We start from the raw sequence: 51,848 nt of genomic DNA, 5'->3' as shown, positions 1-51,848 counted from the left end.
ATCGCACACCTCTCTTCAAGATCGAGGTGTCGGTATTGGGTTCCCATAGCGGCAACACCTTAGCAGGTTGTTGCACTTCGTTCGTGAGTTCAGGGGATCCAGGGCGAAAGGGGTCAGAGCTGGAGGGTTGCGTAAAGATCACGCCAGGTCGGATTGCCCGTCTCGATCAGTTCGAGCTTCCAGCGCCGCCGCCATTTCTTGATCTGCCGCTCGCGCTGGAACGCCACCTCCCGGGTCTCGTGCACCTCGTACCAGACGAGAGCCGACACCCGATACTGGCTCGCGAAGCCCTGTCGGAGCTTCTCGCGATGCTCGTGGACGCGCCTTGCCAGATCGTCCGTCATGCCGGTGTAGAGGGTCCCGTTCGGGGCGCTGGCAACGATGTAGACAAAGAAGGCCATCGGATGTCCGCTACCGGAGAGGGCTCCGTCAGCCTATCTTGAATTCCTGCGGCTGGTCGCCCTGGATCCCCGCTTTCGCGGGGATGAGCGGAGGTCTGAACACCGCTTGGCGGCCCCAAGCCCAATCTGCTCAACTCGCCCGCGGCTCGATCCGGTCCAATTCCCCCTCCATCTCCCGGCGCCGTTCCATCAGGTCGAAATCCGTCTGCAGGCCGAGGAAGAAGCCTTCGGACACCCCGAAATAGCGCGCCAGACGGAGATCGGTGTCGGCGGAAATCGCCCGCTTGCCGAGCACGATCTCGTTGATGCGACGGGGCGGCACGTGAACCGCCCGGGCGAGCGCATTCTGGCTGAGGCCCATCGGCTCCAGAAACTCGTCCAGCAGGATCGCGCCCGGATGCGGATTCGGCAGCAGTTCAGCCGTGATAGTCGACGATTTCGACATTGCTCGGTCCTCCGTCCGTCCACCTGAAACAGATCCGCCACTGCCCGTTGATCCGGATGCTGTGCTGTCCTTTGCGATCCCCCTTGAGGGCCTCGAGCCGATTGCCGGGGGGTACACGCAGATCCTCCAGAACACGGGCCTGGTTCATCATGCGGAGCTTGCGGAGCCCCACGGCCTGAATATCGGCGGGCAACCTCCGGCTCCGCCGTCCGGACCAGATCAGTTCAGCTTCGGGGTCGGCAAAGCTCCGGATCATGAGATGATATAACGCACCGCGTTATATAACGCAATACGTTATATATGACGCACACCGAGGTACGGGAAGCATGCGGGACGGCAGGGGCTACTCCTCCTCGCCGGGCCAGTCGACCAGGTGGTGCTCGTAGTCCTCCAGCTGCAGCCCCTCCTCGGAGATCGTCATGCCGCGCACGGAGATGCCGGCCTGATGCACCGTCTCCGGATCGCCGGAGACCAGCGGATGCCACCAGCGCAGCGTCCTGCCCTCGCCCACCAGCCGGTAGCCGCAGGTGGGCGGCAGCCAGCTCAGCTCCTCGATCGCCTTCGGGTCCAGCGGAATGCAGTCGGGCACCTCAACGGTGCGGTTCTCGTAGTCCCGGCAGCGGCAGGTGCCGTCGTCGAGCAGCCGGCAGGCGACGTTGGTCCAGTGGATCTCGCCGGTGTCCCAGTCCTCCAGCTTGTTGAGGCAGCAGCGCGCGCAGCCGTCGCACAGCGATTCCCATTCCGCCGCCGTCATTTCCTCGAGGCGCTTCACCTCCCAGAACGGACGCGCGTCGGCCGGCTCCGCCGGGCGGTCGCCGGCGGCAAGATCGGCAAGGGTCGGGGGCTCGCGTCGGTCGCGCATGGCCGGGGGCTCGCTCGAATGGATCGGGACGGGACCCGTCGACCGGATCCGCTCCCCCACACATAGCCATGCCGCCCCCGACTTCGAAGGGGTTTGAACCACGTCATGGACACATACTCCTCACACCAGCGTCGCGAATCACGGCTATCTCCAGCTTCGCGCAAGCTGACGATCCGATAATCTTTCGCCGAGACACCCCGAGCCACAACCGAAGGGCGATCCACGCGACCCACACCGCACGCGGAGGCGGCCATGAATTTTTCCGAAGAGATTCCCGCACGCCTGAACCGCGTCAGCCTCACCATCCCCAAGGCGATCGCCGCCTATGAGGAGGAGCTGGCCCAGCCGTTCGACGACGACCTGCTCTACATGGTCTTCCAGGCGAGCCTGTCCGCCCTCGGCGAGATCGAGCCGGCCGCGGAAATCGGCTGACAGCCACCGCCGGGCCCCGCTTTGCCTGGAACCGATGCCCGTCTGCGCGGTTCGGATAGACACGCGATGACTGCGCCCGTAACGTCGACGCTCCCGGATTGGACCTCGCACCGAGTGAACATGACCTGCCTTGGCTGCCGCGACGGCGCTGGCTTCACACAGCCCTTCTCCATGGCGTTCCAGCCCATCCTCGATCTACGGACCGGCTCGGTCTTCGCCCATGAGGCCCTGGTACGTGGCACAGGAGGCGAAGGGGCCTGGTCGATTCTCGGCCAGCTCACCGACGAGACGCGCTACGCCTTCGACCAGCAGTCCCGGGTGAAGGCGATCGAGATGGCGACGGCCCTCGGTCTGGTGGCGTCCGGAGCGGGGCTGTCGATCAACTTCACGCCCAATGCCGTCTACGAGCCGACCGCCTGCATCCGCCGCACCCTGTCGGCCGCCGACCGCTGCGGCTTTCCCCTCGACCGGATCATCTTCGAGTTCACCGAGAACGAGGATCTCGACGTCCCGCACGTCCTGAGCATCCTGGAAACCTACAAGTCGTTCGGGTTCCGAACGGCAATTGACGATTTCGGCGCCGGTCAGGCCGGCCTTTCGCGTCTGGTCCAGTTCCAGCCGGACATCGTCAAGCTCGACATGGAGCTGATCCGAGGCATCGATGCCGACCCGGTGCGTCGTTCGGTGGTGAAGCACATGCTGCGCCTGCTGGACGACCTCGGGATCCAGCCGGTGTGCGAGGGCGTGGAAACGGCAGACGAGTTGGCCGTCCTGGTCGATCTCGGGGTCGACCTGGTCCAGGGCTTCCACATCGCCCATCCCGCCTTCGAAGCGCTGGTGGAGCCGTCCGTCGGCTGAGCGCCGCCGGGACCTGGCCCCTGCACGACCGACGCGTTCAGCCCTCAGGACCTTCGTCGAGAAAGGTCCGGGCGGCCCGGTCCTCGATTTCAACGACCCACAGGTCCGGATCGAAATCGCGCTCGCGGGCGAGCCGGGCGTCTACGTCGGCTTCCGGCTCGGCCGTCATCAGCGGCTCGAACCGCCGGCTGCCCCAGGCAAGCAGGCCCTCGCCCTCAAGCGCCTGGGGCGCCGGGGCGAAGAGATCGGCGCTGCCGTCGAGCCGGTTGATCTTGACGAAGATGGCACCTGCCTCGGCGGCGCCCTTGCGCACGACCGCGCCGAAGACGCCCTCCGTCTGGCATCTGCGGAGATAGGCCGAAACCCAGACCGACGATGTCAGCCGCATGTCCTCAGCCTTCGGGTGCCGCCGCCACGACGCCGAGCCGGGCAAGCAGCGGGTCCGACACCGAGCCCGTCACGGAAAGCCCGTGGTCGAGCTCGTAGCGCCGGATCGCGCCCGCCGTCTCCGACCCGTAGATGCCGTCCACGGTGATCGGTCCGTAGCCTTCCGCGACCAGCGCCTCCTGCAGCCGGGTGACCGTCGTCCGGGACGGCGGAGGGCTCGTGTCCGGGTCCGGTTTCGACGCCTGGCTGCCGGCCGGGGTCGACAGGCTCGCCAGCAGCGCCACCGAGGGCGCGCCGGTCACCTCCAGCCCCATGCGCCGCTCGTAGGCGGAAATCGCGGCCGCGGTCGCCGGACCGTTCATGCCGTCGACGGTGTCGCGATAGAGCCCGCGCTCCTTGAGCGCGATCTGGATGTCGGCAACCAGATTGTCGGGCGGGGTTACGGGGCCGGCGTCCGTCTCCTCCGCCTCGCTCTCGGGCGGGAAGGAACCGGGCACGGGCGACGGCAGACCGCCGAGCGACGCAACCTGGGTGGGCCTGCCGAACAGCGGAGCCGGGTGCGGTCCGTCCTGGAGATAGAGCGCGTTCACCGAGACCGCCGCGAACACGAACAGCCCGGCCAGCGCCAGAAGCACCGGGCGCCGGCGCAGCGCGGCGAACAGCCGTGCGCGGAGCGGAGCCGCGTCGTGCCCCTCCTCGTCCAGGTCATACGGTTCCGGTTCCCTGCGGCTTTGACGTCGCGTCATCGCACCCATGGCTTCATCGCGTTTCGGTTGTCCAGCAAGGCGGCGCCGCGCGAAACCGGCCCCGCCCCTGGATCTCGCTTGCGGGCGAGTGTTGCCAGCCGCGCCTTAAGGAACGTTGAACCGCCGCCGCATTGCCGACCCGGCCGGCGCCGGAAATCGATCGAATCCGATCAATCGCAACAACCGAACCTTCAGCCGCGGCTGTCAAAGTCCGGATGACCACAGGTGGGATGCGACCGGCATCCCGCATCAACAGACGGATCACGTTCGGGCAAGACCTTATGATCGGTTTCCTCATCCGCGCGGCCTTCTGGTTCACCATTGTGCTGATCGTCCTTCCGTTCGCACACTCCAAGCCGGAAGAGACCGACGTCGCGACGACAGCGCCTGCACCGGAAAGCGACGTCTCCTCCCGCCAGGCGGTGACCGCCCTTCAGGGCGCCGTCAGCGACGTGTCGGGCTTCTGCGAGCGCCGGCCGGACGCCTGCGACGCCGGCAAGTCGGTCCTCACCGCCGTCGGCGCCCGGCTGCGCGATGGCGCCGAAACTCTGGTCTTCATCCTCGACGAGGCCCTGACCGACGACGAGCCGGCCCCCTCCGGAACCGGCAAGGCCCCCTCGGAGACCGCGGGCGCACCCGCCCCGGCCCAGACCGGCACGCTCACGCCCGCCGACCGGTCGCCGGAATGGCAGGGAACCGACGGCAAGCTACCGCCGGTCTGACGACCCGGTCACCCGTCTCCGTTTTGCCAACCCGCCTCAGCCCCTATATTGGAGCGGGATGGCGTATGGAGAGAGTATGACCGAAGCGACCCCGGACATTGCAGAGATCATCGAGGCCTTCGAGCTGATCGACGACTGGGAAGAGCGCTACCGCTACGTGATCGAGCTCGGCAAGAACCTGCCGGAGTTTCCCGAAGCCGCCCGGACCGACGCCAACAAGGTTCGCGGATGCGTCTCCCAGGTCTGGCTCGAGACGACCTTCGCCGACGAAGCCGACGGTCCGCACCTCTATCTGAAGGGCGACAGCGACGCGCTCATCGTGCGCGGGCTCGTCGCCATCCTGCTTGCGCTTTATTCCGGCGGCAGCGCGCGCACCATTCTGGAGACCGATGCCGAGGCGACCCTCGCCACGCTCGGCCTGCGCGAGCATCTGACGCCGCAGCGCTCCAACGGCCTGTCGGCCATGGTCCAGCGCATCCGCCGCGACGCGGACGCCGCCCTCGCCGCGGCCTGAGGCCGGCCTGGCCGGTCAGTCGCCGATCACCGGCCGGTAGTCGTCCGCCCCCCAGTGGGAGATGCCCCGCGACCGATCGGGGCCGGTGGCCGCTTCGCGGTAGCCGTAGTGACCGGCCAGCCGGGACAGGGCGATCAACAGCACCACCTTTCCCGAGCGCGCCGGCCACCCCCGCTCCCGCTCGACGTCTTCCAGCCCCTTCAGGAAGCAGCATACGTCGACGAGCAGCCCGGAAAGGTCGGGCCCGACCGCGGAGAGCGCCTCGTTCACGCGCTGTCGCGCGCCCAGCGCCGAATCGGTCAGCTCCTGGATGCCGCCTGCCCGTCCACCCCGTCCGCCGGCCGGAGTCCCGAGCGACCAGTCGATCCCCATCTTCGGCATGAGCTGCCCCCGGGTGAAATCCCGCCGCAGCCGTTCGCCCGCCGCGAACTGAGCCTCGCTGACCAGCGGATTTCCCGCCTTGTCCCGCCGTCTCGCCAGCCAGGCAAGCGGGCTTTCGGCATCGTTCATTCCCGGCCGATCGGGGTGGGCCGGTGACCGAAGCTGGCCCTTCATGACGTCCGTCCCGGGTGGTGAACCTCCACCGTCCTGCGGCTTCCCTCCAGCGACGCTTTCCAGGCCAGGACCACCGCCTCGATCGCGTCCAGCATCCGGTCGACATCGCCGTCGTCGCGGCGATCCTCGACCACCCGGCAGGCGTGGGACGCCGTGGTCCGGTCGCGGCCGAACACCTGGCCCGTTTCGGTCAGGGAGAGGCCGAGGGCGACATGGGCGACATACATTCCCACCTGCCGCGCGAACGCGACATTGGCCCGGCGCCGGGTCGGCGCCGAGAGCTCCTGCAGCGGCAAGCCGAAGGCGGCCGCAACGGTCGCCTCGATCACCCGTCGCGCCGCTTCGCGCTCCGGTTCGCCGATAGTCTGCCCCGCTCGCTCCCCTTGCCAGACAACCGGATCCGACGGTCCCCACATCGCTACGCACCTCCATCGCAAACGCTTCACGGTAGTCGGAATAGGAATTTTTTCCGATACCCATTTACGATCAGGCCGCGCGGCCGGGGATAAGTTTCGCGCGGATCGCGCATCGCGCTCCGACAAGACCGGAAAGATCCTGCCGTTGGAACAGGTCATCCCCGCAATCCGAAATTGTTTCGACATCAATGGCTTGGGTATCGCGTCGGTTGATCCGACCCCCTTGCGCGTCCACCGGGACAGTCTCCCTGCGGACCGTACGCGGCGGAGCATTTCGTGCCCGCGCTCATCCCCGCCCAGTGAGGCGAGCCGATACTCGGCCGATCACTCAGCCGGCGAGATCGAGACATGCACGAAGACGTCAGACGTTACGGAAGGCCTCTCCTCCCGGGACACCCGGCTCCGAGCGAGTCGCCCACGGACCTGCAATGGATGCGGCTTGCGAGCCTCATCCCGGTGAGCGAGGAGGAACTGCGGATGCCCACACCGGCCGTCCACCGGGAGGTTCGCGCCCGGCTGGCCAGGGCGCTGCGCGCGGAACGGCGGCTCGGCCGTGCCGGCCACTGGAGCTACGACCTCAACCGTCACCTCGCCCTCAAGCAGGCGAGCCGGCACTTCGGAGCAGCCCCCTGGAGCCTCCCCGCTTCGAAGGATCCACCTGGGCGATGAGAGGCGGCTCTGGCTTCCACCCTTTGAGCAAGCTCTGTTCGGTCAGCCTGGACAGTCGCGGCAGGCGATGCGCGACGGACAAGGAGAGCCGTGATCGTCCGGAAGCTGATGGAAAAGCGCACCCGAAACAGAAAATGCCCGCAGCGCGGCTGCGGGCATTTTCGATCGTTCGATCTCATGCCGTCGCCTGCAGCGACCGCACCAGATGATCAGGACTTGCGACCCTTGGTCGGCTTCGCGGCACTGCGCTGCTGGCCGAGACCCATGCGCTTGGCAAGCTCGGACCGGGCAGCGGCATAGTTCGGCGCGACCATCGGATAGTCAACCGGCAGGCCCCACTTCTCGCGGTACTCTTCCGGCGAAAGATTGTAGTGGGTCCGAAGGTGCCGCTTGAGCGACTTGAACTTCTTCCCGTCTTCCAGACAGATGATGTAGTCCGGCGTCACGGACTTCTTGATCGGAACGGCCGGCTTCAGCGGCTCCGGCTCCGGCTCCAACGCTTCGTCGCTGGTCTTGCGCAGCGCGCCGTAGACTTCGTGGATCAGACCCGGAAGATCCTGGGCTGCGACGGTATTGTTGCTGACGTAAGCGGAAACGATATCGGCCGTAAGGTCGATAAAATCCGCATCCTGCGTGATTTCGCTCATCTCATACTCGCTTTTCAAAAGGCTCGCCTCTCGATACCGGGCTTCGACAAATTTTTGTCAGAATTCGGGCCGCGGCAGAGGCGACCGCAACTTTTGTAGCCTCGATTCATCAAGGAGAATCGGCACTGTGCACGGATACATCAATGTATAAGTGCCACTTCTCAAAACACAAGTGCTGGCCACCCGCAGCTCTGAAAAAAAACTTCAAATCCCGGAAGTCTAAGGGGTGAATAGCGCGTACCTAGCAGCAGCTAACCGCACTTACAAGCGAGAACAGGCAACAGGACTGGGAAAGTGTACTTAGGCCGGCCGGCGCAATCAGCGAGCGCTATCTACGGTCTGATCGACGTCCCCGACGCCGCCCGGCTGGATCTCGGTATCCGACAAGGCATCGCGATACGTCGCTTTACAGGGACGATAGCCGACGAGATAGGCAGCCCGTGCAAGCAGATGCGCGGACAGGGGGGCGGTCAGCAGAAAGAAGACGACGCCCGCGATCGCCCGGGTGACCACGTCGAGTTGCTGCGAATCGACCGCCAACGCCAGGAGCAGCACCCCGGAGCCGAGCGTGCCGGCTTTGCTCGCCGCATGCATGCGCATGTAGACGTCGTCAAGGCGCACGAGGCCAATGGCCGCGACGAGCGCGAAGAACGCCCCGATCAGAAGCATGATGCCGACGATGACGTCGATGATCCCCGCGGCCATCAGGAGTTGCTCTCCTCTTCCAGCGCCTCGGGGACGTCTTCGGTCGAGCCGCGCGCGAGCACGAACCGGGCGAAGGCAACGGTCGACAGGAAGCCGATCAGCCCCAGGGCGATCGCGATGTCCACATAGAGATAAAAGCCGCTGTGCACCCCGAAGGTCGCGATGAAGCCGATCGCCACCGCGATCATCATGTCGAGCGCCAGGATCCGGTCCGGCAAGGTCGGACCGGTGACGATCCGGTAGACGATGACCGCGAACGACAGCGACAGAAGCGCGAACGCGACATAGACGCAGATCTGCTGGAAGTCGCTGACGGCGCTCATCGGAACGTCTCCATGATCTTCCGCTCGAAGCCGTTCTTGATGTCGGTGATCGCCGCATCGGGATCGGGCACGTCGATGCAATGAATGAACAGCGTCTCGCGGTCTTCCGACACGTCGATCGAAAGCGTGCCGGGCGTCAGGGTGATGAGGTTGGCAAGTAGCGTGATCTCGAAATCCCGGTCGACGGTCAGCGGATAGGCGATGATCGCCGGCCGCAGGTCGCGCCGTGGCGACAGGACGATGATCGCCACGCGCACCGACGACATGACCAGTTCCCAGAGAAACAGGCCGGCGAGCGACAGCCCCCGCCAGGTCCGCCCAAGGGAGCCGCGCGTGCCGATCTGCTCGCGGATCAGCCAGAGCGCCATGGCCGCCAGCACGAAGCCGAACAGCAGGTTGAGCGCCTCGAAGCTGCCGGTGACGGCGCCCCAGGCCACCGCAAGCAGCACGTTGGCGAGCAACACCGGCATCAGCGGCCTCCCTCTCCCAGCACCGTCTCGACATAGCTCGCCGGATCCAGCAGGGCCTCGGCCCCGGCCAGCGACGCCGACATGATACCCTCAGGAAGCACACCGAGCACGAAGATGATCGCCGCGAGGATCGCGATCGGGCCGAGCCACGCCGACCGGTTGTCGCCGTCCACGTTCGCCACGCGGATCGGCGCCTCCTGGGTGGCTTCGCGCCAGAAGGCCAGAAGCCAGATGCGCGCCATCGCGATCGTTGTCAGAAGGCCGGTGAACAGGATCGCTCCGGCCGCCCATCCCACGTCCGCCGCCACGCTGGCGCGCACCAGCATGACCTTGGGCCAGAAGCCGGAGAACGGCGGCAGCCCCGATACGGCGAATGCCAGCACCAGGAACAGGGCCGCGAACATCGGGTCGGCCCGGTAGAGACCGCTGGCGGAATGCAGCGAGGACGAGCCGGCGATCCGCTCCATCCCGCCGGCCGCGAAGTAGAGTGCCGTCATGACGAGGATCGAATGCACCGCATAGAACACGGTGCCGGCCAGAGCGCCTTCCGAGCCGATCGCGATGCCGACCAGCATGTTGCCGATGCCGCCGATGACGACGAAGCCCAGCAGCCGGCGGACCTCCGTCTGAGCGAGCGCGCCGAACGCCCCGACGAACATGGTGAGTACGCCCACCCACAGGATCACGGTGCTGAGATCCACGTGGCTTGCGGGAAGCAGCATGACGAAGACGCGCAGCAGCGCGTAGACGCCGACCTTGGTGAGCAGTCCGGCGAACACCGCCGCCACCACGATCCGGGGTGTGTGATAGGCCGCGGGCAGCCAGAAGTTCAGCGGGAAGGCCGCGGCCTTCATCGCGAAGGCGACGAAGAACAGCACCGTGATCGCGGCAATCGGGGCTTCCGGGCTGAGGGTCTGAAGCGACAGCGCGATGTCGGCCATGTTCAGCGTGCCGACCAGGCCGTAGAGCAGACCGACCGCGATCAGGAAGAAGGTCGTGGCGAGCAGGTTGAGCACGCCGTACTTCACCGCTCCGTCCAGCTGGGCCCGCTCGCCGCCGAGGATGAGCAGCCCGAACGACGCGATCAGCAGAACCTCGAACCAGACATAGAGGTTGAAGATGTCGCCGGTCAGAAAGGCGCCCGACACACCGGTGATCAGGAGCAGATAGAAGGTGTAGAAGCCGAACCGTCGTCGGCCGATGTCGATGTCGGCCGAGGCGTAGATTGCGCCGACGAGGCCGACGACCGCCGTGGTCAGCGCCAGCAGCGCACCGAGAATGTCGACGGCGAAGACGATGGCGAACGGGGGCAGCCAGTTGCCCATCGCCATGATCATCGGACCGTCGGTTGCCACCTTGCCGAACAGGCCGGCGTTCAGGAGGACCAGCAGCCCCATGATCAGGATGGTCAGCTTCGCCTGAAGCGCCCCGCGCGAGCGCAGCACGAGGCACAGGGCGCCGCCGGCCAGGGGAAGCGCGACCGGGGCGATGACGAGCCAGTCGACCGCGGCCAGCGGTTCGACGATCATCGCCTGGGCCTTGTCTACGGAATAGGACGGACCCGCCACGTCAGTACTCCATCGGCGGCAGGCGCCGTTCGGCCGGCTCGGCGTCGCGCATTTCGTCGACGTCGTCCGTCCCCAGTTCCTGGAACGCGCGATAGCTCAGGATCAGGAGGAACGCGAACAGCGAGAAGGAAATCACGATCGCAGTGAGGATCAGCGCCTGGGGCAGCGGATTGGCGACCGTTCCGGCCACCGTCGGCAGGTCCGTCGGAATGACCGGCGGAACCGCCACCGTAAGCCGCCCCGCCGTGAAGATCAGCAGGTTGACCGCGTTGCCCAGGATGACGACGCCGATCAGGATCCGCACCGTCCGCCGCGACAGGATCAGGTAGATCGCGGACATGAAGAACACGCCGACCAGGAGCGCCAGAACGGTTTCCATCAGTCCTGCTCCGGCTCTTCGAGGGTCAGTCCGATGGTCGAGATCGCGCCCACCACGGTGAAATAGACCCCGATATCGAACAGGAGCACCGAGGAGAGCGCGAGATCGACGCCGAGAACATGAATCGTGACCCACAGGCCGCTCAGGAACCCCATGCCCGCAAACAGCGACAGGAAGCCCGAGACGGCCGCGAGGAACACCCCGAAACCGGCCAGCGCGATCGGATGCACGACCATGGCGCGCCGCACCGGGGCGACGCCCCAGGCGATGCCGTAGGTGGCGATGGCGGACGCGGCGATGAGACCGCCGATGAAGCCGCCGCCGGGCTCGTTGTGGCCGCGCAGAAGGACGAAGACCGAAAACAGCGCGGCCAGCGCGGCGATATAGGGCGCGATCGTTCTGAAGATGATCGTGCTCATTGATCCAGCGCCGCCTCCTTCAGGGTTTCGCCGTCCTGCAGGTTCGGCCGGGTGAGTTCGCCCCGGTTCTCCCGGCTCTTGAGCCGGATGACCGCAAGGATCGCCAGGCCGGCGGTCATCACGACGGCAATCTCGCCGAGGGTGTCCAGTGCCCGGAAGTCGACGATGATGACGTTCACGATGTTGCGGCCATGGGCGATGACCCGCGAATAGTCGGCGAAGAATTCCGACACGCGCGGATCGAACGGCTGTTCGACGACCGAGATCAGGATCAGCGCGAATGCGCCGCCGCAGGCGATTGCGAGTGCCCCATCGCGCAGCCGGGTGCCGAAGGGCCGGGCATCGGTGGGACTCAGATTGAAGCGCGTCATCACCAGGGCGAGGATGATCACCGAGAGGATCTCCACCATGAACTGGGTGAACGAGAGATCCGGTGCGCCGTAGAGCATGAAGATGATCGCGACCATGGTGCCCTGGATGCCGAGCGTCACGATGGCGATGAGACGGGTGACGGCAACGAGGACCGCCCAGAGGCTGACCGCGGCGATCGCGAGAACCGCCCAGAAGTAGAACGGCGCGTCCGGCACCAGGAAGTGCAAGCGCGGGAACTCGCCGAACACCCACATCGGCACCAGCAGCGACGCGGCGATCACGACGAAGGTGATGGTGACATAGCCCTTCATGCGGCCGGGCTGGAGAATGTCACTCAGGCCGCTCGCCAGGAAGACGAGGCTGCGCAGGAGCTGGTCGAAGCCCCGGTCGGGACCCCAGCCGATCCCCTCGAGCACCGAGACGATCCCGGCCCGCAGGGCGTTGAACAGCAGGACCGCGACGAGACCGAGGGCGATGGTGATCAGGGTCAGCACCACCGGCGGCTTCAGTCCGCTCGGGATGAGATGCAGGTGGAGCTCGACGGCCGTGCCGGCGACCGCGCTCGTCATCGGCGCGACGAACGTCTCCCCCACCAGCGCGATGGCCAGTCCGCCGCTCAAGGACAGAAGCCCCAGCACCACCGGTCCGGCCCAGAGCGAGATCGGCCCTTCGTGGGGCGACTTCGGCATCTCCGGGCGCGGCCCGAAGAACGGCTTGATGACCAGTATCACGGCCACGGCGAACATGAGCGCGTTGCCGATCACCGCCACCACGAGGGCGAGCGACACGCCCGAGGCCAGCCACACTCCGTCATAGAGCACTTCCTTGGCCACGAAGCCGATCATCGGCGGCAGGCCGGCCATCGACACGCAGGCCACGAGGGCGGCCAGGAAGGTGATCGGCATCTTGCCCGCGAGCCCGCCGAGCTGCCCGATCTCCCGGGTGCCGGTCTCGTGGTCGATGGTGCCGGCGACCATGAACAGCGCGCCCTTGAACAGCGCGTGGGCGATCAGATAGGCGACCGCACCGGCAATCGCCGCCTCGGTGCCGATCCCGGTCAGCAGCACCAGAAGCCCGAGCGACGCGACGGTGGTGTAGGCGAGGATCTGCTTCAGGTCGGTGTTGCGGACGGCCAGCACCATGCCCGTCAGGAACGTCGCGCCGCCGAAGATCGGCAGGATCGTCGTCCACAGCGCGGTGTCGCCGAGCGCCGGGTTCATCCGCATCAGGAGATAGACGCCGGCCTTCACCATTGTCGCGGAATGCAGGTAGGCGGAGACGGGCGTCGGCGCCTCCATGGCGTTGGGCAACCAGGAGTGCAGCGGCACCTGGGCCGACTTGGCGAACGCCCCGCCGAGGACCAGAAGCAGGATCGGCAGGTAGACGCCGCTCTCGCGCACCATGTCGCCGCCGGCCAGCACGTCCGACATGCTGGTGGCGCCCGTCGCGACCATCAGGACCAGGAAGCCCGCCAGCAGCGCCAGGCCGCCGCCGCCGGTGATCACAAGGGCCTGCAGCGCCGCACGGCGCGCGGCCGAGCGCGTGTGATCGAAGCCGATCAGCAGGAACGACGTGATCGACGTCAGTTCCCAGAAGACGAACAGGGCGAGCAGATCGTCGGCCAGGACCAGGCCGAGCATCGCGCCCATGAACAGGAGGATGAAGGAAAAGAACCGCCCCTGCTGGGCATGGCCCTTCAGGTAGCCGCCGGAATAGATCACGATGAACGTGCCGATGCCGGTGATCAGGAGCGCGAACACCAGCGACAGCCCGTCGATCCGCATCGAGTAGCGAATGCCCAGGCTCGGCGCCCAGTCGTAGCCGGCCATCAGCACGGCGCCGTGGGCGATATCGGGGATCATCGAGGCGAAATGCGCGAACAGCAGCGCCGGTACGATCGCCAGAATCCAACCCGCACGGTGCCCGGCGATACTCGTCAGCCACGGGCCGAGAGCAGCGGCGGCGAACGGCGCGAGCGCTATGAGCAGCGTTGCGTCGATCGCACTCGGCGTCATGCGCAGGCGCCTCCTGGATTATCCGGTCAAACAGGCCGGAGAGAATTTGGGACCCGAACGTCGGACTGACGGCTGAGATCGCCGTCCCTTGCTTTTTGACATATCGTTCGGGTCGGCGGGGAGCAAGCGACAGCATGTCGAAAATTTGGAGTGACGCGTCTCATCCCTCTGAAAGGCGGCTTCCTTGAGCAGAGCCGTCCGGCATCCTAAGTACGGCCCCACGGACAGGAAGACGTGCGGGAGAGATCCGGCGCGGAAAGGAACGAGTGATGACCGACACACCGGTGAAAGTGCAGAAATCCGACGCCGAGTGGCGCGCCGAACTGACCCCCGAGCAGTATGCGGTCACCCGCCAGCACGGGACCGAGCGCGCCTTCACGGGTCCGCATCTCGAGGAGAAGCGCCCCGGCGTGTTTCACTGTGTGTGCTGTCACGCACCGCTGTTCCGCACCAAGACCAAGTACGAATCCGGCAGCGGCTGGCCGAGCTTCTACGAGCCGATCTCGGAGGACGCTGTCAAGCGGATCGAGGATCGGTCCTACGGAATGGTGCGGGTCGAAGTCCTCTGCGCCACCTGCGACGCCCATCTGGGCCACGTCTTTCCGGACGGCCCCGAGCCGACCGGCGAGCGCTATTGCATGAACGGCGTCGCCCTCGATTTCGAGCCCGCCGCCGATGAGTGAGGCGGCCACCGTCACCGGGGACGAAGCCCCGATCGCGCGCACCTCCCCCGTCGAGCGCACCGTCCAGGGCCACGCGCTGGTCGATCCCTATGCGTGGCTGAGGGCCGACAACTGGCGGGAGGTGATGCGGGATCCGAGCGTGCTCTCGCCGGAGATCCGCGGCTATCTCGAAGCGGAAAACGCCTATGCGGAGCGCCGCATGGCTCCGACCGACGAGCTCCGCCAGACGCTGTTCGCCGAACTGAAAGGCCGGATCAAGGAAGACGATTCGACCGTGCCGACCCCGGACGGTCCCTACGCCTACGCCGTTCGCTATCTGGAGGGCGCCGAGCATCCCCTGATCGTCCGCACTCCGCGCGCCGGCGGTGAGGAAACCGTGCTTCTCGATGCCAACGCGGAGGCCCGCGACAAGAGCTATTTCCGGCTCGGGGGCATGGACCATTCGACCGATCACCGGTGGCTCGCCTGGGCGGCCGACGAGACCGGCGGCGAGATGTTCACGATCAGGATTCGCGACCTGGACAGCGGAACGGATCTCGACGAGCGGATCGAGCACACCGCCGGAAGCGTGGTCTGGGCGGCCGACGGCAGGACCCTGTTCTACGTCCAGCTCGACGACAACCACCGCCCGGCCCGGGTCTACCGCCATACGCTCGGCACGCCTTCTGAGACCGATGTTCTGGTCTACGAGGAAGCCGATCCCGGTTTCTTCGTCGGGGTCGGGCGCAGCCTGTCCGATCGTTTCATCGTGATCGACACCCACGATCACGAGACCTCCGAGGTCCACCTGATCGATGCGGCCGTACCCGACGGTCCGAGCCATTTGGTCGCCCCGCGCGTTGTGGAGCAGGAATACGACGTCGACGACCGGGGCGATCGCCTCTACGTGCTGACCAACGCCGACGGTGCCGAGGATTTCAAGATCGTCACCGCCCCGCTGGACAATCCCGGCCGGGAGACCTGGCGGGAACTGGTCCCGCACGTTCCGGGCCGGCTGATCCTCTCCATGACCGTTTTTTCCGGCCATCTGGTCCGGTTGGAACGGGAGGACGGCCTTCCGCGGATCGTCGTCCGCGATCTGGAGACCGGCGAAGAACATGCGATCGCCTTCGACGAGGAGGCCTACAGCCTCGGCCTGGCGGGCGGCTACGAGTTCGACACCACGACGCTGCGCTTCACCTACTCGTCGATGACGACGCCGGCGCGGGTCTACGACTACGACATGGTGTCCCGCCAGCGGACCCTGCGCAAAGAGCAGGAAGTCCCCTCCGGCCACGATCCGGACCACTACGTGACGCGCCGGCTCCATTTCACCGCACCCGACGGCGAGAGCGTTCCGGTCTCCATCCTCTATCACCGGGACACGAAGATCGACGGAACCGCCCCGTGCCTTCTCTACGGCTACGGCTCTTACGGGATCACAATCCCGGCCGGCTTCTCCACCAACGCGCTGTCGCTGGTGAACCGCGGCTTCGTCTATGCGATCGCCCACATCCGCGGCGGCCGCGACAAGGGCTACCACTGGTACCGCGACGGGCGCAGGGAGAAGAAGGAGAACACGTTCACCGACTTCATCGCGTGCGCCGAAGGGCTGGTGGCGGACGGGTGGATCGCGCCCGACAGGATCGTCGCCCAGGGCGGCTCGGCCGGCGGCATGCTGATGGGCGCGATCGCCAATCTGGCGCCCGATCGCTTTCGCGGCGTGGTGGCCGAGGTTCCCTTCGTCGATGTCCTCAACACCATGCTCGACGAGACCCTGCCGCTCACGCCGCCGGAATGGCCGGAATGGGGCAATCCGATCGAGGACCCCGAGGCGTTCGAACGTATGCTGCGCTACAGCCCCTACGACAACGTCACCGAGAAGGCCTATCCGGCGATGCTGGTGCTCGCCGGCGTGACCGATCCCCGGGTGACCTACTGGGAGCCCGCGAAATGGGTGGCGCGGCTGCGCGCCAGCGCGACGAACGATCCGCTGATCGTGTTCAAGACCAACATGGACGCCGGTCACGGCGGCGCGTCGGGCCGCTTCCAGCGGCTCGAGGAGGTGGCCCTGATTCAGGCATTCGCGCTCGCCATCACGGAAACCGAGGCTGCAAAGATCGCCTGAAGCGCCCAGCCGCCCGGCCCTTTCGGATCGGGCGGCGCTGGTCAACAAGGGGTCGTCCCCTAGTCGGATCCGGACCCTTTTCCCGATCCGGATCGGCTCGGGAAGCCGGCTGCCATCTCCGGCCAATCCGCGATCAGGGCGTCGCGGGCGCGCAGACCCGGGGAGACCGGATGGCGCTCCTCGTCCCGGATGAGGCGTGCGAAGACATAGGCGTCGTCGCCCTTCTCCGCCCAGCCCACATACCAGCCCCAGCCCCGCGCGCGATCGAAGCCACCGCCCGGCAGCCGGGGGAAGGCACCGCCGGTCTTGCCGTGGATGGTCCAGCCGTCGCCGCCGTCGCGGATCTCAACGATCGCCCGCGTCATCGTCATGGCTTCGCCGGAAACCGGCAGCGTTCCGGTGACGAGCTTCTGAAGGAAGCCGACCTGCTCGCGCGGCGAAACCGTGAGCGACGAGGCGATCCAGGCCCGGTCGAGGCCGTTGTCCTGGCCGGGATCTCCGGAGAAATCGGCGTTGCCGTAGCCGAACGCTTCGGCGTAGCGGCGAAGCCGGTCGGCACCGAGGGCGTGGGTGATCTGCTGGGAGTACCAGACGACGGAATATGTCAGCCAGCGGGTGGGATCGGCCGGCTGCTTCCAGGCGTCGATCCAGGCGACATAGCCATCCTTGTAGGGCAGAAGAGGTGCGTGCGGCCCCTTCAGGAAACCCGCATCGAACCCCATGACGGCGAGCGGCAGCTTGAAGGTCGATGCTGGGGTGACGCGGGTACTGCAATCGCCCTCTTCCAGCACCGTGCGGCCGCTTTCAGCTTCCGCCACGAGCGTGCACAGGGTGGCCGACCAGGCGGGAGCGGCTGCGCCCGCAAGCATAGCCACGGATGCAAGGATCGTCAGTATCGCCCGCAGGGTGCGCTTCGTTTCCGGCATTGAGCCTGCCCTCTCCCGGTGTTGCCAGCCGCATCCGACGTGACGGCGAATGGCGGCGAGGCAAGGGCAGAGCCGGCCGATCCCCGGGGATCGGCCCGATCATGGTAAAGGGATGGTTAACGCCGGCGGAGGATCAGCTCCGGGGCGGCGAGGAGCGCTCCGGCCGTGATCAGCACGCAGGCCGCCACCACCGGCCAGGTGAACGTCCCGTAGCCGAACGCGATCAGGATGATGGCGGAGAGCAGCGGCGCCAGACAGGCCGACGCGCCGAGCACCTGGATGTTGCCCCGTTTCAGCCCGTAGTCCCAGATGAAGAAGGCGGCGCACCGGGAGAGCACCGAGCGCCAGCACGGCCAGCCACTGGCCGAAAATCGTCTTGTATGGCGACGACCGAACGGCCTTCGAAGCGTCCGCGCGAAACAAGGGGCGCACCGGTCCGGCGCGCCCCCCGACGTCTCAGGCCTGTCGGCATCACCCGACGTAGGCGTTGTCGTCCCGCTTGATCGCGATGATCGAGGAGCGCGGCAGCTTGCCCTCGCCGTCCGGGAACGGCGCATCCGGGTGCTGGATACCGACGAACATGGTGCGACGGTCGGCCGACCAGCACAGCCCGGTCACCTCCGACCCGTTCGGGCCGGTGAGGAAGCGCTCGATGCGGCCCGTGACCGGATCGCCGGCGAGCATCTGGTTGTTGCCGTTTCCAGCGAAGTCGCCCTCGTTGGAATAATCGCCGTCGGTCTGGATCCAGACGACGCCGGTCGTGTCGACGGCCATGCCGTCCGGCGAGTTGAAGAGATTGCCTTCGTTGACGTTCTCCGACCCGGCGTAGGCGCCGTCGTGGACGGTGGGGTTGCCCGCCATCACGTAGAGATCCCAGTCGAAGCTGTCGGACGCGTGATTGCCCGAGGCCGGACGCCAGCGCACGATCTGACCGTACTCGTTCGCTTCGCGGGGGTTCGGGCCGCCGACCGGCTGCTCGTCGCCGCCGGCATTGGTCTTCACGCCACGGTTCTTGTTGTTGGTGAGCGCGCAATAGGCTTCCGCGGACACCGGATTGACCGCAACCCATTCCGGACGGTCCATCGTCGTGGCGCCGACCTTCGACGCGGCGATCCGGGTGAAGATCGCGATTTCCGGTGCCGACATGCCGGTCGCGTCGGGCGTCAGGGCGACCCATTCGCCGGTCATGTCATCGTTGAACTTCGCGACATAAAGCTGACCGTCCTCGAGCAGCGTCGAGGTGTCACCGCCCGGCACGTACACGTCGTTCGAGACGAACCGGTAGAGGAACTCGCCGCGCTCGTCGTCGCCCATGTAGACGACCACGCGTCCGTCCGGGGCGAGCGTCACTTCGGCGTTCTCGTGCTTGATCCGGCCGAGCGCGGTGCGCTTCACCGGGGTGCTTTCCGGGTCGGACGGATCGATCTCGACCACCCAGCCGGCGCGATGCGGCTCGTTCGGGTTCTTCGACGTGTCGAAGCGGCTGTCGTACTTGTGGTACTCGTAGTCCCAGCCGTCCTTGGACAGGCCGTAGCGCTTGTAGCCCTCGGCAATCTGCTCCGGATAGTCGACCTCTTCGGTGGCACCGAAGTAGCCGTTGAAGTTCTCTTCACAGGTCAGGTACGTGCCCCAGGGCGTCTGGCCCGACCCGCAGTTGTTGAACGTGCCGAGGCTTTCGGTCCCGGTCGGGTCGGCCTCGGTCTTCATCAGATCGTGGCCGGCCGCCGGGCCGGAAATCTTCATCGGCGTGTTGTGGGTGATGCGGCGATTGAGCGGGCTGTCGACGACGATCGCCCAGCCGTCCGGCCCTTCGGCGACTTCCATCACCGCGACGCCCTGCAGGTTCTGCAGCTTACGCACGTCCTCGGCGCTCTGCGGCAGGCCTTCCGGGGCGTTCGGCAGGTTGACGGCGTTGTTGGTGTACTCGTGATTGACCGCGATCACCTGCTTCCCGTTGACCAGGAAGAACTCCATTCCGTCGGTGTTCTCGCCGAACACCTTCGCGGCGTCGTCGGCGCTTCCGGCGGTTTCCTGATCGAGCTCCGGCACGCCGGAGAAGAGCGGATCGCCCCAGCTCGCCAGAACTTTCCAGCTATAGCCTTCCGGAACGTGAACGGTCCCGTCAGTCGCGGTCGGAACCGGCTTGAACGCGAACCGCTCGCTCTGCTGCGCGAGCGCCGGGATCGCGTCGAACAGGCCCGCGCCCATGACGGCCGCGCCCGAACCGAACGCGAGCACGCCACCCAGGAATCCGCGGCGCGACAGGGCCCGCTCGACGACGGCGTCGAACTGGGTCTCTTCGGGGCGAGGAAAGTTCACCTCGTCCCATTCATCTGCGGACATTCGAATCGGCTTTTCGTCGGACATGCGTTTTTCCCCATGACGAACAGACTGGCGCGGCCGAAACCTGCGCCGGTTGGCACCATCGAATTCGTCTAATTCGCGTATTGAACAGCTTGATGAAGGTCCCGTGACCATCGACACGTTTTTGACCCTATCCCTGATCCGAAAGCCGACGGATGACAGGACCGGCGTGCGCGGTGCTGGCCGGAAATGCACAACGTGCGGTGCGAAGCTGGACTAGAGTGGGGTCAGTGCGTCGATTGGCCACAAGAAGACGACGGCGCGCCGGACAGCGGGAAGGCTCCGATCTCATCGCAGGGAGCCGACCGCCCCACCAGAGCATCGGGAGCAATGACCATGCCTATTTCCATCAGGGGTGCCGCACTTGCCGGAGGCATCGCGGCGTTCGCCGCCGCGACGTCGATGGCGACGGCCCATCCTCTCGACGGCCTCACCGAAGCGGAGATCACGGAAGCGGTCTCTCTGCTGAGAGAAAGCGGCGACGCCGGCGACGACACGCTGTTTCCCTACATCTCGCTGAAGGAGCCGCCCAAGGACGTGGTGCTGGCCTGGCAGGAAGGCGATCCGGAGCCGCGCACCGTCACGGTGCACCTGAAACGCCCCGACGGCGCGTTCGTCGCGGAAGTCGATCTCGCCGACGACAGCGTCACGTCCATCGAGCCGGCGCCCGGCGAGACCATGATCCTGTTGGCAGAGTTCCTGGAGGCGATGCAGCTCGCCACTTCCGCGCCGGAGTTCGTGGAAGGCCTGGACAAGCGCGGCCTGACGCCCGACGACGTCTTCTGTCTCCCGCTGACGGCCGGCTCCTTCGGTCTGCCGGAAGAAGAAGGCCGGCGGCTGATGAAGGTCCCCTGCTACGTCCTGCCGGAAAGCTCCAACTTCTACGCCAAGCCCATCGAGGGGCTTTATGCCGTGGTCGATCTCAACGCCGACGAGGTGGTCGAGGTGTTCGACACCGGCGTGGTGCCGATACCGGAGGACGGCTGGGGGTACACGGACGCGGAGGTCGCCGAACGCACCTCGCTGCGGCCGGAGATGAACCCCGCCAACCTTTCCCAGGAAGGCGACCCGAACTTCTCCGTCGTCGACGGGCTGGTCGCGTGGGACATCTGGCGGTTCCGGGTGCGCGTCGACAAGCGGCCCGGCGTGGTCATCTCCAACATCGACGTGAAAAACCAGGACGACTGGCGCGAGGTCCTCTACCAGGCGCACCTGTCGGAGGTGTTCGTGCCCTACTCCGATCCGGATGAAGGCTGGTACTGGCGCACCTACATGGACTCCGGCGAGTACGGCTTCGGCATCTTCCTGAGCCCGCTGCGTCCGGGTGTCGATTGCCCGGCGTACGCGACCTATCTGCCCGCCGTGGTCCACACCGACGAAGGCGAACCGCTCTCCATCCCGGGCGCCATCTGCATCTTCGAACGCAATATCGGCGACCCGGCCTGGCGGCATTTCGAGATCTTCGCCCAGTCCGAAGATCAGTTCGTGCCGGCGGAAGGACGCCCGGCGACCCAGCTCGTGGTCCGCTCCGCGTCTGAAGTCGGCAACTACGACTATCTCGTCGACTACGTCTTCCATCAGGACGGCCGCATCGACGTGATGGTGGGCTCCACCGGTCTCGACGCCGTGAAGGGGGCTGCTGCGGAATCCATGTCCGATCCGACGGCCCGGGAGGAAACCCGTTACGGAACCCTGATCGCGCCCAACCTGGTCGCACCGAACCACGACCACTACTTCAACTTCCGGCTCGATTTCGACGTCGACGGGCGCGACAACACCTTCATGCGCACCGGCATCGTCAAGGCGGAGGTGCCGGACGACATTCCGCGCCGCTCCATGTGGGTGACGGAATCGAAGGCGGCCACGACCGAGCTCGAGGGCCGCTTCAAGATCAATCCGACGACGCCGGCCATGTACCACCTCATGAACATGGGCGCCGACGGTCCGCTCGGTCACAAGCCCGGCTACATGATCATTCCGAACAACTCGGTGGCCTACGGACCCTACGACTACGAGAACGACCCGCCGATGAAGCGGAACGCCTATATCGAGTACACGATCTGGAACACGCCCTACTCGCCGGACGAACGCTATGCCGGCGGCGAGTTCGCGTTCCAGAGCGACGGCTCCGATACGCTGGCCACCTGGGTCGAACAGGATCGGCCCATCGAAAACACCGACATCGTGACCTGGTACACTGTCGGCTTCCACCACGTCCCGCACACCGAGGACTGGCCGGTGATGTCGACGATGTGGAAGGGCTTCATGCTGCGGCCGTTCAACTTCTTCGAGTACAACCCGGCGCTCAGCATCCGCACCCCGGAAGACCTCGACGCCGAGTAGGACACTGACCGGGCGGCGGGCCGCACGGCCCGCCGCACGCGTCGGCCCGCGTTGACAAGTCCGCCGGTTTTCAGGGACGCTCACCGATCGGATTATTTCGGAGGCTGGGCGATGACAGCCGGCGTCCTCGACACACCGACAATTTCCAGCGCTCCCCTGTCGTTGATCGCCGACGGGCTCGAAGCCAACAGCATCGACGCCGGCCGGGCGTTCGCCGAGCACGGGCTGACGCGAACCGCCTCGGCGGACGGGGTGATTCCGCTCAGCCGCTTTGCCGGCCTGCTTCAGACCGCCGCCAGCGCAGCCGATCCATCGCCCAGGATCTGGCTCACCGGGCGCGCGATCGCCGCTCCCTCGCTCGGCAGCCTGTTTGCCGATCACCGATCCGAGCCCCGGCTCGGTGGCCTGCTCTCCGGCATCATCGCGGAACTGAACGCCATCCAGACCGGCTCGGACTTCTCCCTCGGTGTGGACGCCGACGTCTGCACGGTGTCCTACCGGATCGTCGATCCCTCGATCTGGCCGCGCTCCCGCGACGCGGAGTTCACCCTCGGCTTCTTCGAGGGCGTGATCGAGGCGGCCTGCGGCCTTCGCTCAGGCTTCCTCGATGCCATCGCCTTCGAGCACGGCCGCGACAGCCGCGGCGAGATCGCCCGCCATGCGGGCCTCCCCCCGATCTTCGAGGAACCCACGAACTACCTTGCCTTTCCGGTGGGTCTTCTGGACGCGCCCATCGTCATCGAGCCGGATCCCAAGCCGACCGCGGCGTGGGCGGCCAGCCCCCCGATCTCACGGGCGCCTGTCGGCGACGAAGTCGCCCTGGCGATTTACCGGCGGGTCGGCCAGGGCGCTGTCTCCCAGGAGCGGATTGCCGAAGACTGCGGCATGTCGGAGCGCAGCCTGCGCCGGCTCCTCAGGGAAGACGGCGTCTCGTTTCGCGATCTTCTCGACCGGGCGCGGATCGCCTATGCCCAATGGGCTCTTGCCGCCACCGACCTGCCCGTGTCGGAGATCGCCAACCGGGCCGGCTACGCCGACCAGAGCGCCTTTTCCCGCGCCTTCCGTCGGCGGACCGGCAGGACACCGAGCACGTTCCGGCCGGCCGGTCCGGCGGCCCGGCCACACGACTGATCCCGGTTCCGCCAACCAATCCAGCGGCTGCAAAAACAAAGCGGCGGACGATCGCTCGTCCGCCGCTTCGCCCACAATGCCCCGCGGGCCGTCACCCGCAGCCGATTGCGCCGTATCGTAACCCTACTGGCCGCCGCCGAGCCCGTGCACGTAAACCGTCAGGGACTTCACGGTCGTCGGATCGAGCCGCTCGCTCCAGGCCGGCATGACGCCCGCGCGGCCGTGGGTGATCGTCTGCACGATCGTCTCGATGTCACCGCCGTAGAGCCAGATCTGATCGGTCAGGTTCGGAGCGCCGAGATCCTGATTGCCCTTGCCGTCGGCTCCGTGGCAGGCGGCGCAGTTCTGGGCGAAGATCTCCTCGCCGTTGGCCACGTCGACGTTCGACGCCGGCTCGAGGCCCGACAGGGTCCGGACATAGGACGTGACGTCGCGGATCTGTGCACGGTCCAGGATGCCGAGATCGCCGAAGGCAGTCATCTCGCCCAGCCGGGTGTTGGGATCCTCCGCCCGGATGCCGTGCTGGAGCGTGGTGTGAATCGCCTCCAGCGAGCCACCCCAGAGCCAGGCGTCGTCCTGCAGGTTCGGATAGCCGGGCCCGCCCGTCGCGCCGGAGCCGTGGCACGGAGCACAGTTGTCGCCGAAGGCGGCCTCGCCCTGCGCTGTCGCAAATTCCAGCATGCTGGCGTCCTGAACGATCGCCGACAGGTCGGCGGTGGCGATCTCCTTGCCGATCTCGGAGCGCTGGTCGACCACCTCCTCGTAGGCGATCTCACCCTGCTCGCGCTGATTGTTGCCCAGCAGACCGGGCGTATAGCCGTTCAACAGAGGCCATGCGGGCATCAGGATCCAATAGACGATCGCATAGACGATGGTGGCGTAGAACACCCACAGCCACCAGCGGGGCAGCGGATTGTTCAGTTCCTTGAGACCGTCCCAGTCGTGACCTGTGGTCTCGACACCCGAAACGGCATCGATCTCCTTCTTGGCCATGGCGGCTTACTCCTGATTGCGCCCGTCGCGACGATCGTCAGCCTTCGGCTTGTCGTCCTCGAGCGGGATGCGGGCGGCATCGTCGAATGTCTTCTTGTTCTTCGGCCAGACGGCATAAGCGACAATCAGGACGAAGGCGGCGATGAAGAGGACCAGACCCCAGGTCTGGGCGAAGTCGGCTACGGCGTCGTAGGTCATCCCGTCACCTGTGATTGGCCTGGTTGTCGTAGACGTCGAAGTCCACGAGCGTGCCGAGCATCTGCAGATAGGCGATGACGGCATCGAGCTCCGTCACCCGGTTCGGATCGCCGTCGAAATCCCGCACCACGGCGTTCGGCCACCGCTCGAGGAACGCGTCGATGTCGTCCGAATTCGGGTTGGCCTGGGTTCGGAAGTCGACCCGGGCGTTCTGGATCTGCTCCTCGGTGTAAGGCACGCCCAGGGCGGCGTTGGTTTCGACATGCTGGGCGACCAGGCGATCGTCGACCCGCGCATCCGCAAGGAACGGATAGCCCGGCATGATCGAGGCCGGCACCACCGACCGGGGGTCGATCAGATGCTCGCGGTGCCACTCGTCGGAGTACTTGCCGCCGACGCGGGCGAGATCCGGACCGGTCCGCTTGGAGCCCCACTGGAACGGATGGTCGTACATGGACTCCGCGGCGAGGCTGTAGTGGCCGTAGCGCTCGATCTCGTCGCGCATCGGCCGGATCTGCTGCGAGTGGCACAGATAGCACCCCTCGCGGATGTAGACGTCCCGACCGGCAAGCTCGAGCGGCGTGTAGGGGCGCATGCCCTCGACCTTCTCGATCGTGCTCTTCAGCCAGAACAGCGGCGCGATCTCGACCAGGCCTCCGATCGCGACCACGATCAGGATGCCGACCGTCAGGATCAGCGTGTTCTTCTCGAAAATCTGGTGCCTTGACCAAAGCGACATCTTTTTTGCTCCCTTACGCGGTCGCTGGCGCCCGCGCGGCGGCTTCGGATTCGACCTCCAGCGCCTCTCCGGAGCGGATCGTCATCCAAATGTTGAAGGCCATGATCAGTCCGCCGACGAGGAAGAGAATGCCGCCGAGCGCACGGATCACGTAGAAGGGGTGCATCGCTTCGACGGTCTCGATGAACGAGTACTCGAGGAAGCCGTACTGGTTGTAGGCGCGCCACATCAGGCCCTGCAGGATGCCCGACACCCACATCGAGGTGATGTAGAGCACGATGCCGAGCGTGGCCGTCCAGAAGTGCCAGTTCACCAGCTTGAGCGAATAGAGCGACTTCTTGTTCCACAGCCACGGAACCAGGCAGTAGATCGCGCCGAAGGAGATGAAGCCGACCCAGCCGAGCGCACCGGAGTGCACGTGGCCGATGGTCCAGTCGGTGTAGTGCGACAGCGAGTTCACGGCGCGCACCGACATCAGCGGACCTTCGAAGGTCGACATGCCGTAGAAGGCGACGGAGACCACCAGCATCCGGATGACCGGGTCGGTCCTGAGCTTGTCCCAGGCGCCGGACAGCGTCATCAGGCCGTTGATCATACCGCCCCAGGACGGCATCCACAGCATGACCGAGAACGTCATGCCCAGGGTCGAGGCCCACTGGGGCAGCGACGTGTAGTGCAGGTGGTGCGGACCGGCCCAGATGTAGAGGAAGATCAGCGACCAGAAGTGCACGATGGACAGCCGGTAGGAATAGACCGGCCGGTCGGCGCGCTTCGGCACGAAGTAGTACATGATGGCGAGGAAGCCGGCGGTCAGGAAGAAGCCCACCGCGTTGTGGCCGTACCACCACTGGATCATAGCGTCCTGCACGCCCGGCCAGACGATGTAGGACTTGGACGAGAACACCGAGACCGGAAGGGTCAGGTTGTTCACGATGTGCAGCATCGCGATGGTCACGATGAAGGCGAGATAGAACCAGTTCGCCACGTAGATGTGGGATTCGCGCCGCTTCATCAGCGTGCCGGCGAAGATGCCGAGATAGGCGACCCAGACGATCGTCAGCCAGAGATCAGCGTACCACTCCGGCTCGGCGTACTCCTTCGACTGGGTGACGCCCATCAGGTAGCCGGTGGCGGCGATGACGATGAAGGCATTGTAGCCGAGCACGACGAACCACGGCGTGATCTCGCCCGGCATCCGGGCCCGCGAGGTGCGCTGGACCACGTACATGGACGACGCGATCAGCACGTTGCCGCCGAACGCGAAGATGACCGCACTCGTGTGCAGCGGCCGCAGCCGGCCGAAGCTCAGGAAGGACAGGTCGAAGTTCAGGACCGGAAAGGCCAGCTGCAGGGCGATATAGACCCCGGCCAGGAAGCCGGCGATGCCCCAGAACAGCGACGCGATCGTGGCGAACTTGACCGGCCCCATGTTGTAGTTGGGCAGGCCATCGACCAGTTCCGGCGCCGTTCCGGCCGGGCGGTCGAGGAACCGTTTCATCAGGAAGAACAGGCCGCCGCCCGCCATCAAGGCACCGAGGACCCCGTGAACGCTCATCGGAGTGTCGAGGGCCTTGCCCGCAATGAGCAGACAGACGAGCGTCAGCGCCGCGAGGGCGCCGGCATAGATGCCCTCCTCGAGCGTCATCATTTTATTACTGTTGGCTGAAGCGGCGTGCGCCATATCTCGACTCCGGTCGGCAAAACGGCTGGATGGCCGGCAAGCGCCAGCCAATCGATGCGGACCCTAGATGGCCGGGGCCCGCCCGCCTTGACGTATGTCAAGCGGTGGTTTCCGGGGAACGGTGCGGAACGTCGCATCCGGCTCCCGGAGCAAGCTCGGATCAAGCTTGCCAGAATGGAGCGCCTCCAAAAAGCCGGATTTACGGGTGTTGACGCAGAGCTGACCGCGACATGTTGCCGAAGCGCAACATCGATCCCGCTTCCGTGAGCGAGAGGCGGTCAGGCCTTCAAATGCCGCGAGACGAAGGGCAGGACCACGACGATTCCCACGAAGCGGGCGAAGTGAAGCCCGGCCACGTAGGCCGCGTCGAAGCCGAGCAGGAAGGCCAGCGTCGTCATCGATTCCAGCGCGCCGGGGACCAGCGAGAGGACCACCTGCCCGGGCGGCAGATCCGTGACCTCTATCATCAGGACGGCGCACAGGAGCGCCACCACGAGCCCCGCCGACAGGGCCGCGAGCGCGGCGAGCGCGAGGCGCAGGACCTCCCGGCCTTCGGTGCCGGCGAAGCGCGTTCCGATGACAGCGCCGATCACCAGGAAGCCGGGAATCAGGAGCCAGGCCGGAAGCCAGGTGGTGACGAGACCACTGCCGTGCAGGAGGCCGCTGGTGAACAGCGGCCCCAGAAGCATGCCGGCGGTCTGTCCCATCCGAAGCAGCGCGTAGCCGACCGCCGCCCCGCTGGCGAACAGGATGACGAGATCGCGCAGCCCCGCCTCGGCATGGTCGGGCAGGACGACGGTGTCGCCGGACCCTCCGAACAGGCCGATCAGCGGCGGGAGAACGGCGACCAGAAAGAGCAGCCGAACCGACTGGGAGAGCGCGACGCGGCGCATGTCGGCTCCCGCCGAAAGGGCAACGGCGACGACATAGGACAACGCGCCGGGAACCGCGCCGTAGAAGGCGGAGAGCTTGTCCCAGCCGGCCACGCGCCTCAGCACCCAGTAGGCCGTCGCGGTGACCAGCACGGTCGTCACCAGGACGAACAGGATCGAGACCGGCCACGAGGCAAGCTGGTCGACGGTCTCCGGCGTGACCGACGACCCCATGCCGACGCCGAGGAGCAGGAAAGCCAGCTGTCGCACGAGATTCGGGACGGCCACCGGGGCACCGGCGACCGCCGCGACGGCAACGGCGACCGCCGCACCCGAGAGCCAGCCGGCCGGGACACCGGCCAACGTGAAGGCGGCACCGCCGATGGCGGCGAGCGCCAACGCGAGGACAAGACGGCCGAGCAGGGGAGCGAAGGAAGGGTTCACGGCCGCCTCTATGCGCCGCCGCGCCGCGACCTGCAACCATGGACTCCAATACTGAAGCGCAACGACCCGGGGCGTCCGGTTCTTGACCGGGATCAATGTCGTCCAACCCGTGCGGGTCCAATTTTCGCGCATGGACGAGCTGGCCGCAAAATACGCAACCCGCGCGGTACCGCGATACACGTCGTATCCGACCGCACCGCACTTCAGCGACGCCGTGGATGCCGCGACGGCGGAGCGCTGGTTTGCGGCCCTCGGCGACGACCCTGTGTCTATCTATCTGCACGTGCCCTATTGCCGGGAGATGTGCACCTATTGCGGGTGCACGACCAAAGCCACCCGGCGGATCGATCCGGTCGTCGCCTATGCCGAGACGCTCGCCCACGAGATCGCGCTCGTTCACCTGACGATCGGACGCCGGCCTCCGGTCGCGCATCTGCACTGGGGCGGCGGAACGCCCAGCCTCATCCCCGGCCCGACATTCCTCGAGCTGACCGCGCGGCTGCGGGACGCGTTCGCAATCCTACCGGACGCTGAACAGGCGATCGAACTGGATCCGCGCACCGTCGACCGCCAGCTGGCAAGCACGCTGATCAAGGCCGGCATCAACCGCGTTTCGCTGGGCATCCAGGACACGGACCCGACGGTCCAGGCCGCGATCGGCCGGATCCAGCCCGATGCTGTGGTTGAAGCGGCCATCGCCGATCTGCAGGCCGCCGGGCTGACCGGCATCAACGCCGACCTCATGTACGGCCTGCCCCATCAGACCGCCGAGACGGTCCGCCGGACGGTCGCGGCCGTGGCGGCGTGGAACCCGTCCCGGGTCTCCGTATTCGGCTATGCGCACGTGCCCTGGGTGAAATCCCACCAGCGGCTGATCGACGAGGCGACCCTGCCGGACGCCGACGCCCGGCTGGAACTGGAAGCGGAGATGCGCGCCGCCCTGACGGAGGCCGGCTACGTTCCGATCGGCCTCGATCACTTCGCCCGGCCCGATGACGAGATGGCGATCGCGACCGAGGCCGGGACGCTGCGCCGCAACTTCCAGGGCTACACCACCGACACCGCCGACACGCTGATCGGTCTCGGTGCCTCCGCCATCGGCAAGCTGCCTCAGGGATATCTCGCCAATGCCGCCGACGTGGGCGGATGGCGGCGCGCCATCGAAGCCGGCCGGCTTGCGACCGTGCGCGGATTCGCGCTGTCCGATGACGACCGGCTGAGGGCCCGGGTGATCGAACTGCTGATGACCTCCTATCACATCGACTTCGCCGATCCCGCGCTTGCCCGCTACGGCGATGCCCTCGCCCTTCTGGAGGCGACCGAAGCCGCGCTCGCCGAACCGATCGCCGATGGCCTTGCGGTTCTCGACGGCGCGCGCCTGACCATGACGCCCCTCGGCCGGCCCTATGTCCGGATCGTCGCCGCCTGTTTCGACGCCTATCTCGCCCGAGGCGCGGCCCGGCATTCGGCAGCGGTCTGAGGCCAGGAACGGCCGACTTTCGTCCCTCCCGTTCGCGTTGTTTCCAGATCCCGTCTTTGCAGGACGGCCGAATACGCCCATCCTTCCCGCTTCGCCCGGTCGGCCATCGGCCGATTCACCGTCACGGAGCGCCGGGGAACGAGCAGAATGGACGCGGTCACGCCGGTAGCGGCAGCTTCCGATGGACAGAACGCAAGATCTCCCGCCCTGGAGCGGGCGCAGGGCGCCGTCCGGCTCGCCGTCCGTCCGGGGGCGGCACCGGGAACGACCGAGCTGCGCACCGGCTATCAGCAGGGCTCGTTCAAGGTCCGGTTTCCCCGCCTTTACGGCGCGGCGGGTCTGGAGGCCGTTCTGCTCAACACCGCCGGCGGCCTGACCGACGGCGACCGGTTCACCTTCGACGGCCTTGCCGAGGCGGGCAGCATGGTCACGATCACCACCCAGGCGGCCGAGCGCGTCTATCGTGCGGTCGACGGTGAAGCCCATCTGGACGTGTCGCTCGACGCGGAAGCCGGATCGGCCCTCTTCTGGATCCCCCAGGAAACGATCCTCTACGACGGTGGCCGGCTTCGCCGCCGGCTCGACGCCCGCATCGACGGATCGGCCCGGATCTTGCTTTGTGAAACGACGGTGATGGGGCGGGCCGCGCATGGCGAGACGGTCTCCCGCGGGGGCCTGCGCGATCGCTGGCGCCTCTGGCGGGACGGCCGTCTCGCCTATGCCGACGACTTCCGCCTGGCCGAGCCGATCCCGGATGCAGCGGGCGGGATCGCGACGCTGGGCGGCGGACGGGCGGTCGCCTCGCTCGTCTGGGCCGCCCCCGATGCGGAGGCGCGGCTGGACGAGATGCGCGCGGCGCTCGACCTGGAGGGGGTCGCGGCCGGCGCAAGCGCCTGGGACGGGCTCCTGTCGGCCCGACTGGTCGCGGGCGACGCCGCGCCGCTCCGACGTGCGGTCGCGGCCGCCGTCACCATCTTGACCGGGCGCCTGCCGCGTGTCTGGTCGGTCTGAAGCGTTTCCAGGCGAAGTGGGAACCGGTTCGCCGTCCGGGAACGCGATAGAACAACCAAGCGGAGCCGTTCGGTAGAGGCTTCCGTGACAGGATCCGCCCCCTCCAAAGAGGGCGCGATTTATGAGGAGGGTTCCTTGCAGCTGACACCCCGTGAGAAGGACAAGCTCCTGGTCGCCGTGGCCGCGGAAGTGGCCCGCAAGCGACTGGAGCGGGGCGTGAAGCTCAACCATCCCGAAGCCATCGCCCTGATCGCGGACTATGTGGTCGAAGGCGCCCGCGACGGCCGCACCGTGGCCGACCTGATGGAGGCCGGCGCTCACGTGGTGAGCCGCGATCAGGTGATGGAGGGCGTCCCGGAGATGGCCCACCACGTCCAGGTCGAGGCCACCTTCCCCGACGGCACCAAGCTCGTCACCATCCATCGTCCGATCAGGTAGCGTGGGATGACGGAGAAGCGGGCACCGCGTTTCCGCCCGCATCCGGCTCAAGAAACAGGGAAGAGGCGACCATCATGATTCCAGGTGAAATCGTCTGCGCCGACGGCGAAATCGAACTCAATGCCGGCCAGCCGGCCACCACCATGACCGTCGCCAATACCGGCGACCGGCCGATCCAGGTGGGCTCGCACTACCACTTCTTCGAGGTGAACGGCGCACTCGACTTCGACCGTGACGCCGCCCGCGGCCAGCGCCTCGACATTCCCGCCGGCACCGCGGTGCGCTTCGAGCCGGGCCAGAGCCGGGAGGTGACGCTGGTGCCGATGTCCGGCGACCGGAAGATCTACGGCTTCCAGGGAAAGGTGATGGGGGCGTTATGAGCGATCCGCAAACCTACACCGGCGGCTGCCAGTGCGGCGCCGTGCGCTACGAGGTCGACATCGCGATCGACAAGGTCAACGCCTGCAACTGCTCGCGCTGCGGCAAGCTCGGCTCGCTGCTCGCCTTCACGCCGGCGGAGAACTTCCGTCTGAAGACCGACAAGGCGGCGCTGACGGAGTATCAGTTCAACACCCACGCCATCCATCACCTGTTCTGCTCCACCTGCGGCATCCAGTCGTTCGCGCTCGGCACCGCCCCGAACGGGATGGAGATGGCGGCGATCAACGTGCGCTGCCTCGACGGCGTCGATCCGGCCGCCTTCCCCGTCAACTACGTCGACGGCGCCAGCCGCTGAGCGGCCGCCGGACGAGACGAGACAACCCAGACCCAAGAGGAGAAGGAGGTTCCGCCATGCCGATCACCCTCGAAGGCTCCTGCCACTGCGGCGCGGTGCGGTTCTCCGTGGAGAGCCACACGCCGCATCCCTACCAGCGCTGCTACTGCTCCATCTGCCGCAAGACCGGCGGCGGTGGCGGCTACGCCATCAACATCATGGGTGACGCCGACACGCTGAAAATCGACGGCGAAGACGCCATCGGCGTGTTCCACGCCAAGGTGCACGAAGACGACGGCTCGGTGCGGGTTTCCTCCGGCAAGCGGCACTTCTGCACGAAATGCGGAACGTCGCTCTGGCTCTATGACGAGACGTGGCCGGAGCTGATCCATCCGCTCGCCTCGGCCATCGACACCGACCTGCCGGTGCCGCCGGAAAGCGTGCACCTGATGCTCGGCTCCAAGGCCTCCTGGGTGGAGCCGCAGATCGGCCCGACCGATCAGACGTTCGATGGATATCCGAAGGAATCCATCGAGGACTGGCACAAGAGCCGGGGGTTGTGGATCGAGTGATGGATCAGGGAACGGGAGGAAGGCGCGTGGTTTCGGAGTGCCACAGCGCTCATCCGGCTGCTCATTCCGGCGAAAGCCGGAATCCAGGGCCATACGGCCGGCGCCTGCCCAATCCGCCCTGGACTCCGGCTTACGCCGGAGTGAGCGGGGAACAAGGGAGCCCCTGTCAATGACAACTCCGCAAGACTTTTCCTGACGTTTTTGGACCGACCTTCAGACCAGACGCATCGTCCGACCCGGAGCCGCCCATGCCCGCCAAGATTTCCCGCCAGGCCTATGCCCACATGTTCGGCCCGACCGTGGGCGACAAGGTGCGGCTCGCCGACACCGAGCTCTTCGTCGAGGTGGAAAAGGATCACACCATTTACGGCGAGGAGGTGAAGTTCGGCGGCGGCAAGGTGATCCGCGACGGCATGGGCCAGTCCCAGGCCACGCGGGCGGAAGGCGCGGTCGACACGGTCATCACCAACGCCCTGGTCATCGACCACTGGGGGATCGTGAAGGCCGACGTGGGACTGAAGGACGGCCGCATCGCCGGCATCGGCAAGGCCGGCAACCCGGACATCCAGCCGGGCGTCGACATCATCGTCGGCCCGGCCACCGAGGCGATCGCCGGCGAAGGCAAGATCCTGACCGCGGGCGGTTTCGACGCCCATATCCACTTCATCTGTCCCCAGCAGGTCGACGAGGCGCTTTATTCCGGCGTCACCACGATCCTCGGCGGCGGCACCGGTCCGGCCACCGGCACCAACGCCACCACCTGCACCCCCGGCCCCTGGCACATCGCCCGGATGATCCAGGCCGCCGACGCGCTGCCGATCAACATCGGCTTTTCCGGCAAGGGCAACGCCTCCCGCCCCGAGGCGCTTACCGAGCAGATCCTGGCCGGCGCCTGTGCGCTGAAGCTGCACGAGGACTGGGGCACCACCCCGGCAACCATCGACTGCTGCCTCTCCGTCGCCGACGAGATGGACGTGCAGGTGATGATCCACACCGACACGCTCAACGAATCCGGTTTCGTGGAGAACACCATCGCGGCCATGAAGGGCCGCACCATCCACGCCTTCCACACCGAGGGGGCCGGCGGCGGCCACGCGCCGGACATCATCAAGGTCTGCGGCCTGCAGAACGTGCTGCCGTCCTCGACCAATCCGACCCGTCCCTACACGGCGAACACCATCGACGAGCATCTCGACATGCTGATGGTCTGCCATCACCTGGACGAGACCATCCCCGAGGACGTGGCCTTCGCCGAAAGCCGCATCCGCAAGGAGACCATCGCGGCCGAAGACATCCTCCACGACATGGGCGCCTTCTCCATCATCGCGTCCGACAGCCAGGCCATGGGCCGGGTCGGCGAGGTGGTGATCCGCACCTGGCAGACCGCCCACAAGATGAAGGTCCAGCGCGGCCGGCTGCCCGAGGAGACCGGCGACAACGACAATGCGCGGGTGAAGCGCTACGTCGCCAAGTACACCATCAACCCGGCGATCGCCCACGGAATGAGCACGCACATCGGCTCCATCGAGGTCGGCAAGCGCGCCGATCTGGTCCTGTGGGACCCGGCCTTCTTCGGGGTGAAGCCGGATCTGGTGCTGCTCGGCGGCATGATCGTCGCCGCCCCGATGGGCGACCCCAACGCCTCGATCCCGACGCCCCAGCCGGTGCATTACCGGCCGATGTTCGGCGCCTTCGGCAAGGCGCTCGGCGCGACGTCGGCCACCTTCGTGTCCAAGGCCTCGCTGGACGCCGGTCTCGCCGCCTCCATCGGCGTTGAGAAGACGCTGCTGGCGGTGGAGACGACCCGGACCGTCACCAAGGCGTCGATGGTGCTCAACTCCACCACGCCGGAGATCGACGTCGACCCGGAGACCTACGAGGTCCGGGCCGACGGCGAGCTTCTCACCTGCCCGCCGCTGGAGGTGCTGCCGATGGCGCAGCGCTATTTCCTGTTTTGAAGACTGTTTCCGTTCCGATGCGCACGATAGACAACACACAATCCGCTCATTCCCGCGAAAGCGGGAATCCAGGGCCGCACAACGGGCCTCTGACCACTTCGGCCTGGATCCCCGCTTTCGCGGGGATGAGCGGTGCCGGTGGCACTGCCTGGGCAGAATCTCCCAGGTCCGAGGCGAGCGGATGCTGAAAGCCACCTCCGTCCTCCCCGCCGGCAGCTACGCCGATCCGGCCGACACCGTCACCCTCGACTTCGACGGCCGGCACCGGCGGCGGATCGCGCTTACCGGCAATGGCGGGCTCGCCTTCCTGCTCGATCTGCCCCAGGCCGTCGCGCTGAAGTCCGGTGACGGGCTGCTTCTGGACGATGGCCGGGTGGTCGCGGTCGAGGCCGCGCCCGAACCGCTGACCGAAGTCACGGCCGGCGATCCGCATCACCTGCTGCGGCTTGCCTGGCATCTCGGCAACCGGCACCTGCCGGCCATGATCGAGGACGGACGGATCCTGATCCGGCGCGACCACGTGATCTCCGACATGGTGCGCGGGCTCGGCGGCGCGGTCCGCGACATCGACGCGCCCTTCGATCCGGAAGGCGGAGCCTATGGCGGGCATTCCCACAGCCATTCCGAGGCGCACGGCCACGCCCACAGTCACTCCCACGGGTCGGGCCACAGCCACAGTCACAGCCATTCGCACACCCACAGCCATGAGCACTGACGCGGCCGGCCTCTACCGTCTGATGGCGTGGCTGTCGCCGTCCTATCCGGTCGGCGCGTTCACGCTCAGTCACGGTCTGGAATGGGTGGTGGAAGACGGCGTGGTCGCCGATGCCGACCGGATGGTTTCCTGGGTCGGCGACGTGCTCGCTCATGGCGCCGGCCGGCAGGATGCGATCCTGCTGGCGGCGGCGTACCGGGCGCGGCGGACGGAACTTTCCGCCGCCCGCGTCGATCCGCCTGGGCCCGACCACTCCGGCGATGGGGTTCCGGCGGCAGACCCGGTTTCCGCTCATTCCGGCGATGTTGGCACGGCCATAGACCCAATTGCCGCTCATTCCCGCAGCGGAGACCCGGGGTATCCGCCTCCTTCCGCTCATTCCCGCGAAAGCGGGAATCCAGGGCCACACGACGGGCCTTTGCACAATTCGCCCTGGATTCCCGCTTTCGCGGGAATGAGCGGAGGAAATGGAAAGGGCGGAGTTCCGGTCGCGGATTCGGATCAGAAGGCCGAGGCCGCCCCTTCGCTCGCCGAGATCATCGAACTGGCCGCAGCCCTGAACCCGTCCCTTGAGCGGCGGACGGAGACCCTCTCCCAGGGGGACGCCTTCCGGAAGATCTCGGCCGACGCGTGGCCGGCCTCTCTCCCCTGGCCGGACGGTCCCCTCGCCTATCCGGTCGCCGTCGCCATTGCCGCGGCGGACCATCGCGTCGACCTCGCCGCCGTCCTTGTCGCCTATCTTCACGCCTTCGCTGCCAACATCGTGTCGGCCGGGGTGCGGCTGATCCCGCTCGGACAGACCGACGGCCAGCGTGCGATCGTGCGGCTCGAACCCGCGATCGCGGCGCTCGCAGAGGAAGCGGCCGGCTCCACCCTCGACGATCTCGGCGGATGCGCGCTTCTGGCCGACATCGCGTCGATGCGCCACGAGACCCAGTACACGAGGCTCTTTAGGACATGACCAGTTCCCCCAACGGACCCTTGCGGGTCGGCATCGGCGGCCCCGTCGGATCGGGCAAGACGGCCCTGATGGAAGCGCTCTGCAAGGCGATGCGCGACCGCTACGACATCGCCGCCATCACCAACGACATCTACACCAAGGAAGACGCACTGATCCTGACCCGGGCCGACGCGCTGCCGGTGGAGCGGATCCTGGGCGTGGAGACGGGCGGCTGTCCCCACACAGCGATCCGGGAGGATGCCTCGATCAATCTCGCCGCGATCGACGAGATGCGCGGACGCTTTCCGGAGCTGGACGTGGTGCTGATTGAATCCGGCGGCGACAATCTGGCAGCGACGTTCTCGCCGGAGCTGGCCGACCTGACCATCTACGTGATCGACGTGTCGGCGGGCGAAAAGATCCCGCGCAAGGGCGGTCCCGGCATCACCCGGTCCGACCTGCTGGTGATCAACAAGACAGACCTCGCCGATCTGGTCGGCGCGTCGCTCGAGGTCATGGACGCCGACACCAAGCGCATGCGCGGCGAGCGGCCCTATGTGTTCACCAACATGAAGGCCGGCGACGGCCTCCAGACCATCTTGGACTTTCTGGTGGAAAAGGGCGGGATAACGCCATCCAAAGCGGCTTGAGACGGCATTTGGCCGTTCGCAATCGAACGATGAGATCAAAAACGGATTGAGAACTGTCCCATGCCGGCGGACACTCCGTCGACGCTGACGCGAATCGTTTCATCGAAGATGGGGGATCCGCACCGTGCGGCGGCTTCCGGTCCGGACAGCCGCCCGCGTGCGCGAGCGATGGGGCCTGGTCTGTGACATCCGACATCCTGAATGCGAACGTCTTCAGAACCGCGCTCGGATGGTGCGGGCTCGGCTGGACGGACCGTGGCGTCGCCCGGGCGAGCCTGCCGGAGGCCACCGCGGAGGCCGCTTTTTCCCGACTGACCCATGGCTGCGCTCACATCCTCACGGTCGACCTGCCGGACGAACTTGCTGCCATCGCCGACGGGATCAGGGCGCTGATGGCCGGGGAGGATGCATCCTTCGACGGTGCAAAGCTTGACATGTCCGCCCAGAACAGCTTCGAGCGGCGGGTTTATGCCGCCTGCCGCGCCATTCCGCGCGGCCAGGCGTGCACTTATGGCGACATTGCCTACAAGCTCGGCGACCGGTCCCTGGCCCGCTCGGTCGGTGTCGCGCTCGGCCGAAATCCGGTCCCGCCGATCGTTCCCTGCCACAGGGTCCTCGGCGCCGATGGCCGGATGGTGGGCTTTTCCGCCACCGGCGGGGTCCAGCTGAAACGCCGGCTGCTCACCCTGGAGGGAGCCATCCCGGAACAACAGGAGATGTTCGGGTAGCCCCCTCTCTGAGACGGGCAGGCAGCCGGAGCCTCGTTCAGCGATTGTCGAGCTGCGCTCTCACGCGTCTCAGCCCCAGCTCCGTGACCCGGTAAGGGGCTCCCGCTCTGGACTGGATCAGACGGCGCCGCTTCAGTCTCGTGAAGACTGAAAGCGGACATCCGTTCCAATGCCACCCGTCGCGGGTGACGACGACGCAGTCGACGACCTTTCGGCGCTCATCCTTCCTGACGTGGATGGAGCCACCTTGAGCGAGCAGGTGCAGGACCCGCTGCTCGTTCTTTGAGATATCCATGGAATTTCGAAGCTCGCATGCGGACAACGCGAAGCGTCCCGCAGCCAGCGCATGCGGGTGCTTCAGGTTCGCATTGGCTCGACCTCTTCGGCCGAGCCCTTACCGGGTCTCCGGTCGAGAGCGCATACAAACTCCGAAATTAGATAGCGCTTAAGTAATGCGCGCGCCGATTTCGCGCAAGCACCGGCGCGCGCGCAGTCAGTCCGCGCTCTCGTCGTCGCCGAGATGGCCGGGGCGCCAGTAGCCTTCCGCAGCGACCCGGTCCTTGTCCATCCCGCGCTCGATCAGCCGCCGCCGGATCTGGCGGACCTTGCCGGTCTCGCCGACCACATAGGCCTGCCCCGATCCGTCCGGCAGCTCGAATGCGTCGACCTGCTCGGGAAGCTTCTGGTCTTTCGCCGGGTCGTCCTTGGCGCGATGGACATACCGGATCTCGGCCGTCGCCGCGGTGTCGCAGCTCTGCTCGTCCTCGGGTCCGGAAACCTCCAGGAAGACGAACGCGGGCGTGCCTTCCGGCATCTCCTCCAGGATGTGGAAGATCGCGGCGATGCCGGTCTCGTCGCCGACGAAGAGGTGCCAGTCCGCGTCCGGGTTGACCACGATCTTGCCGTGCGGCCCCCGCGCCTCGACGACATCGCCGGGTTTCGCCGATTCCGCCCACTTTTCGGCCGGCGCATCGTCGTCATGGAGAACGAAATCCACATCGAGCCGGCCGACGTTGCGATCCATCGAGCGGATCGTGTAGTCGCGCCGCTCGGTTCCGCCCTCCCCGTTCGGCATGGCGAACGCAAGGGCCTGGCCGGGCTGATAGGCGAAGGTCTCGATACCGTCGAACATGAAGCTGACCCGCCGCATGGAGGGTGTCACGTCCCGCGTCGTCACGACGGTCATGCGCCGTGTCGGCCCCTTGGCGCGGGCGATCGACTCCGGCGCGGCGGTTTGGGTCATCTGATCGGTCATCTCTGATCTCCGTATGGGAGCGTTTCGGCCGCTCGATCCGCTCCGACGAACCGAAGGCGCTGGGTGGTGAGCAACGCACCGACCGCAGGATCGTTGCCTCCCAGGCCGAGAAACCCGCGCGCCGCCACTGGACGGATGGAACGGGATTTGCGATGCCGGCTCCATCCTTCCTTCTGAGCGAACCTGGGAGATATTCATGGGAGAGACGATCACGCTGACGGCCGGGGACGGCTTCCAGCTCGGCGCCTATGTCGCAACACCGACCGAGGAGCCCCAGAAAGGCGGTGTCGTGGTCGTCCAGGAGATCTTCGGGGTGAACCGGCACATCCGCGAGGTCTGCGACTGGTTCGCGCACGCCGGCTACAAGGCCATCGCGCCGGCGATCTTCGACCGGACCGAGCCGGGCTTCGAATCCGGCTACAGCGAGGAAGAGATCAAGAAGGCGCGATCCTTCATCGCCAATCCCGACTTCGATCAGATGCTGATGGACGTGGGCGCGGCCAAGGCTGTCCTTGCCGAAGAAGGCCCGGTGGCCGTGGTCGGCTACTGTCTGGGCGGGTCCCTCGCCTTCGCCGCCGCCACACGTATGCACGGCCTCGCCGCGGCGGTCGGATACTATGGCGGCAAGGTGAAGGCGTTCGCCGACGAGAAGCCCATGTGTCCGGTCATGCTGCATTTCGGCGAGACCGACCAGTCCATTCCGATGGAGGATGTGGAGGAGGTTCGCCGCAAACGGCCCGAGGTCGAGCTTTACGTCTACCCGGCCGGCCACGGCTTCAACTGCGACCACCGCTCCGCCTACGAACCGGAATCGGCGCGGATCGCCGGCGAGCGGACCCTCGCCTTCCTGGACAAGCACGTGGGCGCCTACCAGGTCTGAGGCGGAGACCCCCTACCCAGCCTGGGCGTCCGTCTTGCGGGCGAGGAGCACGGTATGAAAGTCGCACCGCGGATCCTCGGCAACGAAATCGGTCACGGAGAGGCCCTGCTCCGCCAGGAGCGCCCGGTACTCCGTTTCCGACAGGCTCGAATGGTAGACGCGGTCGTCTCCGACCCGCCCTTCGACCTCACCGTCTTCGGGACCGACCGTCAGCATCAGCGCGCCGCCCGGCCTGAGATGCCGGGCGGTCAAGGCCAGCACCGCCCGCTGCTCGTCCCGGGTCAGATGGAAGAAGCTGTCCCATCCGATGATGCCGTCGAAGCTCTCGGCGAGATCGAGGGCGCGCATGTCGGCAACGCGCCAGTCTCCCGCCGGCTGCTTCTCCCGGGCCAGCGCGATCATGGCCGACGAGGCATCGATGCCGGTGACCCTGCAGCCCCGCTCCGTCAGGAAGCGGGCGATCGGGTCACCACTGCCGCAGCCCAAATCGAGGATCGCGGCCTGCGCCGGTAACGCCTCCAGAAAACGCTCCAGCCAGGCCCGCTCGAACAGGATTTTCGGCCGCTCGGCATCGAACCGGCGGGCGTTGCGCTCGTAGACCGCCTGGGTCTGGCCGGCGAGGTCCGTCAGATCGGTCATTCCGCCCCCTCGTGTTCCTCCGCCACGACCCGGCGCAGCTCGGCCAGAAAGTCCGCCTGCAGGGCGGTCGGCTGCCAGCCGGACCGCAGCGTCAGGCCGATCGGCCGGGTGGTGTCGCTCAGCCGGTACTGAAGCACAGTCAGGTACCCGGCCTCCTCCTCGTACAGGATCTGCCGCCGGGACAGGATGGTGAGCCGGTCCGACATCATCAGGATGCTTCTGAGCGCCACCAGCGACCCGGTCTCGATCACCCCCGCCAGGGAGGCGTCCGGCGGAAACGTGGCCGCCAGCCGGTCGAAACTGGCGCGGGTGGGCGTCCCGGGCCGCGGCAGGACCCAGGGAAATCCGGCAAGGTCGGCCGGCGTGACGCTGCGGCGGCGGGCAAGCGGATGGTCGGCCCGGGCAACGATCGACAGATCGTCCTGGAACAGCGTCTCCTCGACAAGATCGCGGCGGGGCAGGTCCGGCCGGAGCGCCCCGACCAGCATGTCGATCCGGCCGTTCTCCAGATCCTGGACGAGCGTGTCGTAGGGGCCATCCAGCACCTCGACCGTCGCATCCGGCCGGCGGTCGGCGAGCGCCACCACAGCGGCCGGAACGATCGCGGTGCGCACCAGCGGCAACGTGCCCACCACCACCCGGCCGTCGAAGGCGCCGGCAAGCTCGCGCACCTCCTCGAAGGCGGAGTCCAGCTCCTTCATCACCAGATTGGCGTGCCGGGACAGCAGCCGTCCGGCCGGCGTCAGCATCAGGTGGCGGGAGGTGCCGGCAAAGAGCGCCTCGCCGACGATCTGCTCCAAGTCCCGGGCCGCCCGGTTCACCGACGGTTCGGAGAGCCCGAGACGCCGGGCTGCGGCGGAGAAGCTGCCGGTTTCGGCGAAGGCGGAAATCGCGCGTAGCTGCGGCATCGCCGCCTGGGCCTCCAGCAGGACGGGCTTCGCCGGCCGCGCTTTTTCCAGGCGGGCTATCTTCGAGGCGGCGGCCTTCAGGAACGCGAGCGCGCGGGCGGCGCGGCGCGCCACCACCTCGCCACGGGGAGTTGCCACCGCCCTGGTCGCGGTGCGCTCCAGAAGCCGGCCGCCGAACAGATCCTCGAGCCGCACGAGCGCCTGGGAGCCCGCCGGCTGGGAAATCCCGACATGATCGGCCGCCTGGGTGAGCGACCCGAGCCGGACGGCGGCGTCGATCAACCGGACATGACGGAGATTTGGATAGATGCGCATGCCGATCCTGCAGTCGCGCTGTACGATATATACTACAGTACCGTACTCCTCCAAAATCGTTGTGCGTGACGCCTGCCATCGCGACCGAAATTATCTAAAAGCTATGTTAAGTCACAGACATTGTCCCCGTGACCAAAGCCGTGGAGGTTGATATGTCTACCTTGGCCGGGCGCCATGGAGAGGGGAGTATCCTGTGACTGAACACCGTGATCGATTCGAGTATTGCTACGCCTGTCTCGGCTCCGTTGAATTTAGAACTAACGGACCTCAGGGTGGTGACGGTGGTCACGGCGGATACCTTGAGATCACCTTCGACACAGAGAACGGCTCGACCGCATTAGAGGTCGAAGTGAACGGGAGAGAGCCGCAATCGGTGGACAAGTTGGTTCTTCGGTTTTTAGGAGATAGCGAAATGGAAGCGGCTCGCGATGCCTTTGCATTCCTTTCGAGCAAAATAAAACCTGTGATTTAAGTTCCGAGAAATTCGCTCTCGCGCCCCTCAATCGAACACCACCCCGTCCATCAGCTTGCGGGCGGTGCGCAGCACGCCGGCCGAAGCGACCTCGCCCTGATCGTCGAGGGTGGCGATGACGGTGAATTCGCCGGTCGGATGCTCGATCGAAAGCGCCTTCTCCCGGCCCTCCGGCACGTTGGCGAGCTTCGCCGCCGGCCCGTCGTCGAGCAGGCAGGCGGTGCCGACGGAGACCGCGCCGAGCACGCCGATCGCCTTGTGCGCCCGGTGCGGAATGAAGGTACGGGTCGAGATCGCGCCGCCATCCTTCGCGGGCGAGACCAACGTCATCTTCGGCACCGACTTTTCCGCCACGTCGCCGAGATTCATCATCGGCCCGACCGCGAGACGGATCTTTTCGACCCGGGCGCGCAGGTCCTCGTTGGCCTCCAGCGCCTCCGGCGTCTCGTCGCCGTCCAGTCCGAAGTCGGCCGCGTTCAGGATCACGCAGGGCATGCCATTGTCGATCAGCGTGACCTCGACGCCCTCAACCGTGTCGACCGCGTTGCCGGTGGGCAGCAGCGCGCCACAGGTGGACCCGGCCGTATCCTGAAACACGATCGGTATCGGCGCGGCTGTACCCGGCACGCCGTCGATCCGGGCATCGCCGGCATAGGTCACCTCGCCGCCCGGCGTCTCGATGGTCGCAACCGCGATCTGGGCGGTGTTGACCATGAAGATGCGGACCTCGGTGCGCCCGTCCTTCGCTTCGACCAGGCCGCGCTCGATCGCGAACGGCCCAACCCCGGCGAGGATGTTGCCGCAGTTCTGGCTGTCGGTGACGATCGCCTGATCGACGAACACCTGGAGGAACAGATAGTCGACGTCGCAGTCGTCGCGCTCGGACCGGGAGACGACGGCGACCTTCGAGGTGAGCGGATCGGCCCCGCCCATCCCGTCGATCTGGCGCGGATCGGGCGAGCCCATGGCGGCGAGCAGGAAGCGGTCCCGCTCGCCCTCGTCTGCAGGCAGGTCGGCCTTGAGGAAGTAGCCGCCCTTTGAAGTGCCGCCCCTCATCCACATGCAGGGCACGCCTTTGTCCGCCATCATCTTCCCTCAGATGTATTTGAGGCCCTTGGCCGCGAGCTTTTCCCGCATGCCATAGATGTCGAGGCCGAGTTCGCCGGCCTCGAACCGGGCCCGCTTCTCCGCCTCGTTGGCCTCGCGGGCCCGCGCCTTCTCCAGCACGCTCGCCGCCTCCTCGCGGCGGACCACGCAGACGCCGTCATCGTCGGCGACGATCACGTCGCCCGGATTGACCAGCTCGCCGGCGCAGACGACCGGCACGTTGACCGAGCCCAGCGTCTCCTTGACGGTTCCTTGGGCAAACACCGCCTTCGACCAGACCGGGAAGCCCATTTCGGTCAGGTCGCGGGTGTCGCGGACGCCGGCGTCGATGACCAGCCCGCGACAGCCGCGCACCTTGGCGGAGGTGGCCAGAAGGTCGCCGAAATAGCCGGCATCGGACGGCGAGGTCGGGGCGAGCACGAGAATGTCGCCGGCCTTCACCTGCTCGATGGCGACATGGACCATCCAGTTGTCGCAGGGCGGCGCCGAGATGGTCACGGCGGAGGCCGCGAGCCGGGCGCCCGAATAGATCGGCCGCATATAGGCGGCAAGCAGCCCCTTGCGGCCCTGCGCCTCGTGAACGGTCGCCACGCCACAGGCGCCGAGCCCGTCGATCACCGCCTGGTCGGCCCGCTCGATATGCTGGACGACCACGCCCTCTTGTGTCGTGGAGCCGGCCATCACAGCGTGTCCACGGTGCGGGGGAACACGGACTGGAAGCCCTCGGCATACTTGGCGTCGCGCCCGCCGGACTGGCCGCCGGAGTTGCGGCGGAAGTGGTTCGCACGGTTCTCCGCGACGTTTTTGTAGAAGTGCCACAGGTGCTCCTGGCCCTGCATGCACTGGATCGCCGCCCATTTCTGATCCCACACCTCGGTGATGTCGAGGAAGGTGTCGGGCTTCCATTCCATCTGCTCGGTCTGGTGCGGCTCGAACAGGTAGAGCTGCGGCGCACCCAGCACCTTCTGACCCGGATTGTGGCCCCAGGCCTGGGCGATCATCCGGCAGGTGAGCGTGAAGTCGGTCGTGTACATGTGGTCCGTGTTGTACGGGTCCCACTTGGAGTGGCTCATCATGAAGTTGGGCTGCACGGCGCGGATCACGTCGACCATGCGGTCCTGGGTCTCGCGGCCGAGATCGAGCGGATAGTCGCCGACGTCGAAGAACTGGATGTCGTGGGCGTTGAGGGCGGCGGCTGCGTTCTCGGCTTCCTTGCGGCGCTCCGCCTTCACCTTCTCCAGCGTCATGCCCTCCTGCTTCCAGAGCTTGGCGCTCTCGCCCCGCTCGCCATAGGACAGGCAGACCACGGTCACCTCGTAGCCCTGCTTCTGATGAAGGGCGATCGCGCCTCCGCAGCGCCAGACGAAATCGGCGGAATGGGCGCTGACCACCAGGGCGGTCTTGCTCATCGGCGTCTCCTCTTGAGATCGGGTGCCGCACAGAATGCGACCCCTGTGACTTTCCACCCGAACCTATGCGACGGCGGCGCGGTTCCCAAATTCGAACCCGGGCGCAGACATAAGTTTTAGTTACAGATACCCAGATCAAGCGCCGCAGACAAAAGAAAACGGTGCATTTTCCCTTGCCTGCGCATCAGCCGCTCCTATGCTGCCGCTCGCCCTATGCCGGGCGCGCGCCCCGGACCGGCCACGCCCGACCGACCCGCCGACACCGACCCGACGCTTCAGGAGACGAGACGACCTATGACGCTCGACGGCTACTCGACGACCCTTCTGATTCAGCTCGTCATCGGCCTGCTCGCCACCGGCGTCGTCGCCGGCATCCTGGCCGGTCTGCTTGGCGTGGGCGGCGGCATCGTCATCGTGCCGGTTCTCTTCTGGATCATGACCTCCCTGCATTTCGACGCGGAAGTGGCGATGCCCATTGCGGTCGCCACGTCGCTGGCGACCATCATCCCGACGTCGATCTCATCGACCCGGGCGCACCGCAAGCGCGGCTCGGTCGATTTCGAGCTTCTGAAGCTGTGGGGCCCGGCCGTCGCCGTCGGCGCGCTCATCGGCGGCCTGCTCTCCCACGTCATCGACGGCGAGGGGCTGCTGTTCATCTTCGGCTTCATCGCGCTGGCCGTGTCGATCAACATGGCGATCCCGAAGACGCTGGTGATCAGCGATCATTTGCCGAAGAGCAGCTGGGTCAACCGAACCATCGCGGCGGTGATCGGCGTGTTCTCGTCGCTTATGGGCATCGGCGGCGGCACGCTCTCCGTGCCCACGCTGTCGGCGTTCTCGTTCCCGATCCACCGCGCGGTCGGAACGGCGGCCGCGATCGGTCTACTGATCGCGATTCCGGGCGTCCTGGGCTTCATCTGGTCGGGCCTCGGCGCCGAGGGCCGTCCGCCGCTGTCGCTGGGCTATGTCAGCGTGCCGGCGGCCGTCGTCATCTTTCCGGTGACGTTCCTTTGCGCCCCGATCGGCGCCAAGCTCGCCCACAGCCTGAACCAGCGTTACCTCAAGCTCGCCTTCGCCGTATTCCTGGCGATCACCGCGATCCGGATGCTGTCGTCGGCGTTCTGACGCGCGATCAGGCGGCAAGGGCGGCAACGATCCGGGCGACGGCATCGGCCGGCGACAGGATGGCGGTATCGAGCATCAGCCGGTCGTCGGTTCGGGGCTCGTAATCACGACCTGTGACCCGCGCCCAGTCGGGAAGCGCGAGGCCGGGAATGTCGCTGGTGCGGCCTTCCACGCGACGCCGGTGCTCGGCGCGATCGGAACAGACGAGCTCCACGTCGAGACAGATGGCACCGGCGGCCCGCGCGGTGTCGGCCCACAACATCCTGGAGGCCGCGACCGGGTTCACAGTGTCGGCGATCACGGTGTGTCCGAGCGCGAGATTGTCCCGGGCGACCGCGGCGAGCGCCAGATAGCCGGCGTCCTCGGCGGGATCGATGGCGAGCGCGGACCGCTTCAGCGCCGCTTCGACGGAATCGACGCGCAGGTGAACCGCGCCGGTCCGGCGGACGAGTGCCGCCGCAACCGTCGACTTGCCGACGCCGGGCAGCCCGGAGAGCGCGATCAGCACCGGCACATCGGACATCCGCCCGCGAGCCGCCCGCGACGTCAGCGGCCGCCGTCGCCGCCGTCGTCGGGCGGAGCGTCCTGACGGATGGTGGAGCTCTGGCCCGCATTCGCCGCCTCTCCGGACGGCTCAGCGGTCGCGGGTTTCTCCTCGACCTGTCTGGTTTCCTCGGCCTGCCGCGCGTCCTTTGCGGTCTCGTTGACGATCCGCATCGGCGGCGCATTCCCCTTCTTGTCCTCGCCCATGTAGAGCGTGACGTGCGGGAACGGGATCTCGATGCCGCGCTCGTCGAAGATCTCCTTGATGATCTCGTTGTAGGCGCGGCCGACGGCCCACTGGCTGCCGGGCGGGGTCTTGATGCGGGCCCGCACGACGATCGAGGAGTCGGCGAACTGGGTCACGCCGTGCATTTCCAGGTCGCCGATGATGCTCTCGCCGTGCTCGGTCTCCTTCAGCTTCTCGAAAGCATCGAACATGGCCTGCTTCACGTCCGGGATGTTCTCCCGGTAGGCGACGCCGACCTCGGCCACATGGAAGCTGAAGCCCTTCATGAAGTTCGACACCGCGTCGACCGACGAGAACGGCACCAGATGCAGCGTCCCGTCGAGGGAGCGCAGCGACACGGACCGGATCGACAGCTTCTCCACCACGCCGGTGATGCCGCCCGCCGTCACCACGTCGCCGGTGTTCATGGCGTTCTCGAACTGGATGAACACGCCGGTGACCACGTCCTGCACCATCTTCTGGGCGCCGAAGGAGAAGGCCAGCGAGAGGACGCCGACACTGGCGAGCAGCGGGCCGATGTTCACCCCGATCTCCGACAGGACCAGCATGAACACGATCACCGAGAGGATGATGGTGAAGGCGTTCCTGAGCAGGGAGAGCAACGTGATCTCGCGGGCCGTCGGCATCTTTCCGTAGGACGGGTTGAGCCGGTACTCGACCCAGGAGGTCACCGCGAGATAGATGCCGCCGCCGATCGCCAGCACGATCAGCACCGAAATGATCTTGCCGACGAAGCCCTGACCGTCTTCGGAGATCAGCCAGGCGAACACCTCGACCAGGTTCCAGGCGTCGGCGATCGCAAGAAGCACGCCGATCAGAACGATCACGCGGACCACCTTCAACACCGTCGGCACGAAGGCGTTCAGGCGGGTTTCCAGAAGCGGCAGCCGCTCCTTCACGTCGTCGGGCAGGCGAAGCCCGAACGAAATCGTGCGCGACACGAAGGCCGTCACCACCACACCGATGACGATCGCGATCAGCGACTCCAGCGTCGCGCGCAGCATGAAGGGCAGCGCTTCCAGCGGGTTCACCAGCCAGACGACGAAGAAGGCGACCAGATAGAGGATTGCGATGTGATGCCAGTGGTTGCCGAGGAAGGCGAAGAAGCGCCCGAGCGCGTCGGTCTTTCCGGAATCCATGCGCCGGTGCAGGAAGCCCCGCACCCGGGTCTTGTTCTGCAGGACGATCAGGATCGTCATCACGATCGCCGTCAGGACGACCAGGACCTTGAGGGCATCGGCGAAGCGCCAGGAAATCTCCGAAGCCGCGACCGGCACGACGAACAGGAGGCCGTAGCCGACGAGGCTGATCACCCGCGACAGCCAGAAATACCAGTAAGCCGATCCGGTGTCGCCCAGCGGGATCACCCGCAGAGACACATGGTTCGGCATCAAAAGGAGCCGGATGGCCAGCTTGATCGCCTCGATGACGGCGAAGGCGTTGAGGAAGAGCGACTGGTAGATGCTCATTTCGCCGACGCGGCCGAAATAGAGCGAGAAGATGTAGCCCGCGCACCACGCGACCACCACGGTGATTGCTTCGATGACCAGGGTCGGCACCAGATAAATGATCCGGCCGACCCAGCCCTTGCCTTCGGCGCGGTTGGCGAACATCCAGATCAGCCGGCCAGCGATGAGCCGCAGAACGAAGAACGAGCCGAACACGACGGCCATGGAGGCCAGAAGGTTCAGCACCGTCCGGCCGAAGCGCATGGCGTCCACGTTTTCGGTATCGGTGAACGCGTTGCCGAGGTCGGTGCCGATGCGGGACAGCGTGGTCACGAGGGCCGCCGCCTTCGCGGCCACCGAGCGCGTGTATTCCGCGGCAAGCTGCGCCGGCCCCGCGTCCTCGGTCTGATCGGCCTGCGCTTCGGCGGGCGCCTGATCGGCCGTCGCCCGGAGCTTCTCGATCAGTTCCGCGCGCGCCTCATCGTTCTCCAGAATCTGGATGAGGGCCTCGACCGAGCCCCCTTCCTGCGCCTGGTCGGCACTCCCCTCGCCTTCGCTCTGCGCCGTATCGCCGCCGCCCGACCCGCCTCCACCAAGCGGGATACCGAGCTGCGCTGAGGCCGGACCGGCGATCAGGCAGAAAGCGACAAGAAGGGCGGCGAGGGCTTTGAACATGGGCAATTCCGGCAGCAGATCGTCATGAGATCGCGAGCCGGGCGGGACTTCGGCACGCGTTGGATGAGGTCCGAGACGTCGTGTCGTTCGTTACTGTTTTGGCAGAGGAGGTTCGGGGGGGCAACCTCGCTTCGCAGGAAGCTCCCCAGGGAGATTCCGCCGCGGAAATTGTCCGTCCCGCCCTCGAACGCTACTCGCGGGTGAACGTCCCCATGCCGGCTCCGTCGAGAAACTCGACCGTCACAGATGTCGCGCGCGCACGGGGAGCGGACGGAGCGAAGGTCAGCTTCGAGGTGGATCCTTCGGGATTGTTCTCGTCGCGCGGCTCCAGCACGTAGACGCGGCCGTCCCAATGGCTGAGCGCGTACACCGTCGGCCCCGGACCGACCCGCACCTCCAGACCCTCGCCGCTGTCGGCGATTTCCAGCGCCCCGAAATAGTCATTGGCGTAGGTGCCGAGCAGGCTGTCGTCCATGCCGGGCCCGCTGGGGTCGGCCGGCGGCGACTGGTCGACCAGCTCTCCGACCGGGTCCGACAGCACCGAGAAGCGGCCGGCATAGGCCGGATACCAGTCCCGCTGGGCCTCTCCGAACTCGACCAGATCCATGAAGGTGTGGGCGACGGATTCGGCCGCGCCAATCGGGGCGGCATTGGTCACGACGCCGATCGCGACGTTCTCCAGCGGAAGCATGATGAAGTTCGTCCCGGTCCCCAGCGCGAACGCGCCCGAATGGCTGATGGACACCCGGCCCGACGCATCGACCCCGGTTCCGAAGCCGAAGCCGTAGAGACCGGGCCGCGCCGCGGGAAAGGGAATCGTCCCCGACACCACTTGCGCCTGGATCGCCGGCAGCAGAGCCTGGAAATAGGCGTCGTCACCCGGGCCGCTTGCGGTGTCCATGACCATTCCCAGCCACTTGCCGAGATCAGTGACAGATGCGCTGACGCCACCGGCGGGCGCCTGGGCGTCGGGGTGGCGGACAAACTTCGCCGCGTAGCCGTTCTCTGTCTCCACGTGTCCGGCGGCGCGGTTCTCGCGGCTCTCGAAATCGGCGAAGCGGAAGCTCGCGGTCTCCATTCCGAGCGGCTCGAAGAGCGTCTCGTCGGCAAGGGACTCCCAGTCGGCACCGGCCGCCGTGGCGACCGCTTCGGCCGCCGCGGTCAACCCGAAATTGGTGTAGGCATAGGTGTCGCGGAAGCTCGCAAGCGGCAGGAAGCGGAGCCGCTCCAGGACTTCGCGCCGGTCGAACCCGATATCTTCCAGATCGTCTCCGGCGTGACCCGGGAGCCCGGAGCGGTGCGCGAACATGTCGCCAACGGTGACGTGGTCCGTGACGTAGGGGTCGGACAGCTCGAACCACGGCAGGTGCTCGACGAGCGGCGTGGTCCAGGCAACCGTTCCGTCGGCGACCTTGTGGGCGACGATCGTCGCGCTGATCGACTTCGACAGGGACGCCAGCTGGAAGACGGTGTCGGCATCGACCGTCGCCGGTTCACCGACCTTGCGGACGCCGAACCCTTTGGCATGCACGATCTTGCCGTCCCGGACCACGACGAGCGCCATGCCCGGAATGCCGGATCGCTGCATGACATCCTCGGCCACATCGTCCACGGCCGCGATGGCCGCATCGATCTGACCCTCGGGAATGACCGTTCCCGGCTGCATCGGCGGCGGCAGGTCGTCGGCGGCTCGGGTGGCCGGAGCGCACGCCACACCAATCAGGGCGGCGAGACCGAGTTGGGAGATGAGACGCATCACCCTGAGCCCTCTGTCCTGATCGCGCATACCGGTCCCTCCGCTTGATGCATCGTTCTCTCCCGGACCGGGAGATCGATTCGATGTCGTGGGAGCGGAGTGTTCCTGTCAAATGTCAGGATCGCAAGATCATCGGATCGGTTCGCACGCAGTGCTAGCGGACCGCGCCGGAAACGGGCCGCTCGCGCGCGTCGTCCGCCGGCTCCCGCAAGGCCCTGACCACGAAGCCGGCAAACAGGAGCATGTCGGCGACGACAACGATGGAGGAAAGTCCGGCGACGGGATCGCCGACCCGGTTGCCGGTGTGCACGAGCGCGACGCCGACGATCATCACGAAGCTGGCCACGATCCAGACCGCCACCTGGATGAACGCCAGTCGGCCGCGATCCAGTTCCGGATGGAGCCGGTAGAAAATCCCCATCAGGAACAGGGACACCCACCCGAGAAGGTTCAGATGCGCATGGGCCGGCATGGTGGAATGGTCATGGGAGATGGCCATTGCGATCCCCCAGACCATTCCGATCAGGGCCATTGCAACGGCGGCGGGCAATGCGAGTGAGGAGGCGCGCATGGCAGTCCTTCGGATTTGAACGGGACGGGACGGGCAGGTCAGGAGACCGCCGTCATGGGCGGACCGACCACGTCGATCCGGTTGTCGCCGCAGGCGGCGTCGAAGATCTCGAGCTGTTCGTCGGTGGGAGCACCCTGATGCGGCGGAAGCGTATCGGCCTCGGCCGGCCTGCCCGCCGCCCGCGCCATCGCCTCGAAGTCGCCCTTGGTGGTGATCGTCAGCATGCGCATCCCGCCTTCGCTCGTGACGAGAAAGGTGTGGGGCACTCCCTTCGGCGCGGCGAAGGTGTCGCCCTCAGCGAGCCGCACGTCGCGTTCTCCCACGCGGAACCGGGCCTCGCCCGACAGCACGTAGAAGATCTCGTCCTCGCTGTGGTGGATGTGGGCCGGCGGCGAGAAGCCTGCTGGCAGAACCTGTTCGGTTATATAGACGGGTTCGCTTTCCCCGGCCCCCCGGTGGTGAATGCGAAACAGGACGTCGAAAAGCCAGATGCTCTCGCGTCTACGCGGTTCGACCATGACAATCCCTCCCTTTCCGCCGGCCCTTTCCGCGCAGGGCATCCGCGCTTGGACCGGATGCGGGCACCCGACCTGCCCCTGGGGCGATGACCGCAGCGCCTGAGAACGGATCATGGAACGGACATGGCCGATAAGGGAAATTTTGGTTTCGTATATGTATGATCACGCTCATGAATATAAGCTCCTTCGACCTGAACCTCCTGAAGGTCTTCGACGCGCTGATGCGGGAACGCAGCGCGACACGGGCGGGACGCTTGGTGGGCATGAGCCAGCCGGCGGTGAGCAATGCGCTCCACCGCATGCGCAACATCCTGGGTGACGAGCTGTTTGTCCGTCGCGGATCCGAGATGGTTCCGACGCCCCGAGCGGAGGCAATGTCCGTGCAGG

Annotated in this window: 60 protein-coding genes (1 of these 60 only partly in view); 24 read left to right on the top strand and 36 right to left on the bottom strand. The window is 66.6% G+C overall.

What is annotated here, in order from left to right:
• Positions 1 to 113: 113 nt before the first annotated feature.
• From J2S73_RS07850 to J2S73_RS07835, 4 genes are all read right to left on the bottom strand, one after another.
• Positions 114 to 401: a GIY-YIG nuclease family protein gene (locus J2S73_RS07850; RefSeq protein ID WP_306884915.1), complete on the bottom strand. Its 288-nt coding sequence runs from the start codon at positions 399 to 401 to the stop codon at positions 114 to 116.
• 130 nt (positions 402 to 531) lie between these two features.
• Positions 532 to 846, bottom strand: a complete 315-nt coding sequence (locus tag J2S73_RS07845; RefSeq protein ID WP_306884914.1) for a HigA family addiction module antitoxin — start codon at positions 844 to 846, stop codon at positions 532 to 534.
• Positions 818 to 1,102 (bottom strand): type II toxin-antitoxin system RelE/ParE family toxin, encoded by a 285-nt coding sequence (locus tag J2S73_RS07840; RefSeq protein WP_306884913.1) that lies wholly within the window; start codon positions 1,100 to 1,102, stop codon positions 818 to 820. The genes J2S73_RS07845 and J2S73_RS07840 overlap by 29 nt, the downstream gene beginning before the upstream one ends.
• An 87-nt stretch (positions 1,103 to 1,189) precedes the next feature.
• Positions 1,190 to 1,708, bottom strand: a complete 519-nt coding sequence (locus J2S73_RS07835; RefSeq protein ID WP_306884912.1) for a YcgN family cysteine cluster protein — start codon at positions 1,706 to 1,708, stop codon at positions 1,190 to 1,192.
• A gap of 252 nt (positions 1,709 to 1,960) precedes the next feature.
• Between J2S73_RS07835 and J2S73_RS07830 the strand changes: the two genes are divergently transcribed.
• Positions 1,961 to 2,140: a hypothetical protein gene (locus tag J2S73_RS07830; protein ID WP_306884911.1), complete on the top strand. Its 180-nt coding sequence runs from the start codon at positions 1,961 to 1,963 to the stop codon at positions 2,138 to 2,140.
• 66 nt (positions 2,141 to 2,206) lie between these two features.
• Positions 2,207 to 2,998, top strand: a complete 792-nt coding sequence (locus J2S73_RS07825) for an EAL domain-containing protein (RefSeq protein WP_306884910.1) — start codon at positions 2,207 to 2,209, stop codon at positions 2,996 to 2,998.
• A gap of 37 nt (positions 2,999 to 3,035) precedes the next feature.
• On the opposite strand, the gene J2S73_RS07820 is transcribed toward J2S73_RS07825, so the two are convergent.
• Complete coding sequence (locus J2S73_RS07820; protein WP_306884909.1) at positions 3,036 to 3,386, bottom strand: DUF1491 family protein; 351 nt, start codon at positions 3,384 to 3,386, stop codon at positions 3,036 to 3,038.
• 4 nt (positions 3,387 to 3,390) lie between these two features.
• Entirely contained in the window at positions 3,391 to 4,131 is a 741-nt protein-coding gene (locus tag J2S73_RS07815) for a peptidoglycan-binding domain-containing protein (protein WP_306884908.1), read from the bottom strand.
• 281 nt (positions 4,132 to 4,412) lie between these two features.
• On the opposite strand from J2S73_RS07815, the gene J2S73_RS07810 reads away from it, so the two are divergent.
• Positions 4,413 to 4,853: a DUF5330 domain-containing protein gene (locus J2S73_RS07810; RefSeq protein ID WP_306884907.1), complete on the top strand. Its 441-nt coding sequence runs from the start codon at positions 4,413 to 4,415 to the stop codon at positions 4,851 to 4,853.
• 76 nt (positions 4,854 to 4,929) lie between these two features.
• A complete protein-coding gene (locus tag J2S73_RS07805; protein WP_306884906.1) occupies positions 4,930 to 5,367 on the top strand; it encodes a SufE family protein in 438 nt (145 codons plus the stop codon).
• A gap of 15 nt (positions 5,368 to 5,382) precedes the next feature.
• Here J2S73_RS07805 and J2S73_RS07800 read toward each other — a convergent pair whose 3' ends face one another.
• Both J2S73_RS07800 and J2S73_RS07795 read right to left on the bottom strand, forming a co-directional pair.
• Positions 5,383 to 5,877, bottom strand: coding sequence for a DUF6456 domain-containing protein (locus tag J2S73_RS07800; protein ID WP_306884905.1), 495 nt, complete (start codon positions 5,875 to 5,877; stop codon positions 5,383 to 5,385).
• 41 nt (positions 5,878 to 5,918) lie between these two features.
• Positions 5,919 to 6,338 carry a helix-turn-helix domain-containing protein gene (locus tag J2S73_RS07795; protein ID WP_306884904.1) on the bottom strand — a complete coding sequence of 140 codons (420 nt, stop codon included), beginning with the start codon at positions 6,336 to 6,338 and terminating at the stop codon, positions 5,919 to 5,921.
• A gap of 432 nt (positions 6,339 to 6,770) precedes the next feature.
• On the opposite strand from J2S73_RS07795, the gene J2S73_RS07790 reads away from it, so the two are divergent.
• Positions 6,771 to 7,007, top strand: coding sequence for a hypothetical protein (locus J2S73_RS07790; protein ID WP_306884903.1), 237 nt, complete (start codon positions 6,771 to 6,773; stop codon positions 7,005 to 7,007).
• A 209-nt stretch (positions 7,008 to 7,216) separates the two neighbouring features.
• On the opposite strand, the gene J2S73_RS07785 is transcribed toward J2S73_RS07790, so the two are convergent.
• The 8 genes from J2S73_RS07785 to J2S73_RS07750 all read right to left on the bottom strand — a co-directional run bounded on the left by J2S73_RS07785 (position 7,217) and on the right by J2S73_RS07750 (position 13,905).
• Positions 7,217 to 7,654: a Ros/MucR family transcriptional regulator gene (locus J2S73_RS07785; RefSeq protein ID WP_306884902.1), complete on the bottom strand. Its 438-nt coding sequence runs from the start codon at positions 7,652 to 7,654 to the stop codon at positions 7,217 to 7,219.
• Positions 7,655 to 7,972: 318 nt separating this feature from the next.
• A complete protein-coding gene (gene mnhG / locus J2S73_RS07780; RefSeq protein WP_306884901.1) occupies positions 7,973 to 8,359 on the bottom strand; it encodes a monovalent cation/H(+) antiporter subunit G in 387 nt (128 codons plus the stop codon).
• Complete coding sequence (locus tag J2S73_RS07775) at positions 8,359 to 8,682, bottom strand: cation:proton antiporter (RefSeq protein WP_306884900.1); 324 nt, start codon at positions 8,680 to 8,682, stop codon at positions 8,359 to 8,361. Before J2S73_RS07775 ends, mnhG begins: the two co-directional genes overlap by 1 nt.
• The gene (locus tag J2S73_RS07770) at positions 8,679 to 9,152 is read right to left on the bottom strand and encodes a Na+/H+ antiporter subunit E (RefSeq protein WP_306884899.1); all 474 of its coding nucleotides are present in this window, start codon (positions 9,150 to 9,152) and stop codon (positions 8,679 to 8,681) included. Before J2S73_RS07770 ends, J2S73_RS07775 begins: the two co-directional genes overlap by 4 nt.
• A complete protein-coding gene (locus J2S73_RS07765; RefSeq protein WP_306884961.1) occupies positions 9,152 to 10,681 on the bottom strand; it encodes a Na+/H+ antiporter subunit D in 1,530 nt (509 codons plus the stop codon). Before J2S73_RS07765 ends, J2S73_RS07770 begins: the two co-directional genes overlap by 1 nt.
• 40 nt (positions 10,682 to 10,721) lie before the next feature.
• Positions 10,722 to 11,099, bottom strand: a complete 378-nt coding sequence (locus tag J2S73_RS07760; protein ID WP_306884898.1) for a Na+/H+ antiporter subunit C — start codon at positions 11,097 to 11,099, stop codon at positions 10,722 to 10,724.
• Complete coding sequence (locus J2S73_RS07755; protein ID WP_306884897.1) at positions 11,099 to 11,518, bottom strand: MnhB domain-containing protein; 420 nt, start codon at positions 11,516 to 11,518, stop codon at positions 11,099 to 11,101. The genes J2S73_RS07760 and J2S73_RS07755 overlap by 1 nt, the downstream gene beginning before the upstream one ends.
• A complete protein-coding gene (locus tag J2S73_RS07750; RefSeq protein ID WP_306884896.1) occupies positions 11,515 to 13,905 on the bottom strand; it encodes a putative monovalent cation/H+ antiporter subunit A in 2,391 nt (796 codons plus the stop codon). Before J2S73_RS07750 ends, J2S73_RS07755 begins: the two co-directional genes overlap by 4 nt.
• 269 nt (positions 13,906 to 14,174) lie before the next feature.
• Between J2S73_RS07750 and msrB the strand changes: the two genes are divergently transcribed.
• Together msrB and J2S73_RS07740 are read left to right on the top strand one after the other, a co-directional pair.
• The gene (msrB, locus tag J2S73_RS07745; protein ID WP_306884895.1) at positions 14,175 to 14,588 is read left to right on the top strand and encodes a peptide-methionine (R)-S-oxide reductase MsrB; all 414 of its coding nucleotides are present in this window, start codon (positions 14,175 to 14,177) and stop codon (positions 14,586 to 14,588) included.
• The gene (locus tag J2S73_RS07740; RefSeq protein WP_306884894.1) at positions 14,581 to 16,695 is read left to right on the top strand and encodes a S9 family peptidase; all 2,115 of its coding nucleotides are present in this window, start codon (positions 14,581 to 14,583) and stop codon (positions 16,693 to 16,695) included. The genes msrB and J2S73_RS07740 overlap by 8 nt, the downstream gene beginning before the upstream one ends.
• Before the next feature lie 59 nt (positions 16,696 to 16,754).
• Here J2S73_RS07740 and blaOXA read toward each other — a convergent pair whose 3' ends face one another.
• From blaOXA to J2S73_RS07725, 3 genes are all read right to left on the bottom strand, one after another.
• A complete protein-coding gene (gene blaOXA, locus J2S73_RS07735; RefSeq protein WP_306884893.1) occupies positions 16,755 to 17,621 on the bottom strand; it encodes a class D beta-lactamase in 867 nt (288 codons plus the stop codon).
• A gap of 116 nt (positions 17,622 to 17,737) precedes the next feature.
• On the bottom strand, positions 17,738 to 17,959 hold the full coding sequence (locus J2S73_RS07730) for a hypothetical protein (protein ID WP_306884891.1): 222 nt from the start codon (positions 17,957 to 17,959) through the stop codon (positions 17,738 to 17,740).
• A gap of 133 nt (positions 17,960 to 18,092) precedes the next feature.
• Complete coding sequence (locus tag J2S73_RS07725) at positions 18,093 to 19,988, bottom strand: PhoX family protein (protein ID WP_306884890.1); 1,896 nt, start codon at positions 19,986 to 19,988, stop codon at positions 18,093 to 18,095.
• A gap of 333 nt (positions 19,989 to 20,321) precedes the next feature.
• Between J2S73_RS07725 and J2S73_RS07720 the strand changes: the two genes are divergently transcribed.
• Both J2S73_RS07720 and qhpR read left to right on the top strand, forming a co-directional pair.
• Positions 20,322 to 22,328, top strand: a complete 2,007-nt coding sequence (locus J2S73_RS07720; RefSeq protein WP_306884889.1) for a copper amine oxidase — start codon at positions 20,322 to 20,324, stop codon at positions 22,326 to 22,328.
• A 111-nt stretch (positions 22,329 to 22,439) separates the two neighbouring features.
• Positions 22,440 to 23,459, top strand: coding sequence for an AraC-like transcriptional regulator QhpR (gene qhpR, locus J2S73_RS07715; protein WP_306884888.1), 1,020 nt, complete (start codon positions 22,440 to 22,442; stop codon positions 23,457 to 23,459).
• 123 nt (positions 23,460 to 23,582) lie between these two features.
• On the opposite strand, the gene ccoP is transcribed toward qhpR, so the two are convergent.
• The 5 genes from ccoP to J2S73_RS07690 form a co-directional block, all read right to left on the bottom strand.
• Positions 23,583 to 24,452, bottom strand: a complete 870-nt coding sequence (gene ccoP / locus J2S73_RS07710; protein ID WP_306884887.1) for a cytochrome-c oxidase, cbb3-type subunit III — start codon at positions 24,450 to 24,452, stop codon at positions 23,583 to 23,585.
• Between the two features lie 6 nt (positions 24,453 to 24,458).
• On the bottom strand, positions 24,459 to 24,650 hold the full coding sequence (locus J2S73_RS07705) for a cbb3-type cytochrome c oxidase subunit 3 (protein WP_306884886.1): 192 nt from the start codon (positions 24,648 to 24,650) through the stop codon (positions 24,459 to 24,461).
• Positions 24,651 to 24,654: 4 nt separating this feature from the next.
• Positions 24,655 to 25,389, bottom strand: a complete 735-nt coding sequence (ccoO, locus tag J2S73_RS07700; RefSeq protein WP_306884885.1) for a cytochrome-c oxidase, cbb3-type subunit II — start codon at positions 25,387 to 25,389, stop codon at positions 24,655 to 24,657.
• A gap of 13 nt (positions 25,390 to 25,402) precedes the next feature.
• Positions 25,403 to 27,037: a cytochrome-c oxidase, cbb3-type subunit I gene (gene ccoN, locus J2S73_RS07695; RefSeq protein ID WP_306884884.1), complete on the bottom strand. Its 1,635-nt coding sequence runs from the start codon at positions 27,035 to 27,037 to the stop codon at positions 25,403 to 25,405.
• A 311-nt stretch (positions 27,038 to 27,348) separates the two neighbouring features.
• A complete protein-coding gene (locus tag J2S73_RS07690; RefSeq protein WP_306884883.1) occupies positions 27,349 to 28,386 on the bottom strand; it encodes an AbrB family transcriptional regulator in 1,038 nt (345 codons plus the stop codon).
• Between the two features lie 130 nt (positions 28,387 to 28,516).
• On the opposite strand from J2S73_RS07690, the gene hemN reads away from it, so the two are divergent.
• From hemN to J2S73_RS07635, 11 genes are all read left to right on the top strand, one after another.
• Positions 28,517 to 29,866, top strand: a complete 1,350-nt coding sequence (hemN, locus tag J2S73_RS07685; RefSeq protein ID WP_306884882.1) for an oxygen-independent coproporphyrinogen III oxidase — start codon at positions 28,517 to 28,519, stop codon at positions 29,864 to 29,866.
• A gap of 147 nt (positions 29,867 to 30,013) precedes the next feature.
• Complete coding sequence (locus J2S73_RS07680; RefSeq protein WP_306884881.1) at positions 30,014 to 30,877, top strand: urease accessory protein UreD; 864 nt, start codon at positions 30,014 to 30,016, stop codon at positions 30,875 to 30,877.
• 135 nt (positions 30,878 to 31,012) lie between these two features.
• Entirely contained in the window at positions 31,013 to 31,315 is a 303-nt protein-coding gene (locus J2S73_RS07675) for an urease subunit gamma (RefSeq protein ID WP_306884880.1), read from the top strand.
• 74 nt (positions 31,316 to 31,389) lie between these two features.
• Positions 31,390 to 31,695, top strand: coding sequence for an urease subunit beta (locus J2S73_RS07670; protein WP_306884879.1), 306 nt, complete (start codon positions 31,390 to 31,392; stop codon positions 31,693 to 31,695).
• Positions 31,692 to 32,051: a GFA family protein gene (locus J2S73_RS07665; RefSeq protein ID WP_306884878.1), complete on the top strand. Its 360-nt coding sequence runs from the start codon at positions 31,692 to 31,694 to the stop codon at positions 32,049 to 32,051. Before J2S73_RS07670 ends, J2S73_RS07665 begins: the two co-directional genes overlap by 4 nt.
• 56 nt (positions 32,052 to 32,107) lie before the next feature.
• Positions 32,108 to 32,602, top strand: a complete 495-nt coding sequence (locus J2S73_RS07660) for a GFA family protein (RefSeq protein ID WP_306884877.1) — start codon at positions 32,108 to 32,110, stop codon at positions 32,600 to 32,602.
• 248 nt (positions 32,603 to 32,850) lie between these two features.
• Positions 32,851 to 34,560 (top strand): urease subunit alpha, encoded by a 1,710-nt coding sequence (gene ureC / locus J2S73_RS07655; protein WP_306884876.1) that lies wholly within the window; start codon positions 32,851 to 32,853, stop codon positions 34,558 to 34,560.
• Between the two features lie 181 nt (positions 34,561 to 34,741).
• Positions 34,742 to 35,275, top strand: a complete 534-nt coding sequence (ureE, locus tag J2S73_RS07650) for an urease accessory protein UreE (protein ID WP_306884875.1) — start codon at positions 34,742 to 34,744, stop codon at positions 35,273 to 35,275.
• Entirely contained in the window at positions 35,265 to 36,236 is a 972-nt protein-coding gene (locus J2S73_RS07645) for an urease accessory protein UreF (protein WP_306884874.1), read from the top strand. Before ureE ends, J2S73_RS07645 begins: the two co-directional genes overlap by 11 nt.
• Positions 36,233 to 36,865 (top strand): urease accessory protein UreG, encoded by a 633-nt coding sequence (ureG, locus tag J2S73_RS07640; protein WP_306884873.1) that lies wholly within the window; start codon positions 36,233 to 36,235, stop codon positions 36,863 to 36,865. The genes J2S73_RS07645 and ureG overlap by 4 nt, the downstream gene beginning before the upstream one ends.
• Before the next feature lie 182 nt (positions 36,866 to 37,047).
• Entirely contained in the window at positions 37,048 to 37,593 is a 546-nt protein-coding gene (locus J2S73_RS07635) for a methylated-DNA--[protein]-cysteine S-methyltransferase (RefSeq protein ID WP_306884872.1), read from the top strand.
• Between the two features lie 37 nt (positions 37,594 to 37,630).
• Here the strand turns inward: J2S73_RS07635 and J2S73_RS07630 are convergent, their stop codons facing one another.
• Both J2S73_RS07630 and J2S73_RS07625 read right to left on the bottom strand, forming a co-directional pair.
• On the bottom strand, positions 37,631 to 37,888 hold the full coding sequence (locus tag J2S73_RS07630; protein WP_306884871.1) for a YjhX family toxin: 258 nt from the start codon (positions 37,886 to 37,888) through the stop codon (positions 37,631 to 37,633).
• 198 nt (positions 37,889 to 38,086) lie between these two features.
• Entirely contained in the window at positions 38,087 to 38,848 is a 762-nt protein-coding gene (locus J2S73_RS07625; protein ID WP_306884870.1) for a siderophore-interacting protein, read from the bottom strand.
• A gap of 196 nt (positions 38,849 to 39,044) precedes the next feature.
• Here J2S73_RS07625 and J2S73_RS07620 point away from each other — a divergent pair, with 196 nt between their 5' ends.
• Positions 39,045 to 39,728 (top strand): dienelactone hydrolase family protein, encoded by a 684-nt coding sequence (locus J2S73_RS07620; protein WP_306884869.1) that lies wholly within the window; start codon positions 39,045 to 39,047, stop codon positions 39,726 to 39,728.
• Between the two features lie 12 nt (positions 39,729 to 39,740).
• Here the strand turns inward: J2S73_RS07620 and J2S73_RS07615 are convergent, their stop codons facing one another.
• Together J2S73_RS07615 and J2S73_RS07610 are read right to left on the bottom strand one after the other, a co-directional pair.
• Positions 39,741 to 40,367 (bottom strand): class I SAM-dependent DNA methyltransferase, encoded by a 627-nt coding sequence (locus J2S73_RS07615; protein WP_306884868.1) that lies wholly within the window; start codon positions 40,365 to 40,367, stop codon positions 39,741 to 39,743.
• Positions 40,364 to 41,590: a LysR family transcriptional regulator gene (locus J2S73_RS07610; RefSeq protein ID WP_306884867.1), complete on the bottom strand. Its 1,227-nt coding sequence runs from the start codon at positions 41,588 to 41,590 to the stop codon at positions 40,364 to 40,366. The genes J2S73_RS07615 and J2S73_RS07610 overlap by 4 nt, the downstream gene beginning before the upstream one ends.
• 193 nt (positions 41,591 to 41,783) lie before the next feature.
• Here J2S73_RS07610 and J2S73_RS07605 point away from each other — a divergent pair, with 193 nt between their 5' ends.
• Positions 41,784 to 42,062, top strand: a complete 279-nt coding sequence (locus tag J2S73_RS07605; RefSeq protein ID WP_306884866.1) for a hypothetical protein — start codon at positions 41,784 to 41,786, stop codon at positions 42,060 to 42,062.
• A 27-nt stretch (positions 42,063 to 42,089) separates the two neighbouring features.
• Here J2S73_RS07605 and J2S73_RS07600 read toward each other — a convergent pair whose 3' ends face one another.
• Genes J2S73_RS07600 through J2S73_RS07590 form a run of 3 tightly spaced genes read right to left on the bottom strand, consistent with a single transcriptional unit; the run spans position 42,090 to position 44,578 of the window.
• Positions 42,090 to 43,148, bottom strand: a complete 1,059-nt coding sequence (locus J2S73_RS07600; RefSeq protein WP_306884960.1) for a 4-oxalomesaconate tautomerase — start codon at positions 43,146 to 43,148, stop codon at positions 42,090 to 42,092.
• Between the two features lie 9 nt (positions 43,149 to 43,157).
• Positions 43,158 to 43,850, bottom strand: coding sequence for a 4-carboxy-4-hydroxy-2-oxoadipate aldolase/oxaloacetate decarboxylase (locus tag J2S73_RS07595; RefSeq protein ID WP_306884865.1), 693 nt, complete (start codon positions 43,848 to 43,850; stop codon positions 43,158 to 43,160).
• Positions 43,850 to 44,578, bottom strand: coding sequence for a PIG-L deacetylase family protein (locus J2S73_RS07590; protein WP_306884864.1), 729 nt, complete (start codon positions 44,576 to 44,578; stop codon positions 43,850 to 43,852). The genes J2S73_RS07595 and J2S73_RS07590 overlap by 1 nt, the downstream gene beginning before the upstream one ends.
• 294 nt (positions 44,579 to 44,872) lie before the next feature.
• Between J2S73_RS07590 and J2S73_RS07585 the strand changes: the two genes are divergently transcribed.
• Entirely contained in the window at positions 44,873 to 45,703 is an 831-nt protein-coding gene (locus J2S73_RS07585; protein WP_306884863.1) for a sulfite exporter TauE/SafE family protein, read from the top strand.
• A gap of 7 nt (positions 45,704 to 45,710) precedes the next feature.
• Here J2S73_RS07585 and J2S73_RS07580 read toward each other — a convergent pair whose 3' ends face one another.
• The 5 genes from J2S73_RS07580 to J2S73_RS07560 all read right to left on the bottom strand — a co-directional run bounded on the left by J2S73_RS07580 (position 45,711) and on the right by J2S73_RS07560 (position 51,461).
• Positions 45,711 to 46,226, bottom strand: a complete 516-nt coding sequence (locus J2S73_RS07580) for a P-loop nucleotide/nucleoside kinase family protein (RefSeq protein ID WP_306884862.1) — start codon at positions 46,224 to 46,226, stop codon at positions 45,711 to 45,713.
• A gap of 23 nt (positions 46,227 to 46,249) precedes the next feature.
• The gene (locus J2S73_RS07575) at positions 46,250 to 48,616 is read right to left on the bottom strand and encodes a mechanosensitive ion channel domain-containing protein (RefSeq protein WP_306884861.1); all 2,367 of its coding nucleotides are present in this window, start codon (positions 48,614 to 48,616) and stop codon (positions 46,250 to 46,252) included.
• A 190-nt stretch (positions 48,617 to 48,806) separates the two neighbouring features.
• A complete protein-coding gene (locus tag J2S73_RS07570; RefSeq protein WP_306884860.1) occupies positions 48,807 to 50,402 on the bottom strand; it encodes a serine hydrolase in 1,596 nt (531 codons plus the stop codon).
• A gap of 124 nt (positions 50,403 to 50,526) precedes the next feature.
• Positions 50,527 to 50,943, bottom strand: coding sequence for a hypothetical protein (locus J2S73_RS07565; protein ID WP_306884859.1), 417 nt, complete (start codon positions 50,941 to 50,943; stop codon positions 50,527 to 50,529).
• A gap of 38 nt (positions 50,944 to 50,981) precedes the next feature.
• Positions 50,982 to 51,461 carry a cupin domain-containing protein gene (locus J2S73_RS07560; protein ID WP_306884858.1) on the bottom strand — a complete coding sequence of 160 codons (480 nt, stop codon included), beginning with the start codon at positions 51,459 to 51,461 and terminating at the stop codon, positions 50,982 to 50,984.
• Positions 51,462 to 51,619: 158 nt separating this feature from the next.
• Here J2S73_RS07560 and J2S73_RS07555 point away from each other — a divergent pair, with 158 nt between their 5' ends.
• Positions 51,620 to 51,848: the start of a LysR family transcriptional regulator gene (locus J2S73_RS07555; RefSeq protein WP_306884857.1), read on the top strand. The gene runs 824 nt beyond the window's last position; the window shows 229 of its 1,053 coding nt (coding positions 1–229); it begins with the start codon at positions 51,620 to 51,622; its stop codon lies off the right edge, out of view.

It is taken from the genome of Amorphus orientalis, assembly GCF_030814015.1.
In the GTDB taxonomy this organism is placed as follows: domain Bacteria; phylum Pseudomonadota; class Alphaproteobacteria; order Rhizobiales; family Amorphaceae; genus Amorphus; species Amorphus orientalis.
The sequence above is the reverse complement of the archived record's forward strand: the minus strand, read 5'-3'. Positions and strand labels throughout refer to the sequence as shown.

Bases quoted from the DNA above. Each gene is read 5' to 3' on its own strand.
- J2S73_RS07850 (WP_306884915.1), bottom strand. From the start codon at position 401: ATGGCCTTCTTTGTCTACATCGTTGCCAGCGCCCCGAACGGGACCCTC.
- J2S73_RS07845 (WP_306884914.1), bottom strand. From the start codon at position 846: ATGTCGAAATCGTCGACTATCACGGCTGAACTGCTGCCGAATCCGCAT.
- J2S73_RS07840 (WP_306884913.1), bottom strand. From the start codon at position 1,102: ATGATCCGGAGCTTTGCCGACCCCGAAGCTGAACTGATCTGGTCCGGA.
- J2S73_RS07835 (WP_306884912.1), bottom strand. From the start codon at position 1,708: ATGCGCGACCGACGCGAGCCCCCGACCCTTGCCGATCTTGCCGCCGGC.
- J2S73_RS07830 (WP_306884911.1), top strand. From the start codon at position 1,961: ATGAATTTTTCCGAAGAGATTCCCGCACGCCTGAACCGCGTCAGCCTC.
- J2S73_RS07825 (WP_306884910.1), top strand. From the start codon at position 2,207: ATGACTGCGCCCGTAACGTCGACGCTCCCGGATTGGACCTCGCACCGA.
- J2S73_RS07820 (WP_306884909.1), bottom strand. From the start codon at position 3,386: ATGCGGCTGACATCGTCGGTCTGGGTTTCGGCCTATCTCCGCAGATGC.
- J2S73_RS07815 (WP_306884908.1), bottom strand. From the start codon at position 4,131: ATGACGCGACGTCAAAGCCGCAGGGAACCGGAACCGTATGACCTGGAC.
- J2S73_RS07810 (WP_306884907.1), top strand. From the start codon at position 4,413: ATGATCGGTTTCCTCATCCGCGCGGCCTTCTGGTTCACCATTGTGCTG.
- J2S73_RS07805 (WP_306884906.1), top strand. From the start codon at position 4,930: ATGACCGAAGCGACCCCGGACATTGCAGAGATCATCGAGGCCTTCGAG.
- J2S73_RS07800 (WP_306884905.1), bottom strand. From the start codon at position 5,877: ATGAACGATGCCGAAAGCCCGCTTGCCTGGCTGGCGAGACGGCGGGAC.
- J2S73_RS07795 (WP_306884904.1), bottom strand. From the start codon at position 6,338: ATGTGGGGACCGTCGGATCCGGTTGTCTGGCAAGGGGAGCGAGCGGGG.
- J2S73_RS07790 (WP_306884903.1), top strand. From the start codon at position 6,771: ATGCGGCTTGCGAGCCTCATCCCGGTGAGCGAGGAGGAACTGCGGATG.
- J2S73_RS07785 (WP_306884902.1), bottom strand. From the start codon at position 7,654: ATGAGCGAAATCACGCAGGATGCGGATTTTATCGACCTTACGGCCGAT.
- mnhG (WP_306884901.1), bottom strand. From the start codon at position 8,359: ATGGCCGCGGGGATCATCGACGTCATCGTCGGCATCATGCTTCTGATC.
- J2S73_RS07775 (WP_306884900.1), bottom strand. From the start codon at position 8,682: ATGAGCGCCGTCAGCGACTTCCAGCAGATCTGCGTCTATGTCGCGTTC.
- J2S73_RS07770 (WP_306884899.1), bottom strand. From the start codon at position 9,152: ATGCCGGTGTTGCTCGCCAACGTGCTGCTTGCGGTGGCCTGGGGCGCC.
- J2S73_RS07765 (WP_306884961.1), bottom strand. From the start codon at position 10,681: ATGATCGTCGAACCGCTGGCCGCGGTCGACTGGCTCGTCATCGCCCCG.
- J2S73_RS07760 (WP_306884898.1), bottom strand. From the start codon at position 11,099: ATGGAAACCGTTCTGGCGCTCCTGGTCGGCGTGTTCTTCATGTCCGCG.
- J2S73_RS07755 (WP_306884897.1), bottom strand. From the start codon at position 11,518: ATGAGCACGATCATCTTCAGAACGATCGCGCCCTATATCGCCGCGCTG.
- J2S73_RS07750 (WP_306884896.1), bottom strand. From the start codon at position 13,905: ATGACGCCGAGTGCGATCGACGCAACGCTGCTCATAGCGCTCGCGCCG.
- msrB (WP_306884895.1), top strand. From the start codon at position 14,175: ATGACCGACACACCGGTGAAAGTGCAGAAATCCGACGCCGAGTGGCGC.
- J2S73_RS07740 (WP_306884894.1), top strand. From the start codon at position 14,581: ATGAGTGAGGCGGCCACCGTCACCGGGGACGAAGCCCCGATCGCGCGC.
- blaOXA (WP_306884893.1), bottom strand. From the start codon at position 17,621: ATGCCGGAAACGAAGCGCACCCTGCGGGCGATACTGACGATCCTTGCA.
- J2S73_RS07725 (WP_306884890.1), bottom strand. From the start codon at position 19,988: ATGTCCGACGAAAAGCCGATTCGAATGTCCGCAGATGAATGGGACGAG.
- J2S73_RS07720 (WP_306884889.1), top strand. From the start codon at position 20,322: ATGCCTATTTCCATCAGGGGTGCCGCACTTGCCGGAGGCATCGCGGCG.
- qhpR (WP_306884888.1), top strand. From the start codon at position 22,440: ATGACAGCCGGCGTCCTCGACACACCGACAATTTCCAGCGCTCCCCTG.
- ccoP (WP_306884887.1), bottom strand. From the start codon at position 24,452: ATGGCCAAGAAGGAGATCGATGCCGTTTCGGGTGTCGAGACCACAGGT.
- J2S73_RS07705 (WP_306884886.1), bottom strand. From the start codon at position 24,650: ATGACCTACGACGCCGTAGCCGACTTCGCCCAGACCTGGGGTCTGGTC.
- ccoO (WP_306884885.1), bottom strand. From the start codon at position 25,389: ATGTCGCTTTGGTCAAGGCACCAGATTTTCGAGAAGAACACGCTGATC.
- ccoN (WP_306884884.1), bottom strand. From the start codon at position 27,037: ATGATGACGCTCGAGGAGGGCATCTATGCCGGCGCCCTCGCGGCGCTG.
- hemN (WP_306884882.1), top strand. From the start codon at position 28,517: ATGGACGAGCTGGCCGCAAAATACGCAACCCGCGCGGTACCGCGATAC.
- J2S73_RS07680 (WP_306884881.1), top strand. From the start codon at position 30,014: ATGGACGCGGTCACGCCGGTAGCGGCAGCTTCCGATGGACAGAACGCA.
- J2S73_RS07670 (WP_306884879.1), top strand. From the start codon at position 31,390: ATGATTCCAGGTGAAATCGTCTGCGCCGACGGCGAAATCGAACTCAAT.
- J2S73_RS07665 (WP_306884878.1), top strand. From the start codon at position 31,692: ATGAGCGATCCGCAAACCTACACCGGCGGCTGCCAGTGCGGCGCCGTG.
- J2S73_RS07660 (WP_306884877.1), top strand. From the start codon at position 32,108: ATGCCGATCACCCTCGAAGGCTCCTGCCACTGCGGCGCGGTGCGGTTC.
- ureC (WP_306884876.1), top strand. From the start codon at position 32,851: ATGCCCGCCAAGATTTCCCGCCAGGCCTATGCCCACATGTTCGGCCCG.
- ureE (WP_306884875.1), top strand. From the start codon at position 34,742: ATGCTGAAAGCCACCTCCGTCCTCCCCGCCGGCAGCTACGCCGATCCG.
- J2S73_RS07645 (WP_306884874.1), top strand. From the start codon at position 35,265: ATGAGCACTGACGCGGCCGGCCTCTACCGTCTGATGGCGTGGCTGTCG.
- ureG (WP_306884873.1), top strand. From the start codon at position 36,233: ATGACCAGTTCCCCCAACGGACCCTTGCGGGTCGGCATCGGCGGCCCC.
- J2S73_RS07630 (WP_306884871.1), bottom strand. From the start codon at position 37,888: ATGGATATCTCAAAGAACGAGCAGCGGGTCCTGCACCTGCTCGCTCAA.
- J2S73_RS07625 (WP_306884870.1), bottom strand. From the start codon at position 38,848: ATGACCGATCAGATGACCCAAACCGCCGCGCCGGAGTCGATCGCCCGC.
- J2S73_RS07620 (WP_306884869.1), top strand. From the start codon at position 39,045: ATGGGAGAGACGATCACGCTGACGGCCGGGGACGGCTTCCAGCTCGGC.
- J2S73_RS07615 (WP_306884868.1), bottom strand. From the start codon at position 40,367: ATGACCGATCTGACGGACCTCGCCGGCCAGACCCAGGCGGTCTACGAG.
- J2S73_RS07610 (WP_306884867.1), bottom strand. From the start codon at position 41,590: ATGCGCATCTATCCAAATCTCCGTCATGTCCGGTTGATCGACGCCGCC.
- J2S73_RS07600 (WP_306884960.1), bottom strand. From the start codon at position 43,148: ATGGCGGACAAAGGCGTGCCCTGCATGTGGATGAGGGGCGGCACTTCA.
- J2S73_RS07595 (WP_306884865.1), bottom strand. From the start codon at position 43,850: ATGGCCGGCTCCACGACACAAGAGGGCGTGGTCGTCCAGCATATCGAG.
- J2S73_RS07590 (WP_306884864.1), bottom strand. From the start codon at position 44,578: ATGAGCAAGACCGCCCTGGTGGTCAGCGCCCATTCCGCCGATTTCGTC.
- J2S73_RS07585 (WP_306884863.1), top strand. From the start codon at position 44,873: ATGACGCTCGACGGCTACTCGACGACCCTTCTGATTCAGCTCGTCATC.
- J2S73_RS07580 (WP_306884862.1), bottom strand. From the start codon at position 46,226: ATGTCCGATGTGCCGGTGCTGATCGCGCTCTCCGGGCTGCCCGGCGTC.
- J2S73_RS07575 (WP_306884861.1), bottom strand. From the start codon at position 48,616: ATGTTCAAAGCCCTCGCCGCCCTTCTTGTCGCTTTCTGCCTGATCGCC.
- J2S73_RS07570 (WP_306884860.1), bottom strand. From the start codon at position 50,402: ATGCGCGATCAGGACAGAGGGCTCAGGGTGATGCGTCTCATCTCCCAA.
- J2S73_RS07565 (WP_306884859.1), bottom strand. From the start codon at position 50,943: ATGCGCGCCTCCTCACTCGCATTGCCCGCCGCCGTTGCAATGGCCCTG.
- J2S73_RS07560 (WP_306884858.1), bottom strand. From the start codon at position 51,461: ATGGTCGAACCGCGTAGACGCGAGAGCATCTGGCTTTTCGACGTCCTG.